The 51,865-nt window shown below is 35.2% G+C and carries 39 protein-coding genes and 1 riboswitch; of the genes, 19 read left to right on the top strand and 20 right to left on the bottom strand.

Features of this window, described 5'->3' with window-relative positions:
- Positions 1-53: 53 nt before the first annotated feature.
- The 3 genes from A9G10_RS01645 to A9G10_RS01635 all read right to left on the bottom strand — a co-directional run bounded on the left by A9G10_RS01645 (position 54) and on the right by A9G10_RS01635 (position 5,310).
- Positions 54-2,669 (bottom strand): autotransporter outer membrane beta-barrel domain-containing protein, encoded by a 2,616-nt coding sequence (locus A9G10_RS01645; RefSeq protein WP_065557960.1) that lies wholly within the window; start codon positions 2,667-2,669, stop codon positions 54-56.
- A gap of 599 nt (positions 2,670-3,268) precedes the next feature.
- A complete protein-coding gene (locus tag A9G10_RS01640; protein WP_065557959.1) occupies positions 3,269-4,162 on the bottom strand; it encodes a hypothetical protein in 894 nt (297 codons plus the stop codon).
- A gap of 281 nt (positions 4,163-4,443) precedes the next feature.
- A complete protein-coding gene (locus tag A9G10_RS01635; RefSeq protein ID WP_065557958.1) occupies positions 4,444-5,310 on the bottom strand; it encodes a YicC/YloC family endoribonuclease in 867 nt (288 codons plus the stop codon).
- Between the two features lie 158 nt (positions 5,311-5,468).
- Between A9G10_RS01635 and rph the strand changes: the two genes are divergently transcribed.
- The 3 genes from rph (at position 5,469) to A9G10_RS01620 (ending at position 8,147) form a co-directional block, all read left to right on the top strand.
- Positions 5,469-6,185 carry a ribonuclease PH gene (gene rph / locus A9G10_RS01630; protein ID WP_065557957.1) on the top strand — a complete coding sequence of 239 codons (717 nt, stop codon included), beginning with the start codon at positions 5,469-5,471 and terminating at the stop codon, positions 6,183-6,185.
- Between the two features lie 13 nt (positions 6,186-6,198).
- On the top strand, positions 6,199-6,846 hold the full coding sequence (gene pyrE, locus A9G10_RS01625) for an orotate phosphoribosyltransferase (protein ID WP_065557956.1): 648 nt from the start codon (positions 6,199-6,201) through the stop codon (positions 6,844-6,846).
- A gap of 194 nt (positions 6,847-7,040) precedes the next feature.
- A complete protein-coding gene (locus A9G10_RS01620; RefSeq protein WP_065557955.1) occupies positions 7,041-8,147 on the top strand; it encodes an SIMPL domain-containing protein in 1,107 nt (368 codons plus the stop codon).
- Positions 8,148-8,340: 193 nt separating this feature from the next.
- On the opposite strand, the gene A9G10_RS01615 is transcribed toward A9G10_RS01620, so the two are convergent.
- Positions 8,341-9,045: a GntR family transcriptional regulator gene (locus A9G10_RS01615; protein ID WP_065557954.1), complete on the bottom strand. Its 705-nt coding sequence runs from the start codon at positions 9,043-9,045 to the stop codon at positions 8,341-8,343.
- Positions 9,046-9,222: 177 nt separating this feature from the next.
- On the opposite strand from A9G10_RS01615, the gene A9G10_RS01610 reads away from it, so the two are divergent.
- Positions 9,223-11,097 (top strand): glucose PTS transporter subunit IIA, encoded by a 1,875-nt coding sequence (locus tag A9G10_RS01610; protein ID WP_065557953.1) that lies wholly within the window; start codon positions 9,223-9,225, stop codon positions 11,095-11,097.
- Positions 11,098-11,111: 14 nt separating this feature from the next.
- Positions 11,112-12,548 (top strand): 6-phospho-beta-glucosidase, encoded by a 1,437-nt coding sequence (locus A9G10_RS01605; RefSeq protein WP_065557952.1) that lies wholly within the window; start codon positions 11,112-11,114, stop codon positions 12,546-12,548.
- Between the two features lie 89 nt (positions 12,549-12,637).
- On the opposite strand, the gene dinB is transcribed toward A9G10_RS01605, so the two are convergent.
- The 5 genes from dinB to thiB form a co-directional block, all read right to left on the bottom strand.
- Entirely contained in the window at positions 12,638-13,693 is a 1,056-nt protein-coding gene (gene dinB / locus A9G10_RS01600) for a DNA polymerase IV (protein ID WP_065557951.1), read from the bottom strand.
- 81 nt (positions 13,694-13,774) lie between these two features.
- Entirely contained in the window at positions 13,775-15,481 is a 1,707-nt protein-coding gene (gene cptA / locus A9G10_RS01595; protein ID WP_065557950.1) for a phosphoethanolamine transferase CptA, read from the bottom strand.
- A 186-nt stretch (positions 15,482-15,667) separates the two neighbouring features.
- Positions 15,668-16,372, bottom strand: coding sequence for a thiamine ABC transporter ATP-binding protein ThiQ (gene thiQ, locus A9G10_RS01590; RefSeq protein ID WP_065557949.1), 705 nt, complete (start codon positions 16,370-16,372; stop codon positions 15,668-15,670).
- Entirely contained in the window at positions 16,350-17,927 is a 1,578-nt protein-coding gene (thiP, locus tag A9G10_RS01585; RefSeq protein ID WP_065557948.1) for a thiamine/thiamine pyrophosphate ABC transporter permease, read from the bottom strand. Before thiP ends, thiQ begins: the two co-directional genes overlap by 23 nt.
- Before the next feature lie 14 nt (positions 17,928-17,941).
- Positions 17,942-18,934: a thiamine ABC transporter substrate binding subunit gene (thiB, locus tag A9G10_RS01580; RefSeq protein WP_065557947.1), complete on the bottom strand. Its 993-nt coding sequence runs from the start codon at positions 18,932-18,934 to the stop codon at positions 17,942-17,944.
- A 40-nt stretch (positions 18,935-18,974) separates the two neighbouring features.
- A riboswitch (TPP riboswitch) is annotated at positions 18,975-19,077 on the bottom strand.
- A gap of 311 nt (positions 19,078-19,388) precedes the next feature.
- Here thiB and A9G10_RS01575 point away from each other — a divergent pair.
- From A9G10_RS01575 to argS, 3 genes are all read left to right on the top strand, one after another.
- The gene (locus A9G10_RS01575; RefSeq protein ID WP_065557946.1) at positions 19,389-20,036 is read left to right on the top strand and encodes a hypothetical protein; all 648 of its coding nucleotides are present in this window, start codon (positions 19,389-19,391) and stop codon (positions 20,034-20,036) included.
- 315 nt (positions 20,037-20,351) lie between these two features.
- On the top strand, positions 20,352-25,364 hold the full coding sequence (locus A9G10_RS01570) for an AAA domain-containing protein (protein WP_065557945.1): 5,013 nt from the start codon (positions 20,352-20,354) through the stop codon (positions 25,362-25,364).
- Positions 25,365-25,551: 187 nt separating this feature from the next.
- Positions 25,552-27,285, top strand: coding sequence for an arginine--tRNA ligase (gene argS, locus A9G10_RS01565; protein WP_065557944.1), 1,734 nt, complete (start codon positions 25,552-25,554; stop codon positions 27,283-27,285).
- 194 nt (positions 27,286-27,479) lie between these two features.
- Here the strand turns inward: argS and A9G10_RS01560 are convergent, their stop codons facing one another.
- On the bottom strand, positions 27,480-27,770 hold the full coding sequence (locus tag A9G10_RS01560) for a putative quinol monooxygenase (RefSeq protein WP_065557943.1): 291 nt from the start codon (positions 27,768-27,770) through the stop codon (positions 27,480-27,482).
- Positions 27,771-28,224: 454 nt separating this feature from the next.
- Here A9G10_RS01560 and A9G10_RS01555 point away from each other — a divergent pair, with 454 nt between their 5' ends.
- Entirely contained in the window at positions 28,225-29,241 is a 1,017-nt protein-coding gene (locus A9G10_RS01555; protein WP_218837308.1) for an amidohydrolase family protein, read from the top strand.
- A 144-nt stretch (positions 29,242-29,385) separates the two neighbouring features.
- Here A9G10_RS01555 and guaB read toward each other — a convergent pair whose 3' ends face one another.
- From guaB to ubiG, 3 genes are all read right to left on the bottom strand, one after another.
- On the bottom strand, positions 29,386-30,852 hold the full coding sequence (guaB, locus tag A9G10_RS01550) for an IMP dehydrogenase (RefSeq protein WP_065557942.1): 1,467 nt from the start codon (positions 30,850-30,852) through the stop codon (positions 29,386-29,388).
- Positions 30,853-31,014: 162 nt separating this feature from the next.
- Positions 31,015-32,337 (bottom strand): gluconate transporter, encoded by a 1,323-nt coding sequence (gntT, locus tag A9G10_RS01545; RefSeq protein ID WP_065557941.1) that lies wholly within the window; start codon positions 32,335-32,337, stop codon positions 31,015-31,017.
- A gap of 239 nt (positions 32,338-32,576) precedes the next feature.
- Entirely contained in the window at positions 32,577-33,281 is a 705-nt protein-coding gene (gene ubiG, locus A9G10_RS01540; RefSeq protein WP_065557968.1) for a bifunctional 2-polyprenyl-6-hydroxyphenol methylase/3-demethylubiquinol 3-O-methyltransferase UbiG, read from the bottom strand.
- A 368-nt stretch (positions 33,282-33,649) separates the two neighbouring features.
- On the opposite strand from ubiG, the gene A9G10_RS01535 reads away from it, so the two are divergent.
- The 8 genes from A9G10_RS01535 to A9G10_RS01500 all read left to right on the top strand — a co-directional run bounded on the left by A9G10_RS01535 (position 33,650) and on the right by A9G10_RS01500 (position 44,626).
- On the top strand, positions 33,650-35,023 hold the full coding sequence (locus tag A9G10_RS01535) for a sodium-dependent transporter (RefSeq protein WP_218837307.1): 1,374 nt from the start codon (positions 33,650-33,652) through the stop codon (positions 35,021-35,023).
- 297 nt (positions 35,024-35,320) lie between these two features.
- On the top strand, positions 35,321-37,195 hold the full coding sequence (htpG, locus tag A9G10_RS01530; RefSeq protein WP_065557940.1) for a molecular chaperone HtpG: 1,875 nt from the start codon (positions 35,321-35,323) through the stop codon (positions 37,193-37,195).
- A 179-nt stretch (positions 37,196-37,374) separates the two neighbouring features.
- The gene (licT, locus tag A9G10_RS01525) at positions 37,375-38,214 is read left to right on the top strand and encodes a BglG family transcription antiterminator LicT (RefSeq protein WP_065557939.1); all 840 of its coding nucleotides are present in this window, start codon (positions 37,375-37,377) and stop codon (positions 38,212-38,214) included.
- 186 nt (positions 38,215-38,400) lie between these two features.
- Entirely contained in the window at positions 38,401-40,296 is a 1,896-nt protein-coding gene (locus A9G10_RS01520) for a beta-glucoside-specific PTS transporter subunit IIABC (RefSeq protein ID WP_065557938.1), read from the top strand.
- Between the two features lie 3 nt (positions 40,297-40,299).
- Complete coding sequence (locus A9G10_RS01515) at positions 40,300-41,694, top strand: glycoside hydrolase family 1 protein (RefSeq protein WP_065557937.1); 1,395 nt, start codon at positions 40,300-40,302, stop codon at positions 41,692-41,694.
- A gap of 123 nt (positions 41,695-41,817) precedes the next feature.
- Complete coding sequence (locus A9G10_RS01510; protein WP_065557936.1) at positions 41,818-43,158, top strand: OprD family outer membrane porin; 1,341 nt, start codon at positions 41,818-41,820, stop codon at positions 43,156-43,158.
- Positions 43,159-43,184: 26 nt separating this feature from the next.
- Positions 43,185-43,949, top strand: coding sequence for a histidine phosphatase family protein (locus A9G10_RS01505; protein ID WP_081298960.1), 765 nt, complete (start codon positions 43,185-43,187; stop codon positions 43,947-43,949).
- Positions 43,950-44,086: 137 nt separating this feature from the next.
- The gene (locus A9G10_RS01500) at positions 44,087-44,626 is read left to right on the top strand and encodes a methylated-DNA--[protein]-cysteine S-methyltransferase (RefSeq protein WP_065557935.1); all 540 of its coding nucleotides are present in this window, start codon (positions 44,087-44,089) and stop codon (positions 44,624-44,626) included.
- A gap of 126 nt (positions 44,627-44,752) precedes the next feature.
- On the opposite strand, the gene A9G10_RS01495 is transcribed toward A9G10_RS01500, so the two are convergent.
- Entirely contained in the window at positions 44,753-45,286 is a 534-nt protein-coding gene (locus A9G10_RS01495) for a hypothetical protein (RefSeq protein WP_065557934.1), read from the bottom strand.
- A 410-nt stretch (positions 45,287-45,696) separates the two neighbouring features.
- On the bottom strand, positions 45,697-46,026 hold the full coding sequence (locus A9G10_RS01490; RefSeq protein ID WP_065557933.1) for a nitrous oxide-stimulated promoter family protein: 330 nt from the start codon (positions 46,024-46,026) through the stop codon (positions 45,697-45,699).
- 82 nt (positions 46,027-46,108) lie between these two features.
- Between A9G10_RS01490 and A9G10_RS01485 the strand changes: the two genes are divergently transcribed.
- A complete protein-coding gene (locus A9G10_RS01485) occupies positions 46,109-46,930 on the top strand; it encodes a shikimate 5-dehydrogenase (RefSeq protein ID WP_081298961.1) in 822 nt (273 codons plus the stop codon).
- A 57-nt stretch (positions 46,931-46,987) separates the two neighbouring features.
- Here A9G10_RS01485 and ycaO read toward each other — a convergent pair whose 3' ends face one another.
- The gene (gene ycaO / locus A9G10_RS01480; RefSeq protein ID WP_065557931.1) at positions 46,988-48,754 is read right to left on the bottom strand and encodes a 30S ribosomal protein S12 methylthiotransferase accessory factor YcaO; all 1,767 of its coding nucleotides are present in this window, start codon (positions 48,752-48,754) and stop codon (positions 46,988-46,990) included.
- A 142-nt stretch (positions 48,755-48,896) separates the two neighbouring features.
- Between ycaO and A9G10_RS01475 the strand changes: the two genes are divergently transcribed.
- A complete protein-coding gene (locus A9G10_RS01475; protein ID WP_065557930.1) occupies positions 48,897-49,184 on the top strand; it encodes a DUF4282 domain-containing protein in 288 nt (95 codons plus the stop codon).
- Between the two features lie 38 nt (positions 49,185-49,222).
- Here the strand turns inward: A9G10_RS01475 and tsaD are convergent, their stop codons facing one another.
- From tsaD to coaE, 4 genes are read right to left on the bottom strand one after another with little or no spacing between them, the layout of a single operon-like run.
- The gene (gene tsaD, locus A9G10_RS01470; RefSeq protein WP_065557929.1) at positions 49,223-50,245 is read right to left on the bottom strand and encodes a tRNA (adenosine(37)-N6)-threonylcarbamoyltransferase complex transferase subunit TsaD; all 1,023 of its coding nucleotides are present in this window, start codon (positions 50,243-50,245) and stop codon (positions 49,223-49,225) included.
- On the bottom strand, positions 50,245-50,463 hold the full coding sequence (yacG, locus tag A9G10_RS01465; protein WP_065557965.1) for a DNA gyrase inhibitor YacG: 219 nt from the start codon (positions 50,461-50,463) through the stop codon (positions 50,245-50,247). The genes tsaD and yacG overlap by 1 nt, the downstream gene beginning before the upstream one ends.
- Before the next feature lie 32 nt (positions 50,464-50,495).
- Complete coding sequence (zapD, locus tag A9G10_RS01460) at positions 50,496-51,233, bottom strand: cell division protein ZapD (protein ID WP_065557928.1); 738 nt, start codon at positions 51,231-51,233, stop codon at positions 50,496-50,498.
- Between the two features lie 2 nt (positions 51,234-51,235).
- Positions 51,236-51,844 carry a dephospho-CoA kinase gene (coaE, locus tag A9G10_RS01455; protein ID WP_065557927.1) on the bottom strand — a complete coding sequence of 203 codons (609 nt, stop codon included), beginning with the start codon at positions 51,842-51,844 and terminating at the stop codon, positions 51,236-51,238.
- Positions 51,845-51,865: the final 21 nt, after the last annotated feature.

The raw sequence follows: 51,865 nt of genomic DNA, 5'->3' as shown, positions 1-51,865 counted from the left end.
AAAAAAGCAGTACTAAATCGTACTGCTTTGTATTTACTAAGATATTACTATTGTTAGAATGAATAATTTAAACCTAGTTGTCCACCAATTCGTGAATATTTATCTGAGCCAAATCGAGTATCTAGTTGAGCATAAGCACTTAGTGATTTTGTCATGCTTCCACTCACACCGACTTTAAACTCTGCGTAATTTTTACCTTGATTTGAATCAACATGTTTTCCTTTTACTTTCGCTTCTGGTGAAGATGAATCATATAGCCAGTTTGCTTCAATAAATGGTAACACGCCGTAACCAGATTTTGTGCTTTGACCATAGTAACGTGCACCTATGCGTAATTGCGCACCATCTGCATTAATGTTGTCGACTTTACCTGCACGACCTAAATTAAACTTATCACTGTCTAACCAGGTATAACCAATTTGAGCATGTGGCTCAAGTAACCAGTTTTTCTCATCGCCTTCAAGAACAATTAATCCATAACCAACTTCAGCAGATAAATTTAATGCGTTCCCATTATATTTGCTTGAATAGTTTCTTAAATTTGATAAATGAACGGATGTTTTATGTTTAAACCAGCTATATTGTGCCCAAGTATCGACATAAAGCCCTTCACCATTGGTTTGTGCATTCCAGTTACCGTAAACCCCTAAGTTATAACCGGTCACACTACCATCACCGTTACGTTTACTGTGTTTTTGTTGGGTATCAATTGAACTGTGACCGTATCCACCATAAACCCCTACTTTAAATTGGTCTAAAGATAATACATCCACACCCATTTCAATCACTGATGTCTTCATGTCTATTGATTGTCTACCATTAAACATGTCAGTCTGAGTTCGGTCATAGCTATAACGCATCCAAACATTTGAATCCGGTACGTAAATTGAGGTATCACGGTCGTGAGCACTATGACGGAACATATTTAATGCCGCTAATTGGTTACCAAATACTGATGCGACTATCGGTGATTTATAAACATTTGAAAACGCGTTGGTATATTCAATGACTAATTTGCCATTTTCATCACGTCCAATTGTATAGTCAATTTCACTATCTTTTTTCTCGATGATATTCCAGATAGCATCATCTTGACCGACAACATCAACTAGATTGATTTTACCGCGTTCTGAATTTCCTCGGCCGATTTCAGTTATATCAATATAGGTTTTTCCTGACGCATTACCTTTTACGACAAGTTTATCTGACTCACCTTTTTCTGTATCCACATACATATTTAGTTTGCCATCTTCACCACGGTAATCACCATTGACAGTTAATACTGTATTTGCTGAGTCTTTACCTAAATCGATAGTCCCACCATTGACTAAATTGCCAATTGTTTGGTTATGATCTTTTAAATTAAGTGATCCTTTCTTATCAACGTTATAATTAGATTTTTCGCTAAAGACATTCTCGGCTTTGGCATTCCAAGAACCACCGGTTATATTGGTGTTTCCTTCATAAGTATGTTTGCCACTAATAAAGTTATCACCAGAGATTACATTGACATTGCCTTTTCCATTTGCTTTGCTATCAATATCCCAGCCTACTTGATAATCATTATTAGTATGATTGAAATTAAGTTCACCCGCTGGTAATGATGGATCTTGATTTACAAAATGGATAACCGGCACATCAACCGCTCCCGCTTTTTGTGGTGCTTCATTTGGTTTACCACCAATATTTAATTTACCGCCCTCATTGATGGTTATACCATCATTTTCACCATTAGCGTTTTTAGTTGTGTTTATTTTGGCATCATTAGAAACCGTGATTTCACTTTTATTACCAATGGATATATCCTTAACCACATTCAATGCAGAATCAGTTCCATCAACAAATACTTTACCACCATTTCTAACAATTAAAGTACCGTTGACTGTATCACCAATATTGGCTTTAGCACCATTTAAAATATTTAGCTCAGCATGACCAGTATTTACATTTTTTTCAGGCCCTACTCGCATAGTGGCCGCATTTAATGTTGAATCCTTACCTATAACATTAAAAATTGCGGTACCATTTGCATATCCGAGTAATAAAGTATTTTTTGCATCAAATAAGCCGCCCTCTATAACATCAACTTTGGCATTACCATTAGCGCCAACAATTACTTGAATATTCGCTTTTTGAATAAATGCGCTTCCTTTTCCTTTCACTGTTAGGGTGGTATTAGAACCAGCCTCACTTCCTATACTTGGCGAAGCCCAAGCAGTATTAGTAAAAGTACCACCATTTGTGATTAATACATTCGCATCACCACCTTGGAAGCCAAAATAAGCAACACCTTGAGCATTAATAAGATGTCCATTATCAAGAATTAATTCACCTGAATTTCCTGCGCCTCGACCAACTAAAATTCTTGCTAACGATAGCGTACCGCCATCACTAATCGTTAGACTTCCTTTTCCATTTGTCCCTGAACCTAATGAATATTCATCATTGGTTATTTGACCACTTTGAATTGTGCCAGTACCATTACCTTTAATTGTTTCATTCGAATTAATATGAATTGGTGCAGCTAATGCACTTTCAGACATAGCAGCTGTAATCATGATGGCTGCTGCAATTTTACTTACTGAAGATTTTGTTTTGCCTTTGGCTAGTTCCGATACTGCCAAGCTAATTCCTTGTCTATTTTTTAAAACTTTGTAGATTTTATTCATTTATTAAATTTCCTTGATTTTACGATATTAAACATAACTACTAGTCTTTTAGAAAGTTATGTAAAAATATTATTGATCGGATTAAATGATCAATCAATATTCAATCGATCGAAAATTTCTTATAAATATTGTAAGCATTATTTAATCTATTGTTTTTATTTAGTAAACATTAATTAATTCAATGAAAAAACAATGGAAAGTTTTGATGAGATAACTTTCAGATAAACTAAAAAACCGCTAATCTAATTTTCGCTACATAAGTGATAAGTATTAGTTCTATTTTGCACACCAAACTTATCAATTTATAACAGTTGATAACATGGCTATCTGACATAGACAACGAAAATAAATTTATAATGAAATTTAAATGGTAAGCCGTTATTTTATTTTTTCTTTATGATATTTATTAATTTTTTTTAACATTTACAGCGCAATTAATTAAACAATTTTTATAACAACATTTTTTTTAGTTTTAAAATTGGGAAGATAATATTATCGATGTATTGAGTTGGGCGGGAAATAGACTTTAGCTTAAATGACAGTTTTCAGGCACTCATAAGAGTGCCTGATTTAAAAAGAGAAAGTTAATCGTTGAGATGCTAGATTTTTGTTGAAAATAGTTGATCTGTTTGGTGATCAATATAAGCTTGATTGACAAGTATTCCATCATTTACACCTTCAACTTCAGGCCCTTTATCCGTTTGTTTTAACATTTTTTTCGTAATGGTTAAAATACTTTTTTGCTGACATTTTGGACATTGGCAATATTCATAATTTAGCATAGACATTTTATCGTCAGTCTTTTTAACGAGCAAATCCCGAATATCTTTTTGAAGTTCTACATTGGCTAATGCATCGGCATAACTACCTACACGACTACTATTAATATTGTTTTCTAATTCTTCACTAGACAAAGAATGGAAAAAATATTTTTTGTACCAAGTTTGGCAATCTTCACAAAAGGCATCTTCTATAAATAAAGCTGTTAAAATTGGGTAAAAGAAGACTAAGAATTCAACCAGATAAACGCCAGCCAATAACATCCCTGAAATCGAACCTTTTGATGAGCTGCCTTTAGTAATAGTGATTTCACGATAAGGAATAATATCATTTATTAATATAGTTATAGTATCAATAGGCGATAAAAACAGTGAAATCCAATTTGACAAATAATCAGTGTCAAATAACAAAACTTCAAAAGTAACCAAATTTGAATAATAGGCAAATAAGCAGATTAAAAAGGTCATTAATATATTGATTTTGGCATTACGGATCTTCGCTAATTGAGATAAATTAGATTGCAACATGATTATCACATAACACATCCCCACAAGAAGACCGATATCAATAAGAATTAATGGAGAAAAATGAGAGATTATGGCATATATTACGCCGAGTATAATAGCCACAAAAATACCAAGCAAAGTTAAAACAATCGTAGAGCCCAGATTGAATTTATTTGAAAATTGATAGTGTTCAGTTAAGGTGTTCATTATTTTTTCCTTATATTTATAGATAAATCTACTTTGATTATTTCAATAGAAAAATTAAATAATTAATATTATTGACAGTAAGTAAAACCGTCATTATTTTCATAAAACATATCAAAGCTTATTTTTGAAGCGGCGTATTTTAATATGAGTAAAAGGAAAGAAAAAGGGATTTTTTAATTATTGAAATCGAACTATTTTTAAATTCATTAACTTCTCAATATTTTGATAATAAAATCAATTGATATTGAGAAGAATTACGTTGTTATATTTAATTAATAAAATTATTCGATATTTTGTACTTGTTCTCGAATTTGTTCTATTAAAACTTTTAATTCAATGGCACTAGCCGTGACATCGGCATTGATAGATTTTGAAGCAATGGTATTCGATTCACGGTTGAATTCTTGCATCATAAAATCAAGTCGACGCCCAACCGCTTCATTTTTCTTCAAAATTGCATAAGTTTCTTTAACGTGAGTCATCAAACGATCAAGCTCTTCAGCAACATCAATACGTTGAGCCATCATGACAATTTCTTGTTCTAACCTTGAGCTATCTAATTCGATATTGGCTTCAGCTAATTTAGTTTGTAGCCGTTCTTTTTGCCATACTAATATTTGTGGCATCCATTGACGAATCTTTTCAACTTGTTCCGTTATCCCTTCAAGCCGTTGGATGATAAGCTCACCTAATGCTTTACCTTCACGTTCACGTACAGTAATAAATTCATCAATTGTCGAATCTAATAATGCTAAAAGTTCTTGCGATATGGTATCTAAATTTTGCTCTTTAGCTGATAACACCCCCGGCCAACGTAAAACATCGATAGGATTGACTTCGCCGGATTTGTGCTCTGACTGAATCCAATTCGCTGCATTTAAAATTTGCTTAGCAAGATCTTGGTTTAACGATAATTCTTGATGTTGAGTAGCAGGATCTAATTCAAAACGCAAATGGCATTCAATTTTACCCCGCGTTAAACGATTGCGAAGCCGTTCACGAATAATAGGCTCAAGTGAGCGAAACTGTTCAGGCAAACGGATATAAGTTTCTAAATAACGTTGGTTGACCGAACGAAGCTCCCAAGAAGCGGTCCCCCATGGTTGATTTACTTCTTTTCTGGCATAAGCGGTCATACTGGAAATCATAATAGCTTCCTAAAATTAGTAAAAAACTTGCTGGGCATTGTATCACAAATTCTGTATAATGCGCTCTTAGCTTAGGCTAAACATCAACCTTTTCTTGTTGATGTCCTCCTAAATGGTAAATTCAATTAATTTTTTAAATATAACTGCTGGAGAAATGCATGCGCCCGTCAGGTCGATCTGCGGAACAAGTCCGCCCTATCAAAATTACCCGTCATTACACTAAGCATGCAGAAGGTTCTGTATTAGTTGAGTTTGGTGAAACAAAAGTACTTTGTAATGCAACTGTCGATGAAAGTGTTCCTCGTTTCTTAAAAGGTCAAAATCAAGGTTGGGTCACGGCTGAATATGGTATGTTGCCTCGCGCGACTAATTCAAGAACGCAACGGGAAGCGGCAAAAGGAAAACAAACAGGTCGCACAATGGAAATTCAACGATTAATTGCTCGTTCATTAAGAGCAATGATAGATCTCAAACTTTTAGGCGAATATACCATTACCTTAGACTGCGATGTCATTCAAGCTGACGGAGGTACAAGAACAGCATCAATTACTGGCGCATGTGTTGCCCTAATTGATGCAATAAATAAAATGATTTCCGAAGGCAAAATTAAACAAAATCCGATTAAATCATTGGTCGCAGCTGTGTCTGTCGGTATTGTCGATGGTCAACCTGTATGTGATTTAGAATACATTGAAGATTCTAATGCTGAAACTGATATGAATGTAGTAATGACTGATGACGGACGAATCATTGAAGTTCAAGGGACTGCCGAAGGTGAACCTTTTAGTCATGACGAATTATTAAAATTATTAGAATTAGCGAAAAATGGCATTGCAACCATTATTGATGCACAAAGACAGGCCTTAAAAGATTAATTGGAGAGGATCGATGAAATCATACAAAAGTGAATTTATTGAATTTGCTTTAAATCGGCAAGCATTAAAATTTGGCGAATTCACCTTAAAATCAGGTCGAAAAAGTCCTTATTTTTTTAATGCGGGTTTGTTTAACACCGGTAAAGATTTAGCACTTTTAGGTCGTTTTTACGCTGCAGCTTTATTAGATGCTAAGCTTGAATATGACGTAATTTTTGGCCCTGCTTATAAGGGAATTCCGATTGTATCATCAACTGTCGTTGCATTATCTGAACATCACAACGTTGATGTTCCTTACTGCTTTAATCGTAAAGAAGCAAAAGATCATGGTGAAGGAGGCAATTTAGTCGGTAGTTCGATTTATGAGCAACGTGTTATGCTGGTTGACGATGTTATTACTGCCGGAACCGCGATACGTGAATCAATGCGAATATTGGAAGATAATAAATCAAAATTAGCTGGCGTATTAATTTGCCTAGACCGACAAGAAAAAGGTCGTGCCGATCTTTCTGCAATTCAAGAAATTAAACAAACTTATCATTGCGAAGTGATTTCAATTATTACACTTGATGATTTGATCCAATATCTTTATCAAGATCCAACCAGACAAGATCAAGTTAAACTAGTTGAAGCCTATCGTGCGCAATATGGTATTTGCTAAAATAAACTTTTACACAATCATCAAATGAAATAAAAGCGTTGAAAAACGCTTTTACATCTTTTTACAATCCCATACATTTTTTAGACATTTTATCTGGTTTTTATTTATAATCTAAATTAGATTTATTTAGCCTTTTATTTGAAATTCAACAAGTATTTTTATAAATAATTAAACATTAACTATAGGATAAAAAGATGAAAAAAACAATTTTATTTGCCATGTTACTCAATATTGGTATCGTCTTTAATAGTCATGCTGCTAACTCAGTTACTCAAGAATTGAATGTCAATAATACTTATCTGCAATTACAAGAATTAAAATATGGCAAAAATTTAATACCTGTGGGAGAAGTTGAAGCTAAAATTTCTGAAACCGTCATATTAAAACCTGACACGGTACAATTTTCTGTAACTTTATTAACTGATGCAGCAACACCTAACGATGCCTCAGATCTCAATGTAACAGCAATCAAACAATTTAAAGATGAATTAGTGAAATTAGGCTTAACTGAAGACAATTTAGAAACAATTGGATATCAAAACAATGTAAGAGAAATAAGTCAAGAAAATAGTCAAGATAATTCAAAATTTCAAGCAAATATGAATATTGTTATAAAGATTGATAATAACGATAGCTTTGTTGATCTCAATAAAATTTTAGATAGATATGATATCAATGATATTCATCAAGTAAAAAGTGATAAAGTTGTGAATCTCTATACTTTCCAAATTCGCGAAACTGCCCAAACCTTAAATAAAGCTAAAGATAATCTTTATAAAAAATATTCAACCATTACCGATGAATTAAAAAAACTTCAATTAACGAATTTCACCATAACACAGTCAGATACTGATAAAATATCACCGGAAAGAATTACAGTAAAACAATATTACGTTCGGCATAATCTTATGGTCAAAACAACTAAGCTTGACCTTATTGGTAAAATTATTGCTAAAGCTCAAGAATTAAAAATGGTCGTCAATGATGATACTCATTACAGCGTTTCGAAAGAAGCTGTTCAAAAAGCAATTGAAGAACATGAAGCAATATTATTAGCTAAACTTAAAAATAAAGTTGAACGACTACTGGCAAAACAATATCTGTTAGGTGCCCCTAAACAGCTTAATATAACTGGTGGAGAATTTGATCTGGAATCAGAATACAGAGACGCTCGACGTTATCCGAACAGATTGTATAATGATGGATATCGGAAGGAGGATGTTGAAATTTATGCTCCAACAGATTACAGAATAAAATTGGTTTTATCGGGTACTTTTGAGACACTTAAACCTATACAGTAAACTTTTAAAATAAACCTATCATCAATTAAACACGCTCTCCTTAATTAGTTTCTTAACAAAAGGGGGAAATAATAGGAGAGCGTTTAAAACCGATTATATTTACTATTTTATTTTTAATTTAAAGTAATTATTGTTCAAATAGTTTACTAGATCAATAATCCATTTTTTCAAGCTACTCTTTTAAAACTTCGATTTATTTAGAATGGCTCTGAACATAAAATTTTGCATTGTCGTAATGGTAGATAATTTTCGAAAAATCAAATGGTTCCCCTGCCGATGTATAAAATATTTCTTCAACACATAACGCAGGATCGCCTGCTTGTAAACCTAAGTATTTCGCTATTTCGGCATCTAATTTTATCGCTTTAAAATATTTATCTGAAAAACCAATGCTAATTTTACAGATATCTTTCACATAACTAAATATTGAATGCTCAGCAATTTCTTTATTCAAATATGACACCAGTTTTTTGCGATAATAAGATTGTTCAAAACCGTATATTTCGCCGTCCACATATCGTAAACGCTTGATGTAATAAACGTGTTCATCATCACCACATCTTAAATTTTCTTTTACTTTTTTGTCCGGTTCAATAATATCGACATTAAATACTTGCGATGCACCTGGAAGATCGTTTAAATCTACACTAAACCCATGACTTTCTAAAAAATTGAGATACCCACTTTTTTTAGGCTGTCTAACAAAAATACCACTACCTTGTATTTGATAGATGACACCATGGCGTTCAAGTTGGTTTAAAGCTTTAATAATAGTTGTCCGACTGACTTGATATTGGTTGATTAACCCTTCAATATTAGGTAATTGGGTATCTTTTGGCAATTTTTGTTGATAAATTGTCTGTTTAATCTTTTCTGCAACATCCTGATATTTCAACATTTATTTTCCTTATATTATTCATCTATAGTTAAATCCTATTTTATACTTATTATTTTAATATCAAAGCGAACATATTTAAAATTAGATCTAGATCACAAACAATAAAATTGGTAATTAACAATTTTCAATTTGTCGATAAGATAAGTTAACTTTATTTTTTATAAGGAACTTAAAACGATGTCGTCAAAAATCAGAGACTATAATAAGTTGGCTGTTGATATTTTGAATGAGTTAGGTGGTGAAAACAATATAGTCACTGTCGCTCGTTGTGCAACACGTCTACGCTTAGTGACACAAAAAACCCCCGAAAATGCCAAGGAAAATATTGCTAAATTTCCTGGCGTCATAACCGTTGTTGAAAAAGGCGGACAAATTCAGGTGGTTATTGGAACAAATGTTGATAAAGTCTATAATGCCTTTGTGCAATTAATTAAAACAGATAATAAAGTTGCAAATGTCGAAAATAAAAATATATTAAATCTTATCATTGCAACGATGTCAGCCGTATTTGCACCTTTTGTTTATGTCCTAGCTGCATCAGGAATATTACAAGGGATTCTAATCTTAATTAAATTAGCCTTTCCTGATTTCGGAACGACAGGCACTTACCAAGTATTCAATTTCATTTCGTGGGCACCATTTGCTTTTTTACCTATTTTTATTGCGATTACTGCTTCACAACATTTTCGCTGCAATATTTATATCGCTGTGGCGTGTTGTGCAGCATTGTTATCACCGACATGGTCTGAACTGGCTGCACTCATCAAATCAGGGCAAGAAATTAATTTATTTGGTTTGGCACTGTCCGAAACCACCTATATGTCAACGGTGTTACCACCACTATTTTTAGTCTGGCTGTTATCTTATTTAGAACGATTTTTAGAGCCACGTTTACATAGCATCATTAAACCACTTCTGATGCCTCTTATTTGCTTAGTCATTATGGTACCCCTTACTTTGCTCGCTATCGGTCCGCTGACTGCAAATGCTGCACATTATATTGCTAATGGTTACAACTGGATTGTTAATCTTGCACCATCTGTGGCAGGTGGATTAATCGGTGCAGTCTGGCAGGTATTTGTTATTTTCGGTGTTCATTGGGGAATCACACCAGTTATCATTGAAAATATAAATCAATACGGTCAAGATTCATTCCAAGCTTTCCAAACAATTGCTGTTATTGGTCAAGTGGGCGCTGCCTTAGGATTCTATATCAAAACCAAAAATAAAGATATGAAAGGGGTCTCTTTATCCGCATTTGTTACCGGTATTTTTGGTATTACTGAACCGGCTATATATGGTGTGAACTTACGTTTCAAAAAACCATTCATTTATGGCTGTGTATGTGCTGCTGTAGGCGGAATTGTTGCGGGATTTTTTACACCTTATTACTATACCTATGCCGCTTTACCAGGTCCATTAACCATAGTTAATGCTATTAATCCTGAACATCCTGGCTCATTTATAGGCGTTTTAATTGGATCAGTAATTGCCTTATTTGGTCCGGTATTATTAATTCAAGTTTTAGGTACCGGTGAATCAAAATCATCTCCAAACGAGCGGATCGAAGATGATACGCCGAAAGTTTTAGTTGATGAAATTAAAATTACAAGCCCGATGACAGGTAAAGCGCTGCCATTAAGCGAAGTCCCTGACCCTGCCTTTGCTCAAAAACTAATGGGTGAAGGTATTGCTATTGAGCCAACGGATAATCATGTTTATGCCCCTGATGACGCGGAAGTTACTGCGGTATTTGAACGTTCAAAACATGCAATTGGTTTGACCTTAAATAATGGTGTAGAACTTTTAATCCATTGTGGTATCGATACAGTCAATTTAACAAATAACGAATTTAATTATCATGTATCATTAAATCAACAAGTTAAAAAAGGTGATTTGCTTATTAGTTTTGATCCTGACGCTATTACAAAAGCGGGTTATCCATTAATTACCCCAATTATTATTGTTAATAGTGCACAGTATCAACAAATCACATTAACCGATAAAACAGACGTTACAACTCAAGATATCGTATTTGACATTAAGCAATAACAAGGAACACAGATATGAAGCAAAAAAATTTTTTATGGGGCGGTGCATTAGCTGCTCACCAATTTGAAGGCGGATGGAATGAAGGCGGTAAAGGTCCAAGTGTCGTCGATGTTATGACAGCAGGTGCACACGGTGTGCCAAGACAAATTACGCAAGATATTGAAGCAGGAAAATTTTACCCGAACCATACCGCGATCGATTTTTATCATCACTATAAAGAGGATATTAAACTATTTGCAGAGCTAGGTCTTAAATGTCTTCGCACCTCGATTGCTTGGACAAGAATTTACCCTAAAGGTGATGAACTACAGCCTAATGAAGAGGGATTACGGTTTTACGATGCGGTATTTGATGAATTAATTGCCAACGGAATTGAACCGGTCATTACCCTATCTCATTTTGAAATTCCTTTACACATAGCTCGTGAATATGGGGGATTCCGTAATCGTAAAACGGTTGAGTTTTTTGAGCGATTTGCGATCACCTGTTTTGAGCGTTATAAAAATAAAGTCAAATACTGGATGACATTTAACGAAATTAACAATCAAATGGATACGAGCAACCCTATCTTCTTTTGGACTAATTCTGGCGTGCAAGTCAAAGCAGGTGAAAATCCGCAAGAAGTCCTTTACCAAGTTGCTCATTACGAACTCTTAGCCAGTGCTAAAGCCGTGATCGCAGGTAAAAAAATCAACCCAGATTTTCAAATTGGTTGTATGATTTCTCATGTACCAATTTATCCTTACTCATGTAATCCGGAAGATATGATGGCTTCAGAAATTGCAATGCATCAACGATTCTTCTTCCCTGATGTTCATGTCCGAGGCTATTACCCTGCTTATGCATTAAAAGAGTTTGAGCGAGAAGGTTATAAACTTGATATAACGCAAGAAGATTTAGCATGTTTGAAACAAGGCACCGTTGATTACATTGGTTTTAGTTATTACATGTCAACGGTCGTTAAAGCTGATGTCAAAAATGATAACCGTGACAATATCGTCAATGGTGCTTTACCCAATGCGGTCGAAAATCCTTATATTAAAAGCAGTGATTGGGGATGGCCAATTGACCCAGAAGGCTTACGCTATACATTAAATCGTTTATATGACCGCTATCAATTGCCGTTATTTATTGTAGAAAATGGTTTCGGTGCAATTGACCAACTCGAAAATGGTCATCAAATACATGACAAACCACGTATTGAGTATTTGGGCGCCCATATCAAAGCAATGCTGACAGCAATGGACTATGACGGGGTTGATGTCATTGGATATACCGCATGGGGAATCATAGATGTTGTATCCTTTACCACTGGCGAAATGAAAAAACGCTATGGTGTGATCTATGTTGATCGTGATAACGAAGGTAATGGTAGCATGAAACGGTATAAGAAGGATTCCTTTGATTGGTATAAACAAGTCATTCAGACCAATGGAAAAAGTTTGAAATAAGACTTAGCTAAGCCAAAATCATTTATGGGGATATTGTGATATTCAAAAATCCCCATAAAAACAGTTTAACAATTTAATGCTTCAAATAGCTAAAAAGGAAAGATTAATTGTTTGTCTAATTGTGGATCAATAAGGGTAACATGAAAACCGATTAACCTTACTCCCCTATCGTTACGCCGTTCTTGCCAAACTTTGTACGCTTGTTCAATCAAATCTTGTTTATCCAACTTTGCCCAGACGTGTTCTTGTGTCGTAAGTTGAAAATCATCAAATTTAAATTTTACCCCTTGTCTGGCTATTGATAAATCGGTTCTGACTTTACTTAATCGTTTTTCTAACTCTTCATAAAGTGGATCGAGTTGCAGTAAACACTCATCCCAAGTATGAATATCATCAACTAAAGTACGTTCAACTCCCACTGATTTACGTTGCCTGTCATTACAGACTTCACGTTCATCAATGCCTTGACATCTTTCATAAAGCACTCGTCCAAACTTACCAAATTGATTAAGTAATTTGGTTAAATCATACTTCACCACATCTCGACAAGTAAATAACCCTAGTTCAGCCAATTTTTTTTCGGTAACTTTCCCCACACCCGGAATCTTTTTGAGAGGGAGTTGCTGTATAAACGAATCAACTTCGTCAGGTGTAATCACATACTGACCGTTAGGCTTATTCATGTCTGAAGCAATTTTAGCTAAAAATTTAAGTGGTGCAACACCGGCTGACGCAGTTAAACCTAGTTCATCAAATATAGCTTGCCGAATGTCTTTGGCAATTAATGTTGCCGAACCATGACAAAGTTGACAATCGGTCACATCTAAATAAGCTTCATCAAGTGATAAGGCCTCGATTGCTTGGGTATAACGCTGAAAAATTTGATGAATCTGGTTTGAAACTTCTTTATAAACAGCATGTCTACCCGGAATGACTTTAAGATTTGGACACAGTTTTACCGCTTGCGCCATTGACATAGCACTATGAATACCAAATTGTCGAGCAAGATAATTGGCTGTTGCGACAACGCCTCTTTTTCGTGGGTCACCCCCAACAGCAATGGGGATATTACGGTATCGAGGGTTGTCCCGCATCTCAACTGCCGCATAAAAACAATCCATGTCAACATGAATGATTTTTCGCATAATCTGAATGATAGCATGTAAAATATAACTGTATAAATATACAATACCATACCTTAAATGCTTGTGCAATCAGGATATCAATTACTTAACCAATTTATCAAAATCCACCAAACCTTTTTTATCATAGGGATCGCCAATCCAACGTATTGATTGTTTAAAGTTAGGATTAACTAAACTTTTTTCAGGCTGATATAAATTGTAAGTTAAGCCCGCTAAATCAGACCAAGTGTGAATTAAATCTTGAGAGCTAAATTTGCGATCAACGTAAGCTTGGTAATTATTAGGATGTGTTTTCAACCAACTTGGTGATTCCCAAAGTATAAAGGGAATAGTGTACATCGGTTTGGTTGGTGCTTTTTCGTTTCGTCCTAAGACATCATACGGTGGTGTTTGATAAACCTCTTCACCATGGTCAGAAAAATACAACATAAAACCGTTATCATGGCTCTGTTTAAAAGTATTAAACAAAGTCGTTATTACATAATCATTATAGCTCACTGCATTATCATAGCTGTTGTAGACTTTGGCGTTATCATCGTCAATATTGAATGGAATGCCTGTCTTATCTTGAAAAACATTATATTCACTACTTTTTGGATAACGAAATTCATATTTCATATGCGTACCAAGTAAATGAATAACGATAAATTTCTTTTCAGCGGGATCGGTTAACACCTCTTTAAAAGGCTGAATCACAGCATCATCATATTGTCTGGCACTTTGGTTACGATCGTTATTCATATAATATTGTTTATCTGTTTGCTTAGAAAACATGGTTAACATCGTGTTTCGTTTGGTCATTGTTTGTTGATTGGTAATCCAAAAAGTTTTATACCCGGCTTGTTTCATTAGATGAATGAGTGAAGGTTGTGTTAAGTATAAATCAGGATGCCGCTCGTCGGCGAAAGTCAGGGCTTGTTCTAAAATTTCGATCGTATATGGTCTGGATGAGACAACATCGTTAAAAACCAATAAATTTGGGTTTTCTTTTTTAAATTGTTCAATCATCGGGGTAGTATTGCGGTTATAACCATAAATTCCCATTCTTGTACGGGTAGTCGATTCCCCAATGATTAAGACTAATGTTCTGGGTGTATCCCCATTGCTATCTTTCAAATTTTCCAATGAAGGTAAAGATTGCAAATTATTCAGAATATTTTCCATATTAGAAAGTTGTGAACGGTAAGCAATATAGCTACTCAGTAATTGCCAAGGGACTGTCGTTTCCATACGGCTTAATAAATGTGCTCCCGCTTTCTCAAAAGAGGTTTTTTTTACCATTACACTGATTGCCAGTGGCATCAAAGCATAAATAGCAATCAACAATGAAACCATCCACTTAGTTTTATTTTGGACATAAACCGGCTTGACTTGTTTCCAGAGAACTATCGCGACTAAAATATAAAGGATTAATACCAAAACTAATTTAATACTCAAGTATTGCTGTATATATTCATTAGATTCACTGAAATTTGATTCAGCCATGACAAAAAATACACTTTGTGAAAACTCTTGCCGATAAATGACAAAATAAGCTAACGAAATTAAAGACAATCCGCCGACAACAATTCCATAAATAGTTGCAATTTTACGCGTATGATTAGGAAAAAATAACACCGGTATTAGCCAAATTAAACTATAAATAATGGAATCCCTTAAGCCAATAAAATTGGAGTGACCCGATAGGGAAATATAAAGTTGCAAAGCGGATGAAAAATAGGTAAAAAATAATATAATTAAAAATAACGAGGAAAAACTAAATTTCTGATCTTCTTTCAAATTTTGCATAAATATCAATAAAGAATCATGATGAATAAGTTTTTATAAAATACATTGGGTAGATTAATAAAACCTTAAACACTCACATTCGATATTGAAACTCACAAAAGCCAACGGTAATCATTAATGCCATAAAAGCGATATGAAGCAAATTTTCAATGAATATACAGTTTATTTGAAGATAATTTTATCCGATTAAATCGACATCAAGCCCAATAGCTGTGCAATAGGTTGATGTTCTGAACAGGTTAACTTTTTGGGTAAATCATTAAAAATAATCTGTCCTTCATCGACAACTAAACATCGTGAAAAATAATGCAATGATTCATCCAGATAATGGGACACCATCATTAATGTTAATTCAAATTCTTCACAAATTTGATTAACTAGTTCAAGCATTTCAAAACGGAGTGATTGATCCAGCGCAGAAAAAGGCTCATCTAAAAGTAAAATTGGACGATGTTGAATTAGACACCGCGCTAAAGCAACCCGTTGACGTTGCCCCCCCGATAATTGTTCAGGGTAACGTTGATTAAATCCTGTTAATCCAACTTTCGCTAATATATCATCAATAATTTGCATTTGTGAAATATTCAGCTTTAATGAAGGTTTTAATCCCAAAGCAATATTGTCTTGAACAGTTAAATGGTCAAACAAATTATTGTGTTGAAACAACATAGATACGGGGCGTTTTCCGGGAGTGACATTTGTCATGTCTTGATTATCGAGTATTATTTTTCCTGAATCAGGTGAAATAAAACCAGCGATTAAACTCAATAATGAACTTTTACCCGCACCACTTGGCCCAACAATGACGACCCGTTCTTTTGCGGCTATACCAAAATTAAAAAACATTTTAAAATTATCATAATGATAATTAATATGATTGAGTGTGATCATCATTCACCAAAACCAATAAACTAAAAGAGATAATTAATAATATTGCCGCTGTGACACTACCATCTTGATAATGATAATGTGATAGCTGCTCATAGAGGTAATAAGGCAATGTCATGACTGACTGCCCACCAAATAGTGCGATAATGCCAAAATCCCCTAAAGATAAGATAGCCGAAAAAACAAAACTTTTTAACATTAATTTGTTTAACGCTTTATATTCAATCAAATAAAAATGGTTAACCCCGTCAATGCAAAGGGATTGGCTTAATAGCCAATAACGCTTAGTCACATCGAACATGGGGGTAGCCAGATTTTTAATGACAAAAGGTAATGCCATTAAAGCATTACACAATATTAATAAAATGCAGATAAACCAAGTATTACCTGCATACTGATAAAATAATATAAACAGTCCTGACGCTAAAATCATGCTGGGAATCGCTAAAATTAACGAACTGGCTAACATTAATCGATTACTCCACATTATCTTTTGATAAATGAGCAATCGACTATTTGTCCAAAGAATAAATAGTGCCATTAACAGGGTTACGATGGCGGATCCCAATGCAATGAAAAGTGAAAACAATGTTGCATGTTGAAAGGTTGGCGTGAACAGTGACAAACGGAAAAAATAGACACCATCAATCACGATATTGATCAAAGGAAGTAAAATAAATAATCCCCCCATAATAATCACGATTGAACTTAGCAAGGCAGCCCAGCCAGAAACAGGAAAGCGATAGTTTTGCTTTATAAAGCGCATTGTGACTTGTTTATTATTATTAAATTTTTGCATTATTCCCATAAAACTTACACAACAAAGCAATTGCAATAGGGAAAGCAAAACCGCTTGAATAAAATCAAAATCACGAATGGATTGATAAATCGCTACTTCAATGGTGGTATATTTGGGGCCACCGCCTAAAGCCAACACAATCGCAAAACTTGAAAAACAAAGCATAAAAATCAGTGATGCCATAGGCAATATTTGCCGACGAAGATGAGGCCATTCAACTAATCGAAAAAAAGTGTAACCTGAAAAATTCAATTGAGCGGCTAGCTGTTTCTGTTCAACAGGCACACTCATCAACGTTCGGTAAAATAGACAACAGGCATAAGGAAAATTCAAAAATACATGGGCTAATAAAATTCCTTGTAATCCATAAATTGACCATGAAAACGGCAATCCAATATATCCAACAATGATTGACAATAATCCCTGTTGCCCATAAACGGATAAAAGCCCTGTCACAACAACTAATGCAGGCAAAATAAAGGTCACCGGCATTATTCGCAACAATAGAGCTTTTCCCAAAAACTCAACCATGGATAAAGCTTTAGCCATTAATATAGCCAAGAAAATAGAAAGACATGTTGATAAAGTGGCTTGATAAACAGTTATCCACAAAATATGTAATAAATAGCTGTCAATATAACTATTTATCTCACCTGAAGTTATTGCGTAATAACCAATGGATAATAATGCACTACCCAGCACAACCATTATGCCACTGGCGGCAAGAATACCGGGTATTAACGTTCTGAAATTCAACATGTTAATGTCTATAATTACTTACTGATCGCTGATTGCCACTCACGAATCCAAGCTTTTTGTCCTTTTTCAACTTGCTCAGATCCAAATTCTAACGCCTTAGTGACTGGCTTTATTTGCTGGTAAGCCTCAGGTAATGTCGTTGGAATAATCGGGTACATCACATTCTTTTCAGCAATCTGACGTTGTACTTCAGGTCTTAGTAAATACTGTAAAAACTGACGTGCTAACTCAGGTTGCTGACTATATTTGATAATACCTGCAACTTCAACTTGACGGTAATGTCCTTCATCAAAAATGGCTGCCTCATAGCGATGATCATTTTTCATAATATGAGCAATCGGCGATGTACTGTAGCTTAAAACAAAATCAGCTTCGCCTTTCAAAAACATACCATAAGATTCACTCCAGCCTTTGGTGACGGTTACCGTATTTTTAGCGACCTTTTTCCATACATTGGCAGCATCATCGCCATAGATATTTTTGATCCAAAACAATAGACCTAGTCCTGGCGTGCTGGTTCTTGGATCTTGATAAATAATTCGCCAATTGGCTTTATTATCAACAAGTTGTTGCATACTATGTGGGGGATTTTTGATTTTATCTTTGTTATAAATAAAAGCAAAATAACCAAAATCATAAGGAAGAAAATCATTATCCCACCAATCAGTGTTAAGATTATCAGGTTTATTGATTTGATGAGGAATAACAATATTAGCTAACTTAGCTTGTTGTAAAATGTTATTGTCTAAGCCTAAAATAACATCGGCATTGGTCTTTTTCCCTTCGAGCCGGATACGATTTAAAATAGATACACCATCCCCTAACGAAATAATATCCAACTGACAATCACACTCCGCTTCAAAACCTTGCTTAATGGCTTCACCGGGGCCCCACTCAGACATAAAAGAATTGTAACTATAAACGGTTAAAGTTGGCTTAGCATTGGCGGTATCAATAAAGAAAAAGGCTGAAAAAACAAAAAACAAAAGAAGATTCTTACGAAACATTTTGCCTCCAAAATAGTGAATAAAAGACAAAAGGTTTGAGCAGACACAATAACTCAAATCCCTCCGCTGGCATGATCCAGTTCAGGTTCGACGGGTTATGTTAACCAACATTCTCAGCCATTTGGGCACCCCGTTGAGAACGATAAATAGTTTAGTGTTTACCTCATTGATTGTAAACAGTTGTAATTGCGATAGCATGAATAATAACAAGCATCTTTGATAATAGTTAAGGTAAAAAGGTAACGAATTAATATTCTAAAATTAGATAATTTTAAACCGATTTTAATTGCGTCTTATTTTGGATTATTACCTAATTTTAATCACTGTTTAACGGATTGAGCATTCAAGAAATTCAAAAAAAATAAGTTATTAATTAAAAAAATAGTAGATGTTACTCAATTGCTTTGTATATAATAAAAACGTCAGTTATTTGATTTTTATTAAAGGATTAATTATGTCTCAATCTTTCAAGAGCCCTCGCTGGATGCGTGATTTAAATCGCTATCTAAATTCAAAACCTCAATTCGTTTTATCTGGAAATATTCATGATCGACAACAATCGAAAATTGATACTGATACCATTATTTCCGAAACATTAGTCTTGTCGATTTATCGAATTTTAAAAAATGCAAAATTTAATCATGTCTTATTGTGGAATTCAGATTCTGGATTCGAAGAAATTCAAACACCTGACTTACCGGCAATAGAGAGCGATATATTGTTTAAACGCCTTAGATTAAATGCTGTTCACAAAAAAGATTCCGCAAAGATAAATCATTTAAGTAACACGTTAGATCAATTAGTTAGCTATGATGAACAGCCTGTTGCTTTGATAATTGACTATGAATCACATTTGTCTAAAAATCGTCATAATATGAGTTTTAGTGAGCATCAACTTTTTGCGCGTTCTTTAGCACTTTCACAACTTGAATACCCAAAACCTAGAGGTTCAAGCGATCAGTTATGTATAAATACCATTATTTGGCTAGTTGAAAAGGAAAGTAATTTACCGGATTGGTTGCTCATTAATAACCCTAAGATTCGTCATATTCCTGTGACTACATCCAGTTATGCAAGTCGTAAAACTATAAATGATGAATAGCTAGAGTGGCTCGTTTTTTAAAAGATCATCGCATAAAGCAGGTTTACTTAAGAGGTCATAATGAATTCAAAATAGATTGATGTTGATTTAATATAGATAAATTAACGACCAATAAGAGTTTTAGGGCTTATTTTGAATTGTATATTTAACCAAATAATGGATACCATTTGTTAACCCAAATCGGGCTAAAATGCGTGTTTACTATCGACATTTTTAAAATTAGTCTTTATAAATAATCATTGTCATTCTACAATTCAATATAAATAAAAATGATAAAAATAACATCAACATTAAGTTGAATGTAAGGAATACAAAATGGAGTTAGAGCATCACTGCCGTCATTGCCAAACTGAACGCTTCGATAATGAAATGCTAAGTAACCATTTGATCGATGATAAAACATATCATTATGATTTATTATCCGTTTCACTCAAAAATTTTATTGATACAAAACCATTAAAAAAATTTCAATTGATTAGTGAAACTATGCCTATTAAAGAGCATAAATCCAAACTAGGGTTATGGCAATTATCTATACGAGCCAATAATGTTCGCTTACGTGCATCAAATTTACAAATCAAACTGGATGAAAATGGACTAAAAACACTTCAATTAGCCTGCTCTAAAAACCAATTAATGGCAATGTGGATTAAACGCTCATCTTTCTTTCCTGATGCCAATAATCTTGGATTAGTATCATTAATGGAACGTAACAATATTGGTGAAGAAGATCTAATCATTTTACTCAGTGCACAAGAAGATCAATTTAAAACGGCTAATGACGTCATCAATGAATGCAAACAATTAGCCAATGATTATGATATTGATATTTTAAGCGATGTAGAGTTATCAAATTATTTTAAGCAACCTAGATTAAAACTATATCAACTATTGGATGAGCGAATAGAAGGATTTGCCGAACTGGGTCATGAAGAGCTCGATCAGTGGACACAGCAGTATCGTCTTGAAAAACGGATACCATTTTGTCGGCTGTTGGTTTTATTGAGCATTCCTGCTGAACATTGGATTAAGCCGCCGTTAAAAAAATACTCATCTCGAATTATCGATTTCTTTCATAAAAAAGTATCGATGAGTATCTTGCAAGGCCCATTAGTTAGGATGAACCTAGGTCGTTTTACACCTCGTATTGATCTTAATTTATTAGGAACTGCATCTTTACCGTCAAATAAACTACTTGATCATATTCTCGCTCGACAATCTCGTCAGCAACAAATTGATATTAAAGCCGTGTTCGAAGCGAATGAACTTCTTGAAATCAAATTACGCAATTTAGTTCGGACAACCACTATTTATCAACGGGATACGGGTATTGACAGTCTTTATATGGGATTTCCTTTTTTAATTTATCAAGAAATCAGTGGCAATCGGTTACCCAGAATAGCACCGTTATTACTTTGGCCTATAAAAATGAATGACGATATGGCATCAATGAAACGACTTACACTCGCCTTTGATCGTCAACGAGAAGAAATAAGAATTAATCCCGCACTTAAAGGGATTTTGGGCAAAACAGTGTTCGAACAATGGAAAAATGTTTTTGATGCCTTAATGGTACGTTCAACGTTAAATACCCTTGAGGTTATGAACGAATTAAAGTCGTTAGGACAAATTTTGTCGACTCAAATCGATGATTTACCAACATCGTTTGAACCAGAAAAAGGTAAAATCTACTTTGCTTGTTCCGCTGTGTTATTTGATGCCAACTTTATAGGGCAATCAATTGGTGAAGAACTTAGTCAATTAAAAAAACTCGACTACGACAACACAGCACTTGAAACCGCACTAAAACTGAAATCCAATTCTCAAATCGATGAGCAAATTGAAAAACCAGAGGTACAAAATTGTTTTTTTTCGGTTGCCAGTGACCCAAGCCAAGAAAACGCTGTTTTACAAGCACGATTAGCGCCCGGTTTGTTAATTGAAGGTCCACCAGGAACCGGAAAAAGTCAAACCATTGTTAATATGGTTGGCGACGCAATTGGACGCCATAAAACGGTACTGATTGTTTGTCAAAAAAAAGCGGCACTTGAAGTTGTTCATAAGCGTTTAACTGCCGAAGGGCTGGATACGCGCAGTATAATGATTAACGATATTAATGCTGATCGCTCCAAATTGATCAATAGCATCCGTCAACAGCTCGATTTACTGGACAAAAACCTACCTTCAGATGACTACATTAAAGCGCGCATCAAACTGGCAAAAGCAGTGACTAAACTGGAAGCACAGATCGATCAATATGATGAGGCATTATATAATCAACACACCCATTTTGGTTTAAGTTATCGGCAGTTAATCGCTGATTTAATTACGATTGCCAACAATCCACCCAAATTAACCGTACCGGAATTACGCAAAATATTTCATAATCTTGATATCAAACAACTATCAATGATTAAGGATCAGTGTTCACCCTTACTTTCACTGTGGTTAGCGGCACAATATGAACATAGTCCATTATCAGAATTAACAGAATTTTCAAATGATCCAATTACGATTAATTTATTTAATCAATCACTGACTCAATTTATTCAAGTTGAACACATTAGAACAGCAAACCTTGATAACCAATCTATCCAATTTGATGTTGATGATCCCCTTCCTCATCAACAGTGGCTTAAAAAAGAAAGTGAAGCTTTTTTAAATATCACGGAAAATCTTCGGGAGCGATTATTAAAATGGTTACCCTTGTTCAAAATTCAAAATATCCAAACCGGTAACTTAGAAGGTGATAGACTCATCAATGGGTTAAAATTTTTGCAAGATCAGCTATCTTATTTAAACTCAGATGGTTGGTGTCACCTGTCTCAAAAATTATGTTATTTAGAGCCAAAGATACTAGAAGATTTACTGAATAAAGCAAGAAAACTCATTACCCCTAATGCTTGGTACAAATGCCTGAGTTTGCAACGCTATTTAGCAAAAAAAGGGCTTTTTAACTTTTTAGCTATGCACGGGGAGGAAGCAAATATTAACCGCATTCCAATGCTTTATGAGTCGCTATTATTGGAGTCTGAATATCGGCCAATTCGCAAAACGTTACTTAGTATCTTTGTTGATTTGCAATTACCTCAACACAATTTAACGCTTAATCTTGATACCACTAAGTACTTGATCGAGGAAACATTATCGGAACTTGAAGAAGTCAAAGCTTGGGCTGATAAAATTCACCAAGCTCCTTATAGTCAGTATGTAGAGCAATCATTATTGAAAAGTAGCGACGCTTTTCAAAATTTAATTAATGAATACGAAGCTGCCTTTATTCGTTATCAATATCGTCAAGATTCAGAACAACATTTATCCTTACTCAGTCAATTTTTGAATGAAAACCTGTATCAAAATTGTTTACAGGCGATTGAAAAAAATCAGACAACTCCTTCAACTATCGACGCTATCTACCATGTTTTACCTTCATTAAAAGCGTATCAAGCCTTTCGTAAAGAAGCCGTTCAATTATCAGAAACGTCACTTGAAGTATTGGCAAAACTAAGACCTTTTGAATCTGAGCTAGCCTTATTAAGCCCAGAAAATCAACAATATCAATTTAGACAACTATTGGATTATGAAGCTAAAACGATTTGGAAATTATATACCGAACAAGAAAACCCGATATTACAGGTTGATCAGCAAGATATCAATCAAACCATTGAACAACTAAAATCTAAAAATGAACAGATGCTTCAACTGAATAAACAGTTACTGCTTAATAATATAAAATGTAATCAGTTGGCCGATCCCAAAAGGTGGGAAGGAATAACAAGACTAACAGGTCAACGCGCCAAACGATTACGTGAGTTCATCGAGCAAGGTATACCGCTTGGATTAATGCTCTTAAGACCAATTTGGTTAATGAATCCCGACACCGCAAGTCGCTTATTGCCCTTAAAAGCGGGGTTATTTGATTTGGTCATCTATGACGAAGCCTCGCAAATGCCTATTGAATACGCTATACCTACGCTTTATCGAGGCAAAATTGCCATAGTCAGTGGTGATGACAAACAGATGCCACCCACTACATTTTTTGGCGTACAAACAGACGCTGACATAGACGAAGAAGCTGATGATGATACTATTCAAGCACTATCAGAAGATGTTAACGAAAATCCTCTACTTAGTCGTTGGAATTTAAAAGAGATTATGGATTGTCCGGATTTATTACAACTTTCTCGTACTGTATTGCCAACAACTTATTTACAAATTCATTATCGTTCCGCTTATCGTGAACTGATTAACTATTCCAATACGGCTTTTTACCGTAGCCAACTGAACGTGCCTGTCAGACATTCAGCCAATATCATTAAGCAAATCAAACCAATTGAATATATTTGGGTAAATGGTCTATATGAAGATCAAAGCAATTATAGTGAAGCACTAAAAGTTGTTGAAATGGTCGATAACATTTGGAAAAAAAATATTACTCATCGTCCATCCATAGGCGTTGTAACCTTTAACAAAAAGCAGGCCGATCTAATTGAAAAATGTTTTTATGAAAAAGCCAATTTAGATAAAAAATTTTCAGACATTTTTGAACAAGAAAATCAACGATTCGATCAGGGTGAAGATGTATCAATTTTCATCAAAAATGTTGAAAATGTGCAGGGCGATGAACGTGATGTTATCATTTTTTCAACGACATTTGGTCGTAATAAACAAGGTATTTTCAGGCGAAATTTTGGCATACTAGGGCAACAAGGTGGCGAAAGACGCTTAAATGTAGCCATCACCAGAGCTCGCCAAAAAGTCATTTTGATCTCATCAATGCCTATTGAAGATGTTTCTGATGCGCTAGCCACTAAACGTGCTCCAACATCCCCTCGTGATTACCTACAATACTATTTAGCTTATTCTAAAGCATTATCTGAAGGTAATTTTACTTTTGCTGAATCATTACTTAATCTGATCGAACACGCACATAAGAATTCAGATTTGCCAATACCAACACAACACGATGACGGACTGCTTGACGATGTAGAAGATTTTATTCGTTCGCTTAAATTATCCTATAGCCGCCACTCAGGCAGTGGCGTATTTACATTAGATTTTACTATTGAAGATCCGAGCACTAAACTTTATTGTATTGGCATTGAGTGCGATGCGCCAATTCACCCATTATTATCCAATGCACGATATAGAAACATTTGGCGACAATCGGTATTATCTAGAACCATTCCGCATATATTTCGCTTATCTTCACGTAACTGGTATGAAAATAATGAACATGAAAAGCAACGACTACAAAATTATATTGAAAATATATTAGAAAAAAGATTAAGCACACACTCAACGACTAAAATGTTAGTCAAATTTTGACAATGTTTATCACCTAATTGACCGATTAACATCGGTCATTTTTTTCAATCATACTTTTGATTGAAAAATCCCCTAACAGGAAATCAAAACCCTGTTAAACTAAAGTAAACGACATCATCTGAGCCGTGACAAGTGTTTACTTTATCGGTATTATATTGGGCATTTATGATAATTGATTAGGTTTAGTGTGAATATTCAACAATTACTAACTCAACGTGTTTCGCAAGCAATGATAATGGCCGGTGCGGATAATAACTGTGATGCCTTAATAAAACAATCAGCTAAAGTACAATTTGGTGATTATCAAGCTAATGGCATCATGGCAACCGCCAAAAAGCTAGGTATGCCACCAAGAGCGTTGGCGGAAAAGGTTTTACAACATCTAGATATTGATGACATTGCCGAAAAAGTCGAAATTGCTGGCCCCGGTTTTATTAACATCTTTTTAAAAAATAGTTGGATTGCTCAACAAAATGAAGTTGCACTGAGTAGCGATAAACTGAATATCACCTTACCTGCAAAAGCACAAACGATTGTTGTAGACTACTCAGCACCAAATGTTGCTAAAGAAATGCATGTCGGTCATTTACGTTCAACAATCATCGGGGATGCCACTGTTCGAGTGTTAACTTTTCTTGGTCATAATGTTATCCGAGCTAACCATGTCGGTGACTGGGGAACACAATTTGGAATGCTCATTGCTTATTTAGAAAAAATGCAAAATGAACATGCCAATGATATGCAATTATCCGATCTGGAATCGTTTTATCGGGCAGCTAAAAAACATTACGATGAAGACGAAGTTTTTGCTGAAAAAGCACGTAATTATGTTGTAAAACTTCAAGGTGGTGATGAATATTGTCGTGAAATGTGGCGAAAATTGGTCGATATCACCATGACGCAAAATATTGCGACTTACAAACGGTTAAATGTCACGCTTTCCGTTGAAGACACCATGGGCGAAAGCATTTATAACAAAATGTTACCCGGCATTGTGGCAGATTTAAAACATAAAAAATTAGCGGTAGAAAGCGAAGGGGCTATCGTTGTATTTTTAGATGAATACAAAAATAAAGAAGGCGAACCAATGGGCGTGATTATTCAAAAACGCGACGGCGGTTACCTTTATGCAACAACCGATATCGCTTGTGCCAAATATCGTTATGAAACATTACATGCCGATCGCATACTTTATTATACCGATTCACGTCAGCATCAGCATTTAGAACAAGTTTGGACAATTGTCCATAAAGCCAAATATGTGCCTGACTCTTTAAAACTCGAACACCATATGTTTGGTATGATGTTAGGAAAAGACGGTAAACCGTTTAAAACACGATCAGGTGATACGGTCAAATTAAATGATCTTTTAGATGAAGCGACCGAACGGGCAAAAGTCTTAATTCAAAGTAAAAATCCAGAACTAACTGAGCAAGAGTTAGCCCAAGTCGTCGATGCTGTTGCAATTGGTGCGGTTAAATACGCTGATCTTTCTAAAAATCGTACTACTGATTATGTTTTTGATTGGGACAATATGCTTTCATTTGAAGGTAATACGGCACCCTACTTACAATATGCTTATACTCGTGTGTTATCAGTATTTAGAAGATCCAATATTTCAGAAGATGACTTATCGGGAAGTATTATTTTAGAAACAGAAAAAGAACGCGCATTAGCCACACGATTGATTCAATTTGACGAGACGATATCAGTGTTAGCAAATGAAGGAACGCCTCACGTGCTTTGTGCTTATCTTTATGACATTGCAACGCTTTTTTCAAGTTTTTACGAAAACTGCCCTATTTTAACAGCTGAAAATGAAAACCTAAAATTAAGTCGCTTAAAATTGGCTTCTTTGACAGCGAAAACACTTAAAGTAGGATTAGATATGTTAGGCATAAAAACCGTTGAAAAAATGTAATTTCAACAGAATAGATGCCTGATGTTATAACTGTTCATCACTTTATTAAATCGGTTGCCAATAAAAATTTTGGCAACCGATTTGCTTGATTAAACTGCACCAAGCTTTATCGCATTCGCGTTATTAATATAAGATTTTTTGACCAATTTTTTCCTTTCTCACACAATTTGGTTAGTCAGTTGTTCGGTCTAATCTTATAACACAGGTTTCAAAATACAAATTTCGAGTTTTTCGCAATGCTCTTTAGCAAAGGCGGCGAATTCAATAAAATGTGGGGTATGATTGTGCAAATCAATTGCTTGTTTTGAAGCCCATGTTTCAATGACGATATAAACATCTGGATCATCAATGCTTTGATTAAGTTCATAACGAATACATCCCGCTTCTTTACGGCTTGCTTCAACAAGTTTTTTAAAAAGCGTTTGAAAAGCGGCATGATTTTCTGACTTGATTTTTAGAGTAGCAACTATATTTAACTGGCTCATATTCACCTCTTATCTTTGACACACTTTATCAACTCAATACTAACATAGGTTGTTTTAACATCAATAAAAAAGCGTTGTGGAAAATCTCATTTTTTTGACAATCGCTTATTGATAAAAATTAATCCTTTAACCTAATCATGTTATCCGAAATAAAACCAAAATTGTTAATGACTATCAAATGATGACAAGAAAATCTAAAAAATAATACTTTAACCATATCATTTATTTACATATTTTCACTATTATAAAGCTTGATCTTAATCAAGATAGGTTTAGAATTTCTGCTACTAAATAACCTGCTAGAGCCTTTAAACTATGAAGCCATGTGAATCAACAATCGAGATTTTAAACATTGTTGGTTCTATTTTTAATCCTCCTTTATGGAGGATTTTTTTTAGCTGTTATTTTTGAATTTTTAAACCAACTTTTGGTCATTTATTTGTAGAGGCATATTATGACAGACAACAAAAAAATGTTATTAACCAGTCGAGATCAAAGTTTAAAAGCATTTTTAATGAACAAAATCAAGCAAAATGGCGGATGGGTTAATGCACATATGCACGCTGATCGTGCTTTTACAATTACCGTTGACAGTTTTGATGTCTACCAAAAACAGACATTGATTGAAAAATGGGATACGTTAGACAAAGTCAAAGCAGCCATGAGCGAAGAAGACTATTATCGTCATTTTAGTATGGCTGTTGAACGAATGATTGAACAAGGTGTCAGTGCCATGGGATCATTTGTGGATATTGACCCTATCGCTGAAGAACGTGCAATCAAAGGTGCATTACGGGCAAGAGAAACCTATAAAAACGATATCACCATTAAACTGGTGAATCAGACCTTAAAAGGCGTGATTGATAAAGAGGCTCGCTATTGGTTTGACAAAGGTGCTAATCTTGTCGATATTATTGGTGGCTTACCCCGCCGTGATGAACGTGACCATGGTGAAGGAATGGGACTTAAACATCTGGATGTATTAATGCAAACGGGCAAAGCATTAGGTAAAATGGTGCATGTTCATGTTGATCAGTTTAATTCATCCGATGAGATTGAAACAGAGCAATTAACGGATAAAACCTTAGAACATGCAATGCATGGTCGTGTAGTGGCAATTCATAGTATTTCAATTACTGCCCATAGCTTAGAATATCGTCAAAAATTATACCAAAAAATGAAAGAAGCCCAAATGATGGTGATTGCTTGTCCGTTTGCATGGATTGACAGTCCAAGGCGTGAAGAACAAGGTCCAACCCGTAACTCCTTAACCCCTGTTGATGAATTAGCCGCCGCTGGAATTCCTGTTGCGATTGGTACCGATAATGTCAGTGATTATATGCTCCCCTTTTCAACAGGTAACATGTGGGAAGAGCTAAAACTGCTTGTAACAGGATGTCGATATACCGATTTAGATAATGTGGTTAACGTCGCCACTCGAAATGGACGTAAAGTGCTGGGACTTGAGTAATTAACGCAAAACGTTATAAACCAAGTTTTTAAAGCAAACTATCCCCTTTAAAGATTAAAAATCCCAACAACGCTGAGATTGTTGGGATTTTTACTACTATTGAACAGCATCAATGATTAACGACGCTTTTATATTAATAAAAAATTAAGATCCTGCTCGATAATTTGGTGGCTCTTTGGTTATTAGCACATCGTGAACATGGCTTTCTTTCATACCGGCACCGGTTATTCGATAGAATTTAGATTGCGTTCTTAGCTCATCGATAGTGGCACAGCCAGTTAATCCCATACAAGAACGTAATCCTCCCATTTGTTGGTGAATGATTTCTTTTAATGGGCCTTTATAGGCAATACGCCCTTCAATACCTTCAGGAACTAATTTATCAGCAGCATTATCCGATTGGAAATAACGATCAGATGAACCTTTCGCCATTGCACCAAGTGATCCCATACCTCGATAAGATTTATAAGCTCGACCTTGATATAATTCGATTTCACCCGGGGCTTCTTCTGTCCCTGCAAACATTGAGCCAACCATAACACATGATGCACCGGCAGCTATGGCTTTAGCAATGTCTCCCGAAAAACGAATACCACCATCAGCAATAACAGGAATATTATGTCGTTGTGCCATTTCAACTGCATCCATAATGGCACTAATTTGTGGCACACCAACTCCTGTCACAATACGTGTAGTACAGATAGAGCCCGGCCCAATACCGACTTTAACGGCATTAACCCCTGCATCAATTAATGCTTTTGCGCCTTCCGCTGTAGCAATATTCCCACCAATAATTTGTAATTCAGGATAAGCTTGTCTTGTTTGACGAATCCGCTCTAATACTCCTTCTGAATGTCCATGAGATGAGTCAATCAATAAAACATCGACCCCTGCTTCAACTAATGCAGCAATCCGTTCTTCATTGCCTGCACCGGCACCCACAGCAGCCCCTACGCGTAAACGCCCTTTTTCATCTTTACAAGCGTGCGGTTTCTGTTCTGCTTTATTGTAGTCCTTAACCGTTATCATTCCTTTAAGATGAAATTTAGAATCAACAACTAACACTTTTTCAACACGGTGTTCATGCATTTTTTTCAGCACAATTTCACGTTGTTCGCCCTCTTTTACCGTAACAAGTCGTTCTTTGGGTGTCATTACTGCTGTTACCGGTAACGATAAATCAGTCGCAAAACGAACATCTCGAGCGGTAATAATCCCGACTAACTCTTGAGATTGAGTAACCACAGGAAAACCAGCAAAACCATACTCTTTGGCAAGTTCGATAACATCTCGAATCGTGGCAGTAGGTAAAACGGTCACAGGATCTTGGACGATACCGCTTTCATGCTTTTTCACCCGCCTTACATGGTTAGCCTGAGCTTCGATTGACATATTTTTATGAATAAAACCAATTCCACCTTCTTGAGCAAGGGCGATGGCTAAATCGGATTCGGTCACCGTATCCATTGCAGCTGACAGCATCGGAATATTCAATTTTATTGTTTGGGTTAGCTGAGTAGAAATAACCGCAGTGTTGGGTAATACCGTGGAGTGGGCTGGAACTAATAACACATCATCAAATGTGAGTGCTTCTTTAACTATACGAGACATGACAATATTCACCATTGAGTTGAATTGTTGATAAAATATTGCCGATGTATTCTACTGACTTTTGCGATAAAAGACCAGCGCTATTTTGAGTCTTGAAATAGTTTGAACAGTTATCCTTCTTACTATTTCATCAAAAATAATGATATCTAATATAAACTAACCTTATAAAAAAAGATTAATGATCAAACAACCGATTAATCCACTGACAGATATCACGGTTTCGAGTAAAGACCATGATTTCAACGTTTCGGTAATGCTCAGATTAAAATATTCTTTAAATAACCAAAAACCAGGATCATTTACATGCGAAAAAACGACACTACCCGCACCCGTTGCAATAACCATTAATTCTGGGCTAACACCTGTTGAAGCAATTAATGGGAAAACAATCCCGCCTGCTGTTAATGCTGCAACCGTTGCCGAACCTAATGCTAATCTTAACAAGGCTGCAATTAGCCACGCCATAACAATGGGGGAAATGGTTGATTCATGCATCATCTGTTCGATATAAACTTTCACGCCACTATCCACAAGAACTTGCTTAAATGCCCCACCACCACCAATAATCAATAACATCATTGCAATAATTTTAATTGAATCAACTAAGCTAGTATTGATGTCTGACATGCTACGGCCACGTAATAAACCAAAAGTGAATATGGCTATTAATACTGATATCAGCGTGGCAATCACTGGATCCCCAAAAAATTCAACATAGGGTAGAAACCAATGTCCATTATTTAAAGTCATTTCACTTATGGCTCGGATTGACATTAATATAACTGGAATCAATGCGGTAAAAAGACTGACACGAAAACTAGGCATCTGCTGTTCAGTAAATGTTTTAGTACTATATAAGCCTTCTTCAACAGGATGATTAATCGCACGAATAAAAGGTAACTTAGTTAAAATAGGCCCAGCTAATATGACGGTTGGAATACCTATAATTGTGCCATAAAGTAAGGTTTTTCCCATATCCGCTTTAAATATCTGTGCAATCGCTGTTGGTCCGGGGTGTGGTGGTAAAAAACCATGTGTAACCGACAAAGCTGCTGCCATAGGAATACCAATGTATAGCGGAGAGATGCCTAAAGTTGCCGCTATAGTTAGAATCAAGGGTAACAATAAAACAAAACCAACCTCATAAAACAGAGCAAATCCAACAATAAATCCCGTAAGCGTCACTGCCCATTGAATCTTTTTATCGCCAAAAGTGGCAATAAGCGTTGTTGCAATTCGCTGTGCACCTCCACAATCGGCTAGTAATTTGCCTAACATTGCGCCAAATCCCATAATTAATGCTAAGCTGCCAAGCGTGCCACCGACACCATTTTTAATTGATTTGATAACCTCCATAACGGGCATCCCTTCCAGAACACCGACACTAAGTGCCACCAAAATTAATGCGATAAAACCATTAACTCGTAAAGGTAACATTAAAATCAATAACATCAAGACACCGAAAGCAATAATGATTAATGGCATAATCAACTCCTCTTAATCAACGACATCCAATCTGGTTAAATTGACACAGCTAGACTTAAATACTTTAAACATAATTAGAAAATTGCAAATCAATTAAAATTTGAAAACATCGCATTTTATGGGTAAGTACGAATGAATTAACAATAAGTATTTACCCACATAGTATCGATATATGTGGGAATGTTAGAGGAAAATTTACACTATTTATTAGAAATGAGAATAAGATCACACTTTTAAATTTAAACTTCTTTTTGCGCCATTAAAATATAATTTACATCCACATTGTGACCTAATTTGAATTGATTTTTTAAAAGATGATATTCCATACCAATAATGCCTTTAACCGCTAATTTAGATTGCTCGACTAAGTCCATTAATTCTGAAGGTCGAATAAAGCGATTAAAATCATGTGTTCCTTTTGGTACAAGCCGAGCAATGTATTCAGCGCCATAAATAAGTAATAATTTTGCTTTGGTATTTCGATTGATTGTTGATAAGAAAAGTTTGCCATTGGGTTTTAGCAACTTAGCACAAGCATTAATAATGGAGAATGGATCGGGGACATGCTCTAATAACTCCATACAAGTAATCACATCATAATATTCTGAGCGATCTTCTGCATGTGCTTCAACAGTTTGTTTTTGGTAATCTATAGAAAGACCATTTTGCTCAGCATGCATTTTGGCAACGTTTAAAGACTCCTCCGCCAGATCGATAGCGGTCACTTGCGCACCTAGTTTAGCAAGGCTTTCTGATAAGATGCCACCACCACACCCGACATCTAACACCTTTTTGCCAGTAAGGGATTCGCATTGCTGCAATATATAATCAACACGTAATGGATTAATGATATGCAAAGGTTTACATTGACCATTTGGATCCCACCATTGTGCGGCTAATTGTGAGAATTTATTTATTTCGTTAATATCGATATTTTGTGACATGCTGGCGTTTTTAAAGTGTAAAAAATGAGGTTTACTATATGCTAACTCCAATCAATTATCAATAAAATAGCTTACACTGTCCTCTTTTTATTAACAAAAATATCCACTTAATTTAAGCACTCAAATGATATACTTTTTACCCTTATCGGTATATTGAAACTCATCGGTTGGATCTAATAATAATCGAATCATTTGATTCATTTCAATGATTGACGCCAATTCCAGCTAAATTTTTAAACTAATATTGTTAATCACTGTAATGATTTCTTGTGAATAGTTTGATTTCATGGCATGATTTAAAGTTTTAATTAAGACATAATTTTACTAAACGCAAATTAAACTATTTATTAAGAATTAAAGGAAAATTCATGAGTACAGGTACTATGAAGAAAAGTCATTCCCAATGGAGCTCACGCATGGGATTCATGCTAGCAGCAGCTGGCTCTGCTGTGGGTTTAGGTAATATTTGGAAATTTCCCTATATGGCGGGTGAAATGGGGGGTTCAGCATTTGTGCTCACCTATTTACTCTTTATGTTTATCATTGGGCTACCTATCCTTGTTTTAGAATGGTTGATAGGGCGCCGAGGGCAAAAAAATCCGATTCATACCATGCAAGATGTGGCCGTTTCTGAAGGTCGCTCAAAATTATGGGGCTGGGTAGGAATAATTGGGGTACTTGGTTCATTCTTAATTCTCTCCTTTTATAGTGTGATTGGTGGCTGGGCAACAGATTACATCGTTCTAGCAGCGCAAGGCACATTTGAAGGTGCGAATGGTGGAATAACCGAAAATCTCTTTACTAATTTTCTGGGCGATGTAAATAGTTTATTAATCTGGCATACAGTATTTATGTTTGCAACGGCCTTTATTGTCGCTCTCGGTGTTGGAGCTGGCTTGGAACGTGGCTGTAAGATTATGATGCCTGGTTTAGGTATATTACTCTTAGTGCTGGTTGGTTATGCCGCATATGCCAGCGGTTCTTCTTTCTGGAAGGCATGTGATTTCTTATTTACACCTAACTGGTCTGCCTTAAATGGTACGGCAATATTAGCGGCTTTAGGTCATGCATTTTTCAGTCTATCTTTGGGTATGGGGATAATGATGGCATATGGCTCGTATTTAGGGAAAGATGTCAATCTACTCTCAACAGCCAGAACAGTGGTCATTTTAGATGTAGTTGTGGCGGTTTTATCAGGATTAGCAATATTCCCGCTTGTTTTTGCTAATGATTTACAACCGGGTTCAGGCCCTGGTCTCATCTTTGTGACACTACCAATTGCATTTGGCAATATGGCTGGCGGTTCAATTTTAGGCATATTATTCTTTATATTCTTAACGTTTGCTGCATTAACCTCGTCAATCTCATTACTAGAACCGACTGTTGAGTTACTCGAAGAAAAAACCCATATGGGACGCAAAACGGCAACCATTGTCACCAGCGTGATTATTTGGGCTTTAGGTATTGCTTGTATTCTTTCATTTAATAAATGGGCAGATGTTACATTATTTGATAAAAATATTTTTGATTTACTTGATTACTTAACCAGTAAAATCATGTTGCCAGTAACTGGTTTAGGAACCATTATTTTTGCTGCATGGATGATGAATCAAAAACGAATTCGTGAAGAACTTAATCTAAACGCTTTCTGGTTTAACATTTGGACAATCTTGACCCGTTTTATTATTCCAGTGGCAATTATTGCTATTCTTGTTTTTGGATTTTTTCCCGAAGGGAAATAATTAATTATGATCGGCAAAGCCTTGATATTTTCAAGGCTTTCTTCCCTCAAAGCTAACAAAAAAACAGCAAACGATTAACAAAATTACTTAAGCTCTATTGAAAACCTCATTTTAGTTCCCATATAACAATACAACAATAAATCAAACTATTATGACAATGTTATTCATTTAACAGATATACCCTTTTGCAATCAAATTTGCTTTTGCAGACGTTGAAAGCATGGATAGCTGTATTAATTATGGTTATCGGTATAAATTGTTAATTGAATCAGTTAAATATTTTAGAGGAACTAGTCAATGAGTAAGCAAGGTACAGAAACTCGTGGATTTCAATCCGAAGTTAAACAAATTCTTCATTTAATGATACATTCTTTATATTCCAATAAAGAAATATTTTTACGAGAATTAATTTCGAACGCTTCCGATGCAGCTGATAAATTACGCTTTAAGGCACTTGAAAACCCTAACCTTTATGCTGGCGATGCTGAGCTTGGTGTACGTATTTCTGTAAATAAAGAAGCAGGAACCTTAACCATTGCCGATAATGGTATCGGTATGACACGTGATGAAGTTATCGAAAATTTAGGTACGATTGCCAAATCTGGCACCAAAGCATTTTTGGAATCAATCGGTAGTGATCAAGCTAAAGACAGCCAACTAATTGGTCAATTTGGTGTTGGTTTTTATTCTGCATTTATTGTGGCGGATAAAGTCACCGTCAAAACTCGTGCCGCAACCGCTAATGCTGATGAAGCTGTTATGTGGGAATCGGCTGGCGAAGGTGAATATACGATTTCTGATGATAATAAAGAGACTCGTGGTACTGAAATTATTTTACATCTGAAAGAAGATGAAAAAGAGTTTTTAGATGACTGGCGTTTACGCTCAATTATCAGTAAATATTCTGATCATATTTCACTCCCTGTTGAAGTACAAACCATCGACGAAGAAAGCAAAGACGTAAAATGGGAAAAAGTAAATAAAGCTCAAGCCCTTTGGACACGAAGTAAATCTGAAATTACCGACGAAGAGTACAAAGAGTTTTATAAACATATTTCTCATGATTTTGCCGATCCACTAAGTTGGAGCCACAACCGAGTAGAAGGTAAACAAGAATACACCAGTTTACTTTATATTCCTTCAAAAGCACCGTGGGATATGTGGAATCGTGATAACAAACACGGTCTAAAACTTTATGTACAACGTGTCTTTATTATGGATGATGCAGAGCAATTTATGCCAAACTATTTACGCTTTGTAAAAGGTTTAATCGACTCTAATGATCTTCCATTGAATGTATCACGTGAAATATTGCAAGACAACAAAATCACTCAAAGTTTGCGAAATGCATGTACCAAACGTGTATTACAAATGTTAGAAAAACTGGCTAAAGATGATAAAGAACAATATCAACAGTTCTGGAGCGAATTTGGCTTAGTGTTAAAAGAAGGAACGGGTGAGGACTATGCTAACCGTGAAGCTATCGCGAAATTGCTCCGTTTTGCTTCTACGCATTCTGATAGCAATGCGCAAACCATTTCATTAGACGATTATATTAGTCGTATGCAAGAAGGTCAGGACAAGATCTACTACATCACCGCTGATAGTTATGGTGCTGCTAAAAATAGCCCACATTTAGAATTATTCAGCAAAAAAGGCATTGAAGTCTTACTATTATCTGATCGTGTTGATGAGTGGATGATGAGTAATTTAACTGAATTTGAAGGAAAACAGTTCCAATCAATCAGTAAATCTGACGAATCGATTGAAAAACTAGCCGATCAAGATAGCGAAGAACAAAAACAAGCAGAAAAAGAGCTTGAACCATTTATTGAACGTGTCAAAGCAGTGTTAGGCGATAAAGTAAAAGAAGTTAAATTAACGCATCGTTTAACCAATACACCTGCAATTGTGACCACTGCAGCGGATGAAATGACCACGCAAATGGCAAAACTTTTTGCTGCTGCGGGTCAAAAAGCACCTGAAATCAAATATACGTTTGAGATCAACCCTGATCATAAGTTAGTAAAACGTATTGCTGATACACAAGACGAAACGGCATTTAGCGACTGGATTGAATTACTATTAGATCAAGCGCTACTGGCTGAAAAAGGATCGTTAAGTGATCCGAGTAAATTTATACAAACCATGAATAAACTGCTTGCAGAATAATCGATAAATAATAAAACCCGATATTAGACAATAATATCGGGTTTTTTGTTAACTTCTATTTAAGTTAGGTAATCGAAATTTACTAAAAATATGATGCCTATCACATTTTCTTATATTTCTTCTTTTCATTTTCTGCTGTCTATTCATAATACCTAAAGTTTACAATCAGATGGTGACAGATGAAAGTTTATAAAATTCTCAATAACAATGTGGTGGTTACACTCGACTCTAAAGGCAATGAACTTATTGTCACTGGTCGGGGCATTGGATTTAAAAAACGTGAAGGAGACTTGATTGATTCTAAACTGATTGAAAAACAATTTTCCCTCGACAACCAAGAAACGCTACCAAGATTTGCTGAATTACTATCCGAAATACCGATTGAAATAATTACCACCTCAGAAATCATCATCAATCACGCAAAACAAGTTCTTAATGGAAAACTCCAAGACAGTATTTATATTTCACTCACAGATCATATCCATTTTGCCATAGAGCGCCATAAACAAGGATTTGATATTCCAAATAGTTTTTTATGGGAAACAAAAAAGCTCTATCCTAAAGAGTTTCAAGTTGGTTTATATGCTTTATCGGTCATAAAAAAACGTTTATCTATTGAGTTACCTGAAGATGAAGCGGGTTTTATTACCTTTCATATTATTAATGCTCAGCTTAATGACACGATGCCCAATATTGTCAAAATGACCAAAATCATGCGTGAAATTCTCAATATTGTCAAATACCATTTTAATTTTGAGTATGATGAAGATTGTCTTTCTTACCAACGCTTTATTACCCATTTAAAATTCTTTTCACAACGTATACTGACTCAAAGTCAACCAGTTCAACAAGATGCCTCATTATATGAATTAATTCGCAAAAAGTATGAACAGGCTTATCTATGCACAAAACAGATTGATCTCCATTTAATTCAACAATATCAACATCCACTTACCGATGATGAGAGTCTGTATTTAACCATTCATATCGAACGATTACGCACTGAGCTTAAAAAATAATGTGATGTAGTTCACAATTCGAACATCTTAAAATGAGAAATCATATTCACTATCATTTATTTATGCTAGCCTTAGCAAATAAATTTTGGATTGTTATTACATAGCATTACATGTTGTGTAAGCAAAACCTAATCACCTCGACTTGAGGTGGTTAGGTTTTTTTTTGCATTTAAAAAAGGATAAGGTATGAAAAACAAACAACTTGCCGAATCAATTATTGAATATGTTGGTGGTCAAGACAATATTATCAGTCTGGTACACTGTGCAACTCGTTTAAGATTTGCATTAAAAGATGATAATAAAGCCAATGCAGATATCCTCAAAAAACAAAAAGGGGTGATAACGGTTGTGCAAAGTGGTGGGCAATTTCAAGTTGTCATTGGTAACAATGTGGCAGATGTATTTAACAATATTATGCAACTCACCAACCTCAATGAGAAATCTAATGCCGAGACACAAACAAATAAAAAATCAGGCTTTTTATCGAAGTTAATTGATCTTGTTTCCGGAATTTTTATTCCCGTGTTAGTCGTGATTGTGGCTGGTGGGATTTTAAAAGGTTTAATCTCTTTATTGCAGGTTTTGGATGTTATTCACCCAGAAACACCAACCTATGAATTCTTGTATGCCATAGCGGATGCCCCACTCTATTATTTACCTATTATATTAGGTTTTTCCGCAGTAAAAAAATTTGGTGGTAATCCTTATGTTGGAATGGCAATAGGAGGTGCATTAGTTCATCCTAATATTGCCAATATGATACCTAGCGGTCAGTTTTCATTAGAAACAGAAATGTTTTCAATACCAATACAATTAATTCCTTATGCATCATCAGTTTTCCCCATTATTTTAGCAGCTTGGTTCTATTCTTTACTTGAACGAACTTTCAATAGAATCATGCATGATTCCTTTAAAAAATTTATCGCTCCCCTGCTTGGAATTCTTATCACCGTTCCATTAACTTTTGCGGTCATTGGCCCTGCGGTAACGTATGTCAGTAATGGTATTGCAAATTGTATCATCTTTATGTATGAACTTAGTCCGGTTATAGCGTCCATGGTTTTAGCCGCACTTTGGCAAGTCATGGTAATATTTGGTATTCATTGGGGACTTGTTCCATTTGCCTTAAATAACTTATCGGTTTATCAAAATGACTTTATGTTACCAATTCTGTTTCCTGCTGTGTTCGCGCAAGTTGGTGCTGTATTAGCGGTAAGATTTCGAGCCAAAGATCCTGAATTCAAAGCGTTAGCAAGTTCGTCGGTATTGTCTGGTATTTTTGGGGTAACCGAACCGGCAATTTATGGTGTCAATTTACCGTTAAAAAGACCATTTGTTATTGGTTGTCTGGCAGCTACTGTCGGTGGAGGCATTGTTGGTTATTATCACAGCGTCATTTATTCATTTAGTTTTATTAATATTTTCTCCTTTTTACAACTCATTCCACCAACAGGCATAGATGAAAAATTTTATGCTGTCGTCGTTGGTTGTATTCTTTCATTCATCTTAGCACTGATTGCAACCTATCTATTTGGTATGCCAAAAACTAAACCGACAGCTCCAGATGAAGCTGTAGCAACAAACAATCCTACCCCTTCTAATCCGGTTAATCTGCATCCTGTCACCATTTTCAGTCCGTTGACAGGAAAAATAATGCCATTAAATCAAGTTAACGATCCTACTTTTGCCAGTGAACTAATGGGTAAAGGCATTGCTATTATTCCAACAGAAGGGAAAGCTTACGCCCCTGATGACGGCGAAGTTGTATCACTGTTCAGAACCAAACACGCTATCGGATTTCAAACTGATTCTGGCGTGGAAATATTAATCCATATCGGGATCGATACCGTTAAATTAGACGGTCAACATTTTCAAGCACATGTTCAAGCCGGTAGCAAAGTCAAAAAAGGCGATTTACTTGTCAGTTTTGATATCGAGGCAATCAAACAAGCAGGCTTTGAAGTTACCACGCCGATCATCATTACTAACAGTGATGACTATCAGAATATCCAGACTATTCATCCATCAGAAACTATTGAAAAGGGTGACGTTTTATTAACGTTATCAGCTAATAAGGAGTAATACATGTTAACACAATTTCCGAAAGATTTTCTTTGGGGCGGCGCAATTGCCGCCAACCAAGTTGAAGGTGCCTATCGTGAAGATGGCAAAGGTTTATCTACATCAGATTGTACACCAAATGGTTTATTTGGAGACATCATCGATCGTAATAAAAACACGATAACTGGCATTAAAGATCGTGCTATTGATTTTTATCATCGCTATCCTGAAGATATCGCTTTATTTGCTGAAATGGGATTTTCGTGTTTAAGAACGTCAATTGCTTGGACTCGAATCTTTCCAAATGGAGATGAAGAGCAACCAAATGAAAAAGGACTGGCATTTTATGACAAACTGTTTGACGAAATGTTAAAACACAACATTACGCCACTTGTCACCTTATCGCATTACGAAATGCCCTACTACCTTGTCACACAATATGGTGGATGGGGAAATCGTAAAGTCATCGACTTTTTTACTCGTTATGCCAAAACCGTATTTGAGCGCTATAAAAATAAAGTGAAATATTGGTTAACTTTCAATGAAATCAATATGTCATTACACGAGCCCTTTACCGGTGTCGGATTGGATAGACACAGTAGTAAAGAACAGATCTATCAAGCCATTCATCATCAGTTAGTCGCCAGCAGTAAAGCGGTAAAACTATGTCATCAAATTATTCCTGATGCCAAAATAGGTAATATGTTATTAGGCGCTGTTGCTTATCCTTTAACACCTAAGCCTGAAGATGTTTGGGCTACTCATCAAGAAAATCATGGTTGGCTATTTTTTGGTGATGTCCAAGTTCGAGGTTATTACCCGACGTATATGAAACGTTTTTTCAGAGAGAACAATATTAATTTAACGATTACCGAACAAGATCGACAAGATCTTAAAGAAACGGTCGATTTTGTATCGTTCAGTTACTATATGAGTTGTTGTGCAACTTCGGATGAATCTCAAAAAACAAAAGGCAATATTTTAGATATGGTACCGAATCCGTATTTAAAAGCATCGGAATGGGGTTGGCAAATCGATCCAACAGGAATCCGTTATCTATTAAATATGCTTTATGAACGTTACCAAAAGCCATTATTTATTGTTGAAAATGGCTTAGGCGCAAAAGATAAATTAGAGGCTGACGGTACGATAAATGATGATTATCGTATTAACTATATGAACGATCATTTAGTAGAAATTCGTGAAGCTATCGATGATGGTGTCGAAGTGATGGGCTACACCAGTTGGGGACCAATCGATTTGATTAGTGCCTCCAAAGCCGAAGTAACCAAACGTTATGGATTTATCTATGTCGATTTAAATCAAGACGGTTCTGGAACGCTTAAACGCTATAAAAAGAAAAGCTTCTACTGGTATCAATCGGTCATTGCATCAAAAGGCGAAGTTTTAAAATCTTAACTTTTATGACATAGCTAAAATTGGAAAGTTACTGCGTATAGCAGGCAAAACCTAAATAGCATTAAAGATAACGTTGCTTAATTAGCTATTTAGGTTTTTGATAATTAAAAAAAGGATATAAAAATGAAAATAAGATATTTAACTTTCGCCTTATTCAATATCATGTCTTATTCCGTTCTCGCAACCCCAATATCCAGTAATCATTTACAATCAAGCTCTATAGAGAATGCTTTTATTACCGATAGTAAACTTGATTTCTCTACCCGTAATCATTGGAAATATTTAAAAGAAAATGCCGCTCAACCAAAAGAAGTGCACAGTGCTTGGGGACAAGTTTTCACGTTGAATTATAAATCCGGCTATCTGTTTGATACCATTGGATTTGATATCACGTATGATAATGCTATAAAACTGGGTGCAAGTGACTACTTTGCAACGCGTAATCTACTTTATAACCATGGTAAAGGATATAGCAAACACAATGCACATGGCTTTAATAAATTTACTCAGCGTTATATAAAAATAAAACTGGGTGATGATAAGATGAATTTTAATGGTAAAGTGGGTTGGCACAGTGTAAAAGATTTAGGCATCATTAGTTCTTCACAACATTTAACTCGAAACAGCTATCTTGGATTTAGTGGCATATTAAAATATGATGACTTTGCGTTTTCATTTGGTCGTTTTGACAGTGCCTTACCCCGTGAATCTGCCCAAAAAGTTCACTTTTTATCGAACGATCGAAAAAAAGTCATTGATAACATCTCAACTGTTGAAATAGCTTATAAAAATAGTGATACCAAAATCGACTATTCTTATGGTGTTGCCAAAGATTACTTAAGACGGCATGCGATTGAATTATCTTATAAACCCGTTAAAAATTTAACCTTGGGTTCACAATTTTATGGTAGCTATGCGATGAAAAATTATGATGCCATGAAACAAAATAGAAAAGAGTTTGATTCCCATGCATGGCACTATGCAGCCGACATTGAATGGAAAGAACAAGACTTTAGCATCAAAGTGGGGCTTGCCTATACCGATGCAAATAAACATAATGCTCTTGGGTATTATGGACGCCATATCGGTAAAAATAACCGAGGTCGTTTTAATGGACTTGCTGCCGCAGCAGCAGATTACATGCGCGATGGGGAACTTGTTTTCACCACCGTATTAAATTATGATTTTATTAAGGATAATACCACCGGATTGTATATGAATTATGCTAAATTTAATTATAAGCATGACCGATTAAAAAATGGTGAAATCAACATTTTCAATATTTGGAAACCTAGCACTGGTATGTTTAAAAACCTCTCAATCTTATCAAAAGTAGGTTATGGATGGTCTTACAAAACAATGAGTGCTTCTGATGCCACGCCAAACCTGAAACATGGAAGAGCACAACGTTCTCCAACCTTATCAGCGGAAACTGTCATCGATTATCGATTTAACTTATTTTAAAATTTTTGTTATACAAAGGATGAAACATGAAAAAATCAATTCAATTTATTAGCCTACTTTTTGTTATGGTTATATCAATTTCACAAGCTTTTGCCAATGAAGTGACGATCTATTTAACCCGTCATGGTAAAACCATGTTTAACAATGTCCATCGTGTGCAAGGATGGTCTGATACACCATTAATTCATTCCGGTATAGAGGTTGCCGAACAATTAGGACAAGGCTTAAAAGATGTCGAATTTATAACGGCCTATTCCAGCGATTTAGGTCGAGCAAGACAAACTGCACGTATTATCTTAGAAAGTAAGGGCGATACATTAGCAATTAATGAAATGGAAGCCCTGCGTGAAGCCTGCTTTGGCGATTTTGAAGGCGATCTTGATCCGAATATGTGGAATCCTGCTGCACAACATTTAGGATACCCTTCTGACAAAGATTTAATGGCTGATCTTGCTAAAGGAAAAATAACACTACAAAAAATGTTAGATGCCGTTGCAGCGGTTGAAAAATCGGGACAAGCGGAAAATTATCAGCAAGTGAAAAAACGAATGGAAATCGCATTAAAAACTATTGCTGAATCAGCAAAAGCACAAGGTGGTGGTAACGTATTAGTCGTTTCACATGGTATTGCGATTATGTCTATGGTAGAAGATCTGCTTGATGCCCCTATTACGTCTCCACTAGGCAATGCGAGTGTCACCAAAATTCGTTATACCGATGAAGGTAAATTTGTCGTCGAAAGTTTTGGCGATATGAGTTATGTCGAAAAAGGTAAACAAATCACAAAATAACGTCTTAATCTCATTTGGCTTGCTTAAGTAAGCCAAATGACGGGATAAAATAGACAATATCAAGAAAAAACTAGAAATTATGTTAATAAACAAGCATAATTTTATTCCAATGTCGTGTTTCAAATTTTAAGGTTTATATGTTTTATTCATCTAATTACTCATCTCCATTAGGATTAATTACGCTGGCAAGTCGAAACGATCAACTTGTTGCTGTATGGATTGAAGGACAAAAATATTTTGGGGATACTGTAAACCAACCGCTTGAAAACAAACCTAACTTACCTATTTTTAACTGCACAAAAAAATGGTTTGATCACTACTTTTCAGGAAAAAATCCGGCTATCAATCAACTTAATTTAGCCCCGATAGGTACACCTTTTCGTCATCAAGTTTGGGATATTCTCTGTAAAATTCCTTATGGTGAAATCATCACTTATGGCGATATCGCTAAACAAATTGCGAAAACCAATCAACTTGCCAGTATGTCAAGCCAAGCTGTCGGCGGTGCAGTTGGGCGTAACCCCATATCCATTATCATTCCTTGTCATCGAGTCATTGGCAGTAACGGCAGTTTAACCGGTTATGCAGGTGGCATTGATAAAAAAATTAAACTTTTGCAACTAGAAGGCGTTGATACCCATAAATTGACGATACCCACTAAAGGCACTGCACTTTAAAAAACTCAGGTTATCAAAGAAGGTAAAAAACTTATTAAATGATGCGACTTATTAACGATACTTGATTTGGCTCTATTTTTTAAGCATACGCGATACGATGACCTATTAATATTTAGCTAAAATTGACTATAGATAGCCTTTATCGGATAAACAAATCCGCATATTATTTTGAACTTCTAAACGGTTATAATCTAAATAATCCAAAATACCTTCAGGATATTTTGAGTTTGAATAACCGTAAACATCAAAATTGTGATGCAAACAACTATTCGGATCAATATTCTTAAGTTGTATAAGATACAAAAATGCAATATCTCCTTTAGTTAATTCGTTTAATTTCAATTTGGTTGGTAAATAGACCCAATCTGTATTTTGGATATTGTTTACCAGAATTTCCACCATTTTTTTATTGTTTTTAGTATTAACAAAAAAGATATCAATATCAAAATCATCAATATTACTATTCCATGATAATTGGACACCTTTATCAAAATAGATCGCTTCTATAATATCACGTTGCTGATTTGATGAATTTTTAGAATTACTTGGTCCAAATTCGAAGGATTTGGTGATACCAGAATCATTATATTGATACTCTTGGGCTTGAATAACAAACGACAAATGTGCTAATAATATAAAAATTATTGATATTTTCTTCATTATTAAATTACCTTAAAAAAGGGCTTTGATATTTAAACTTTTTAACAGCTAATGAAATGATCACCGATAACTTTGATTGTGAGCGTATTCATTTGCATAGGGATCAAGTGTTTAAATATTTATCATCCTTTTGTTTTATGTCATTAAATAAAAACAGATAATAGTTATTTAAGACATCGCTACTTTTAATTGTGGACACCCATTATCATAATGACGATATTTTACAAGTTATCTGAACAATATAATATAGTACACCATTATAACCAATTTTTACTTTTTAAAACAGACGGATATAAATTTAAACCTGTTTAATGGTAAATATGGATTTTGACGTTTTTTAATTTTTATAATAGTGCTTTCAAACTTATCCTTTGTGAGATTAAATCATGTCGCAAAATTGATTAAAAAAATTACTTCTTAGTCAAATTTTTATAAAGATGTTTGAGTGCCATAATAGGATGATAAATCATCATTCTTGGGCCAGAGAAACGCATAACTTGCTTAATTTTTTGTTTATAATCTTTACGATAACAATGTTTTGGACAACGTTCACAGGTTGTTTTATCCTCACCAAATCGGCAAAAGGTTAAGCGTTGCATTGCATATTTTAATAAATCATTACACTCATCACATAAATGATTGTTGGGAACATGATGCCGTTTGTGGCAATAAAGATAAATCATTGTGCTAACGGTGGCTTTTTCTTGTTGTATATTAGGGCCTGTATTATTTGCTACCATAATTCAATACGTCTAAATCGAGAAAGTGTTAAAATTAAAAAATAGATGAATATGATCACAAGGAACTATAAAAATGGCAAGAATTATCAATAAAGATACGATTGTTTGTATGTCATTGGCTGCCAGACCAAGCAATTTTGGTACTCGATTTCATAACTTTTTATATGAGAAACTCGATCTCAATTATCTTTATAAAGCTTTTACGACCAATAATTTAAAAGATGCAATATATGGCATTAAAGCGTTGGCAATTCGTGGCTGTGCTATTTCTATGCCTTATAAAGAAGCCTGCATTGAATTTCTTGATGAACTCGATGAATCAGTTAAATCTATCCATTCAGTGAATACTATTGTAAATACTGACTATTATTTGAAAGGCTATAACACAGACTATATCGCTGTTGCAAAACTGATTACTTTACATCATATTGATAACACCACTCCATTTGTATTAAAAGGCAGTGGTGGTATGGCTAATGCCGTTGTTGGCGCCTTTTTCGATGCCGGTTTTACCCAAGGAATTATTGCCGCACGTAATCAAGAAAAAGGCGAAGCGTTAGCAAAACGATACAATTATCGTTGGGTAAAAGATGAAACTGAAATTTCACCCGAACAAGCAAAATTGATAATTAATGTCACACCTATCGGGATGCAGGGCGGGAATGAGGAAAATGATTTAGCTTTTCCAGACAGCATGATTAGCCATGCCGATATTGTGTTTGATGTAGTTGCCATGCCGGTTGAAACACCTTTGATGAGTTATGCCAATCGATTAAACAAAATAACCATTTCAGGCGCAGATGTTGCAGTTTTACAAGCCCTTGAACAATTTTACTTATATACGGGAGTAAGGCCAAGTGAAGCGCTGGTTAAGCAAGCTGCCGACTTTGCCCGACAAGGTTAACGTTTAATTCTTCCACCAATTGAATTTGGTGGAAGAATTAATTAACTTGATAGCACTTTATTGCATAGCTTGATGCAATTTCTGATACACAGCTAATAATTTTTGATGCATGGCAAATTGTTCAACATCATCATCAGCTGATTCAGCGGTCGTTAAAGCGTCTTTTAGACCGTAAAATGATTTCTCGCCAATTGCATATTGCCACATGTTATCAACACAAGCTTGACCATACATTTTATTGAAGGCCTTTTGATAATCACGGAATTGGCTTGCACCACGTTGAAGAATAAAATTCACCAAAGTTTGTAAACAACGATAATCATGATTTCTTTCAGCTGACAAAATAGATTCATTCATTTCTATCGTCCAATCAATCCATAGCTTAGCTTGTTCTAAATCTTTAGCGGCTAATGCCAGCATTGCTTTTAGCTCACCAACACGTAGTGTTAACCAAGCGTTATCTTTACCTGTAGCGATACCAAGCAGTTCACGAATTCGTGCAAAATCATCTAATCCTTCTTCATCTAACTGTTCAATAATGGCAAGATATTGTTCAGCAGAATATTTTTTTACCGGTAGTGACAAAATAAGATCACGAAGATGAATCGCCATATTGTTATTGGCTAGGATAAGATCTTCAGGCGGATAAATCTCAGACATGCCGACCGCCAATATACGGCAAGCATATACACCAAGGTGCTCATAATCCATAATTAACACTTCCGTATTTTGTTCATGGAAAATTGCCATAAGATTATTAAATTCTTGTTCCGTTGTCCCCGAAAAATCCCAATCTACAAATTCATAATCGGCTTGTTGCTTAAATAAATCCCATGATATTAAACCACTTGAATCAATAAAATGGGTTTCTAAATTGCTTAAATCTGCAATTTCATCATTATCAAAACTTGGTGGAGAGAAAACATCAAGATCTTTTAAACTTCTGCCTTGTAATAGTTCGGTCACCGTTCTTTCCAGCGCAACACCAAAATTAGGGTGAGCACCAAAAGAAGCATAACAAGTGCCATTGTGAGGATTAAACAAAACCACACAAATCACTGGATATTTTCCGCCAAGAGAGGCATCAAAGCAATAAAGTGGAAATCCTTCATTTTCGAGTGATGCTATTGATGCTAACACGCTTGGATAGCGATGAATCACTTCTTCAGGAATCGTCGGTAAACTTATTGCTTCAGCAATAATTTTATTTTTAACGTAGCGTTCAAAAATTTCAGATAAACCTTGCACTCTGGCTTCATTACGTGTATTACCGGCTGACATACCATTTGAAGCATATAAATTAGCAATTAAGTTCACCGGAACATAAACAATTGTTTGATCTGTTTGAGAAACAAATGGTAAAGCACAAATACCACGTTCACGATTACTAGACTGTAAATCGATAAGATCGGTTGCATTTAATTCTTGTTCTGGATCATAAAATTGCAATAATTTTTCCGATAATAGACCTTTTGGCAAACTATTATCTTCAGGCACTGCAAACCACTTTTCCGTTGGGTAGTGAACAAAATTAGCCGTTGCTGCTTGTTTTCCCAAATAAAAATCAGAAAAGAAATAATTAGTTGATAACCGTTCAAAATATTCACCTAAAGCCGAGGCAAGTGCGGCTTTTTTACTTGCGCCTTTACCATTAGCAAAGCATAAAGGACATTGAGTATTTTGTATATGAACTGACCAGACATTAGCAACAGGATTAAGCCAAGACGCCTCTTTGACGTCCAATTGATACTGAGCTAATTGTTGATGGAAATAGTGGATTGAATCTTCAAGTGCGGCATCTTTGCCAGTAATATAAGTTTTCATAAATGTTTAATCTTTAATTGCATTGATTTCCTCTAAAAAATGTACTCTAATATACAACGATTATTTTAGATAATCATCTTATAGTTTAGCTTTTTATATACTTTAGTAACCTAAATTTGACCAAACAATATTGGGGAAAGATATGAAAGATTTTAAACCTATAGATTTACTTTTCTTTAATCGTTTAATCATGCCAAGTGTATTAACCTTTCTGTACTGGATAACATTAGCTTGCGTCGTTCTGGGTAGTTTATTCAACATTTTTCAGGGTAATTTTCTTTATGGATTGTTCGGTTTAATTAGCGGAGCTATTGCTACCCGCATTTGCTTCGAATTAATCTGTGTCTCATTTAGTATCAATAGAAATTTAGAAAAATTGGTTGCAATGCAATCTGAAAACACCAATAAATTGTCTAATTCAGATAATTAAACATGCTCTTTTACTAAACTGACTAAATATATCCAACACTAACTGTTGGATATATTTAACGCCCATCGGGGATTCACCTCAATAGCCAAATTATTACTTTCTTTAGATTGCAAGTGAATCATACCCGCATAAGCTATCATCGCACCATTGTCGGTACAAAACGCTACTCTAGGATAAAAAACTTGTCCTTTTCGCTGTTGCATTAACTGTGTTAATTTGTCACGCAAAGGCTTATTGGCACTCACACCACCAGCAATGACTAAACGGTTAAATCCAGTATGATCGAGTGCTCGTCGGGATTTGATGACCAAGGTATCAACTAATGCATCTTCGAAAGCACGGGCAATATCGGCTTTGGTTTGTTCATCAATCGCATTATCTTGACTATGCTGATGAATGGTATTGGCTGTGGCTGTTTTAAGACCGGAAAAACTAAAATCAAAACCCGGTCTATCTGTCATCGGTCGAGGAAAATGAAATCGAGAAGATAAGCCCTGCTCAGCTAATTTTGATAGTTTTGCTCCTCCAGGATAATCAATCCCTAGCAATTTAGCAGTTTTATCAAATGCTTCACCTGCTGCATCATCAATTGATTCACCAAGTAGCTGATATTCCCCTACTCCAGTCACACTAAAAAGTTGAGTGTGTCCCCCTGAAACTAATAAAGCCACAAAAGGAAACTCTGGCGGATTATCTTCAAGCATAGGGGCAAGTAAATGACCTTCCATATGATTGACAGCGATTGCAGGTACATTCCACGCATAAGCGAGTGATCGCCCAATCGAGGCGCCCACCATTAATGCTCCAATTAGTCCAGGCCCAGCCGTATAAGCCACGCCATCAATATCATGCGCAGTTAAATTGGCTTCTTTTAAAGCCTCTTGAATCAGTGGTACTGTTTTACGAATGTGATCACGTGATGCAAGTTCCGGTACCACGCCACCATAATCGGCATGTAACTTGACTTGTGAATAAAGTTGATTAGCAAGCAATCCATGTTGATCATCATAAATCGCCACCCCTGTTTCATCGCAAGATGTTTCAATACCCAAAATTTTCATTACTGATTACCTGAAGAGTTGAATTTATCATCTTCGCTCCAACGATCTTGTTCGCTTATCTCTTTATCAGCAATGCGGTGTTCTTCAGTCGCCCAATCACCAAGATCAATAAGTTGGCAACGTTTACTACAAAAAGGTCGATAAGGACTAACGTCTGACCATTCAACTTGTTTTTGACAAGTCGGACAATTTACAAAAGTGTGTGTTTGATTACTCATTTCAGTTTCTTCAAAAATAGGCTTTACCATAACTAGCAACAAGCTAGTTCAAATTCAATCGAATCATGTGTTGTGTTTTCACAAGTTTCAAGGGGTAAAAAACGGATACTATATCGTGACATATGCCCAGATACTTGAGGATAAACATTTTTATCTAATGAAACACGAACACGGATTAAGTTGATTTCTCCATTAGTTTCTTGAAAAAAATTGTTACTACAATGATATTTTTTAAACTCACCCAGCTGTCTTATGAGTTGCATACAAGAAGATAATGCATCATCTAATAAAGACAATTGTTGCAGCCAATTTCTTACCTGAAGATTTCGTGTTTCTTGAGACAATTTCAACCATAAATAAAAGAAAGGCAGGTCAAAACTACAACATCCACCGGGAATGGTTAAACGTTGCCTTATTGACGTAATAAAACGGTCGTCTTTTAATGACTGTCCTAAACGGGCAGTTGCATTAAATTTGACTAAAAACGAATCAAATCGGAGGATTAAATCACTGATTAGATCCTTATCAACACCATCAATATTCATCCATGAAATCAGTTTTTGTTTTTGTGATTCAATTTCTTTAATGAGTTCGCCTCTGACATCACTGCGCTCTATTATCTCAAGAAGTTCAGATAAGGCATGGAAAAAGAGCAGCGCATTATTTTCATTTAAATGACAATGCGTATTAATTTGTTTTAATAAGAATTCTAATCGTAACCAAGTACGCATTTTTTCATTTAAAGGATGTTCAAAAATAATATTATTCATACTTATCCATTCTTAATTTTTGAATTTTTTAAATATTGTTGATGTAATCTACAAACTTGCTGTTTTAATGAATCTAAATCATCGTTGTTAATAATAATATCATCAGCATAAGACAAACGTTTGTCAGAACAAACCTGTGCAAATATCATTTTTCGGGCTAATGACTCATCAATATGATCACGATTCATAAGACGTTCTAATTGCAATGATTCAGGTAAATCTATCATTAATACTCGATCAGCGAAATGATGTAAATTATTTTCAACAAGTAATGGTACCACCCAAATGACATAATCAGCAGTTTGCTTTTCAATTTGAGCTTGGGTTTCTTGCTGTATAATTGGATGTAATAAACTGTTCAACCAAAGACGTTCATGGTCATTATTAAAAATAATTTCTCTTAATTGGCGACGATCCAATTCACCGTCGGGTAAGACAATTTCTTGACTAAAATGTTTAACAATTTGAGAAAATGCTAAGGTGCCACTTTTTACAATTTGGCGAGCAATAATATCAGCATCAATAATTGGAACCCCAAAATCAGCAAATAGATGGGCAATGGTACTTTTACCACTGGCAATTCCACCACTAAGTGCGACAACATAAGGCATGAGACAATTCCAATTAAAAAA

This window comes from Gilliamella sp. wkB308 (assembly GCF_001690185.1).
GTDB lineage: Bacteria > Pseudomonadota > Gammaproteobacteria > Enterobacterales > Orbaceae > Gilliamella > Gilliamella apicola_I.
The sequence above is the reverse complement of the archived record's forward strand: the minus strand, read 5'-3'. Positions and strand labels throughout refer to the sequence as shown.

Coding starts and splice junctions, on each gene's coding strand:
- A9G10_RS01645 (WP_065557960.1), bottom strand. CDS start 2,669: ATGAATAAAATCTACAAAGTTTTAAAAAATAGACAAGGAATTAGCTTG.
- A9G10_RS01640 (WP_065557959.1), bottom strand. CDS start 4,162: ATGAACACCTTAACTGAACACTATCAATTTTCAAATAAATTCAATCTG.
- A9G10_RS01635 (WP_065557958.1), bottom strand. CDS start 5,310: ATGATTTCCAGTATGACCGCTTATGCCAGAAAAGAAGTAAATCAACCA.
- rph (WP_065557957.1), top strand. CDS start 5,469: ATGCGCCCGTCAGGTCGATCTGCGGAACAAGTCCGCCCTATCAAAATT.
- pyrE (WP_065557956.1), top strand. CDS start 6,199: ATGAAATCATACAAAAGTGAATTTATTGAATTTGCTTTAAATCGGCAA.
- A9G10_RS01620 (WP_065557955.1), top strand. CDS start 7,041: ATGAAAAAAACAATTTTATTTGCCATGTTACTCAATATTGGTATCGTC.
- A9G10_RS01615 (WP_065557954.1), bottom strand. CDS start 9,045: ATGTTGAAATATCAGGATGTTGCAGAAAAGATTAAACAGACAATTTAT.
- A9G10_RS01610 (WP_065557953.1), top strand. CDS start 9,223: ATGTCGTCAAAAATCAGAGACTATAATAAGTTGGCTGTTGATATTTTG.
- A9G10_RS01605 (WP_065557952.1), top strand. CDS start 11,112: ATGAAGCAAAAAAATTTTTTATGGGGCGGTGCATTAGCTGCTCACCAA.
- dinB (WP_065557951.1), bottom strand. CDS start 13,693: ATGCGAAAAATCATTCATGTTGACATGGATTGTTTTTATGCGGCAGTT.
- cptA (WP_065557950.1), bottom strand. CDS start 15,481: ATGCAAAATTTGAAAGAAGATCAGAAATTTAGTTTTTCCTCGTTATTT.
- thiQ (WP_065557949.1), bottom strand. CDS start 16,372: ATGATCACACTCAATCATATTAATTATCATTATGATAATTTTAAAATG.
- thiP (WP_065557948.1), bottom strand. CDS start 17,927: ATGTTGAATTTCAGAACGTTAATACCCGGTATTCTTGCCGCCAGTGGC.
- thiB (WP_065557947.1), bottom strand. CDS start 18,934: ATGTTTCGTAAGAATCTTCTTTTGTTTTTTGTTTTTTCAGCCTTTTTC.
- A9G10_RS01575 (WP_065557946.1), top strand. CDS start 19,389: ATGTCTCAATCTTTCAAGAGCCCTCGCTGGATGCGTGATTTAAATCGC.
- A9G10_RS01570 (WP_065557945.1), top strand. CDS start 20,352: ATGGAGTTAGAGCATCACTGCCGTCATTGCCAAACTGAACGCTTCGAT.
- A9G10_RS01560 (WP_065557943.1), bottom strand. CDS start 27,770: ATGAGCCAGTTAAATATAGTTGCTACTCTAAAAATCAAGTCAGAAAAT.
- A9G10_RS01555 (WP_218837308.1), top strand. CDS start 28,225: ATGACAGACAACAAAAAAATGTTATTAACCAGTCGAGATCAAAGTTTA.
- guaB (WP_065557942.1), bottom strand. CDS start 30,852: ATGTCTCGTATAGTTAAAGAAGCACTCACATTTGATGATGTGTTATTA.
- gntT (WP_065557941.1), bottom strand. CDS start 32,337: ATGCCATTAATCATTATTGCTTTCGGTGTCTTGATGTTATTGATTTTA.
- ubiG (WP_065557968.1), bottom strand. CDS start 33,281: ATGTCACAAAATATCGATATTAACGAAATAAATAAATTCTCACAATTA.
- A9G10_RS01535 (WP_218837307.1), top strand. CDS start 33,650: ATGAGTACAGGTACTATGAAGAAAAGTCATTCCCAATGGAGCTCACGC.
- htpG (WP_065557940.1), top strand. CDS start 35,321: ATGAGTAAGCAAGGTACAGAAACTCGTGGATTTCAATCCGAAGTTAAA.
- licT (WP_065557939.1), top strand. CDS start 37,375: ATGAAAGTTTATAAAATTCTCAATAACAATGTGGTGGTTACACTCGAC.
- A9G10_RS01520 (WP_065557938.1), top strand. CDS start 38,401: ATGAAAAACAAACAACTTGCCGAATCAATTATTGAATATGTTGGTGGT.
- A9G10_RS01515 (WP_065557937.1), top strand. CDS start 40,300: ATGTTAACACAATTTCCGAAAGATTTTCTTTGGGGCGGCGCAATTGCC.
- A9G10_RS01510 (WP_065557936.1), top strand. CDS start 41,818: ATGAAAATAAGATATTTAACTTTCGCCTTATTCAATATCATGTCTTAT.
- A9G10_RS01505 (WP_081298960.1), top strand. CDS start 43,185: ATGAAAAAATCAATTCAATTTATTAGCCTACTTTTTGTTATGGTTATA.
- A9G10_RS01500 (WP_065557935.1), top strand. CDS start 44,087: ATGTTTTATTCATCTAATTACTCATCTCCATTAGGATTAATTACGCTG.
- A9G10_RS01495 (WP_065557934.1), bottom strand. CDS start 45,286: ATGAAGAAAATATCAATAATTTTTATATTATTAGCACATTTGTCGTTT.
- A9G10_RS01490 (WP_065557933.1), bottom strand. CDS start 46,026: ATGGTAGCAAATAATACAGGCCCTAATATACAACAAGAAAAAGCCACC.
- ycaO (WP_065557931.1), bottom strand. CDS start 48,754: ATGAAAACTTATATTACTGGCAAAGATGCCGCACTTGAAGATTCAATC.
- A9G10_RS01475 (WP_065557930.1), top strand. CDS start 48,897: ATGAAAGATTTTAAACCTATAGATTTACTTTTCTTTAATCGTTTAATC.
- tsaD (WP_065557929.1), bottom strand. CDS start 50,245: ATGAAAATTTTGGGTATTGAAACATCTTGCGATGAAACAGGGGTGGCG.
- yacG (WP_065557965.1), bottom strand. CDS start 50,463: ATGAGTAATCAAACACACACTTTTGTAAATTGTCCGACTTGTCAAAAA.
- zapD (WP_065557928.1), bottom strand. CDS start 51,233: ATGAATAATATTATTTTTGAACATCCTTTAAATGAAAAAATGCGTACT.
- coaE (WP_065557927.1), bottom strand. CDS start 51,844: ATGCCTTATGTTGTCGCACTTAGTGGTGGAATTGCCAGTGGTAAAAGT.